This window comes from Maribellus maritimus (assembly GCF_022267315.1).
In the GTDB taxonomy this organism is placed as follows: Bacteria; Bacteroidota; Bacteroidia; order Bacteroidales; family Prolixibacteraceae; genus Draconibacterium; species Draconibacterium maritimum.
Window position 1 is genome coordinate 1 of sequence record NZ_JAIKLE010000043.1, and the last position, 52,600, is coordinate 52,600.

Annotated in this window: 33 protein-coding genes and 2 tRNA genes; 16 read left to right on the forward strand and 19 right to left on the reverse strand. The window is 37.9% G+C overall.

From position 1 onward, the window contains the following. On the reverse strand, positions 1-8,487 hold an 8,487-nt coding region (locus K5G00_RS24865; protein ID WP_238769220.1), incomplete at its 3' end, for a GLUG motif-containing protein. Positions 8,488-8,778: 291 nt separating this feature from the next. Here K5G00_RS24865 and K5G00_RS24870 point away from each other — a divergent pair. The 4 genes from K5G00_RS24870 (at position 8,779) to asnB (ending at position 14,608) form a co-directional block, all read left to right on the forward strand. After that, positions 8,779-9,936: an AraC family transcriptional regulator gene (locus K5G00_RS24870; RefSeq protein ID WP_238769221.1), complete on the forward strand. Its 1,158-nt coding sequence runs from the start codon at positions 8,779-8,781 to the stop codon at positions 9,934-9,936. Between the two features lie 84 nt (positions 9,937-10,020). Then, the gene (gene dinB / locus K5G00_RS24875) at positions 10,021-11,094 is read left to right on the forward strand and encodes a DNA polymerase IV (RefSeq protein ID WP_262921440.1); all 1,074 of its coding nucleotides are present in this window, start codon (positions 10,021-10,023) and stop codon (positions 11,092-11,094) included. 70 nt (positions 11,095-11,164) lie between these two features. Further along, positions 11,165-12,163 carry an alpha/beta hydrolase gene (locus K5G00_RS24880; protein ID WP_238769223.1) on the forward strand — a complete coding sequence of 333 codons (999 nt, stop codon included), beginning with the start codon at positions 11,165-11,167 and terminating at the stop codon, positions 12,161-12,163. A 759-nt stretch (positions 12,164-12,922) separates the two neighbouring features. Beyond that, positions 12,923-14,608, forward strand: a complete 1,686-nt coding sequence (gene asnB / locus K5G00_RS24885) for an asparagine synthase B (protein WP_238769224.1) — start codon at positions 12,923-12,925, stop codon at positions 14,606-14,608. Positions 14,609-14,645: 37 nt separating this feature from the next. Here the strand turns inward: asnB and K5G00_RS24890 are convergent, their stop codons facing one another. Then, positions 14,646-15,230, reverse strand: coding sequence for a glutamine amidotransferase-related protein (locus K5G00_RS24890; RefSeq protein ID WP_238769225.1), 585 nt, complete (start codon positions 15,228-15,230; stop codon positions 14,646-14,648). Positions 15,231-15,390: 160 nt separating this feature from the next. Here K5G00_RS24890 and K5G00_RS24895 point away from each other — a divergent pair, with 160 nt between their 5' ends. Next, on the forward strand, positions 15,391-16,485 hold the full coding sequence (locus K5G00_RS24895; protein ID WP_238769226.1) for a redoxin domain-containing protein: 1,095 nt from the start codon (positions 15,391-15,393) through the stop codon (positions 16,483-16,485). Positions 16,486-16,653: 168 nt separating this feature from the next. Here K5G00_RS24895 and K5G00_RS24900 read toward each other — a convergent pair whose 3' ends face one another. Beyond that, positions 16,654-18,054: an NfeD family protein gene (locus K5G00_RS24900; RefSeq protein ID WP_238769227.1), complete on the reverse strand. Its 1,401-nt coding sequence runs from the start codon at positions 18,052-18,054 to the stop codon at positions 16,654-16,656. 349 nt (positions 18,055-18,403) lie between these two features. On the opposite strand from K5G00_RS24900, the gene purB reads away from it, so the two are divergent. Both purB and K5G00_RS24910 read left to right on the forward strand, forming a co-directional pair. After that, positions 18,404-19,750, forward strand: a complete 1,347-nt coding sequence (purB, locus tag K5G00_RS24905) for an adenylosuccinate lyase (protein ID WP_238769228.1) — start codon at positions 18,404-18,406, stop codon at positions 19,748-19,750. 21 nt (positions 19,751-19,771) lie between these two features. Continuing rightward, positions 19,772-21,592, forward strand: a complete 1,821-nt coding sequence (locus K5G00_RS24910; protein WP_238769229.1) for an ABC transporter ATP-binding protein — start codon at positions 19,772-19,774, stop codon at positions 21,590-21,592. Positions 21,593-21,605: 13 nt separating this feature from the next. Here the strand turns inward: K5G00_RS24910 and K5G00_RS24915 are convergent, their stop codons facing one another. The 3 genes from K5G00_RS24915 to K5G00_RS24925 all read right to left on the reverse strand — a co-directional run bounded on the left by K5G00_RS24915 (position 21,606) and on the right by K5G00_RS24925 (position 22,710). Next, complete coding sequence (locus K5G00_RS24915; RefSeq protein WP_238769230.1) at positions 21,606-22,322, reverse strand: (Fe-S)-binding protein; 717 nt, start codon at positions 22,320-22,322, stop codon at positions 21,606-21,608. A gap of 77 nt (positions 22,323-22,399) precedes the next feature. Continuing rightward, positions 22,400-22,472, reverse strand: a tRNA-Trp gene (locus K5G00_RS24920). A gap of 153 nt (positions 22,473-22,625) precedes the next feature. Next, positions 22,626-22,710, reverse strand: a tRNA-Ser gene (locus tag K5G00_RS24925). A 280-nt stretch (positions 22,711-22,990) separates the two neighbouring features. Between K5G00_RS24925 and K5G00_RS24930 the strand changes: the two genes are divergently transcribed. Continuing rightward, positions 22,991-23,263, forward strand: coding sequence for an HU family DNA-binding protein (locus tag K5G00_RS24930; RefSeq protein WP_238769231.1), 273 nt, complete (start codon positions 22,991-22,993; stop codon positions 23,261-23,263). Positions 23,264-23,334: 71 nt separating this feature from the next. Further along, a complete protein-coding gene (locus tag K5G00_RS24935; protein WP_238769232.1) occupies positions 23,335-24,021 on the forward strand; it encodes a TrmH family RNA methyltransferase in 687 nt (228 codons plus the stop codon). On the opposite strand, the gene K5G00_RS24940 is transcribed toward K5G00_RS24935, so the two are convergent. The 4 genes from K5G00_RS24940 to K5G00_RS24960 form a co-directional block, all read right to left on the reverse strand. Then, positions 24,018-24,653, reverse strand: a complete 636-nt coding sequence (locus K5G00_RS24940) for a cysteine hydrolase family protein (protein ID WP_238769233.1) — start codon at positions 24,651-24,653, stop codon at positions 24,018-24,020. The two genes, K5G00_RS24935 and K5G00_RS24940, sit on opposite strands and share 4 nt — an antisense overlap. A gap of 126 nt (positions 24,654-24,779) precedes the next feature. Beyond that, on the reverse strand, positions 24,780-26,732 hold the full coding sequence (locus K5G00_RS24945; protein ID WP_238769234.1) for a protein-disulfide reductase DsbD family protein: 1,953 nt from the start codon (positions 26,730-26,732) through the stop codon (positions 24,780-24,782). A gap of 193 nt (positions 26,733-26,925) precedes the next feature. After that, positions 26,926-28,476 (reverse strand): Rne/Rng family ribonuclease, encoded by a 1,551-nt coding sequence (locus tag K5G00_RS24950; RefSeq protein ID WP_238769235.1) that lies wholly within the window; start codon positions 28,474-28,476, stop codon positions 26,926-26,928. 222 nt (positions 28,477-28,698) lie between these two features. Beyond that, complete coding sequence (locus K5G00_RS24960; protein ID WP_158862575.1) at positions 28,699-28,983, reverse strand: HU family DNA-binding protein; 285 nt, start codon at positions 28,981-28,983, stop codon at positions 28,699-28,701. A gap of 135 nt (positions 28,984-29,118) precedes the next feature. Between K5G00_RS24960 and mutY the strand changes: the two genes are divergently transcribed. From mutY to pgl, 7 genes are all read left to right on the forward strand, one after another. Continuing rightward, the gene (gene mutY, locus K5G00_RS24965; protein WP_238769236.1) at positions 29,119-30,186 is read left to right on the forward strand and encodes an A/G-specific adenine glycosylase; all 1,068 of its coding nucleotides are present in this window, start codon (positions 29,119-29,121) and stop codon (positions 30,184-30,186) included. A 61-nt stretch (positions 30,187-30,247) separates the two neighbouring features. Beyond that, complete coding sequence (locus K5G00_RS24970; RefSeq protein WP_238769237.1) at positions 30,248-30,703, forward strand: single-stranded DNA-binding protein; 456 nt, start codon at positions 30,248-30,250, stop codon at positions 30,701-30,703. A 17-nt stretch (positions 30,704-30,720) separates the two neighbouring features. Beyond that, positions 30,721-32,052 carry a gliding motility-associated protein GldE gene (gene gldE / locus K5G00_RS24975; RefSeq protein ID WP_238769238.1) on the forward strand — a complete coding sequence of 444 codons (1,332 nt, stop codon included), beginning with the start codon at positions 30,721-30,723 and terminating at the stop codon, positions 32,050-32,052. A gap of 32 nt (positions 32,053-32,084) precedes the next feature. Then, the gene (gldD, locus tag K5G00_RS24980; RefSeq protein ID WP_238769239.1) at positions 32,085-32,675 is read left to right on the forward strand and encodes a gliding motility lipoprotein GldD; all 591 of its coding nucleotides are present in this window, start codon (positions 32,085-32,087) and stop codon (positions 32,673-32,675) included. After that, positions 32,675-33,319, forward strand: a complete 645-nt coding sequence (locus K5G00_RS24985; RefSeq protein ID WP_238769240.1) for a 4'-phosphopantetheinyl transferase family protein — start codon at positions 32,675-32,677, stop codon at positions 33,317-33,319. The genes gldD and K5G00_RS24985 overlap by 1 nt, the downstream gene beginning before the upstream one ends. A gap of 6 nt (positions 33,320-33,325) precedes the next feature. Next, positions 33,326-34,828, forward strand: coding sequence for a glucose-6-phosphate dehydrogenase (zwf, locus tag K5G00_RS24990; protein WP_238769241.1), 1,503 nt, complete (start codon positions 33,326-33,328; stop codon positions 34,826-34,828). Positions 34,829-34,871: 43 nt separating this feature from the next. Then, on the forward strand, positions 34,872-35,603 hold the full coding sequence (gene pgl / locus K5G00_RS24995; protein WP_238769242.1) for a 6-phosphogluconolactonase: 732 nt from the start codon (positions 34,872-34,874) through the stop codon (positions 35,601-35,603). Between the two features lie 75 nt (positions 35,604-35,678). Here pgl and K5G00_RS25000 read toward each other — a convergent pair whose 3' ends face one another. The 9 genes from K5G00_RS25000 to K5G00_RS25040 form a co-directional block, all read right to left on the reverse strand. Continuing rightward, positions 35,679-38,744, reverse strand: coding sequence for an FAD-dependent oxidoreductase (locus K5G00_RS25000; protein ID WP_238769243.1), 3,066 nt, complete (start codon positions 38,742-38,744; stop codon positions 35,679-35,681). A gap of 46 nt (positions 38,745-38,790) precedes the next feature. Further along, a complete protein-coding gene (locus K5G00_RS25005; protein ID WP_238769244.1) occupies positions 38,791-40,233 on the reverse strand; it encodes a carbon starvation CstA family protein in 1,443 nt (480 codons plus the stop codon). A 20-nt stretch (positions 40,234-40,253) separates the two neighbouring features. Further along, on the reverse strand, positions 40,254-41,897 hold the full coding sequence (locus K5G00_RS25010) for an FAD-dependent oxidoreductase (RefSeq protein ID WP_238769245.1): 1,644 nt from the start codon (positions 41,895-41,897) through the stop codon (positions 40,254-40,256). Between the two features lie 44 nt (positions 41,898-41,941). Further along, entirely contained in the window at positions 41,942-43,642 is a 1,701-nt protein-coding gene (locus tag K5G00_RS25015; protein WP_238769246.1) for an FAD-dependent oxidoreductase, read from the reverse strand. A gap of 72 nt (positions 43,643-43,714) precedes the next feature. Continuing rightward, complete coding sequence (locus K5G00_RS25020) at positions 43,715-45,415, reverse strand: FAD-dependent oxidoreductase (protein ID WP_238769247.1); 1,701 nt, start codon at positions 45,413-45,415, stop codon at positions 43,715-43,717. A 63-nt stretch (positions 45,416-45,478) separates the two neighbouring features. Further along, the gene (locus K5G00_RS25025; protein WP_238769248.1) at positions 45,479-47,176 is read right to left on the reverse strand and encodes a RagB/SusD family nutrient uptake outer membrane protein; all 1,698 of its coding nucleotides are present in this window, start codon (positions 47,174-47,176) and stop codon (positions 45,479-45,481) included. Between the two features lie 12 nt (positions 47,177-47,188). Continuing rightward, positions 47,189-50,512: a SusC/RagA family TonB-linked outer membrane protein gene (locus K5G00_RS25030; protein WP_238769249.1), complete on the reverse strand. Its 3,324-nt coding sequence runs from the start codon at positions 50,510-50,512 to the stop codon at positions 47,189-47,191. Positions 50,513-50,606: 94 nt separating this feature from the next. Next, positions 50,607-51,584, reverse strand: a complete 978-nt coding sequence (locus K5G00_RS25035) for a FecR family protein (protein ID WP_238769250.1) — start codon at positions 51,582-51,584, stop codon at positions 50,607-50,609. A gap of 132 nt (positions 51,585-51,716) precedes the next feature. Then, on the reverse strand, positions 51,717-52,328 hold the full coding sequence (locus K5G00_RS25040; protein WP_317235567.1) for an RNA polymerase sigma factor: 612 nt from the start codon (positions 52,326-52,328) through the stop codon (positions 51,717-51,719). Positions 52,329-52,600 lie beyond the last annotated feature (272 nt).

The following is a 52,600-nucleotide window of genomic DNA, read 5'->3' on the forward strand; positions in this document are numbered from 1 at the left end:
AGCAGTTAAAGTGGCTGCGACTGTTACGGCATCACAGTTTTGTGTCGTGTCAGCAGGCAGCGATTCCACAAATACCGGTGAAATCGTATCCTGTATAGTTACTACCTGCGTGTGTGAAGTTTTGTTTCCGCAGTTGTCGGTAGCTGTCCACTTTCTGGTGATGGTGTAACTGTTATCACAAAGGCTATCAGAGTAGACTTCACTAAAATCAATATCCACTTCAGTATCAAAATTGTCAGTGGCAGTTAAGGTTACTGCATCTGTTACAGCATCACAGCTTTGTAATGTGTTGCTCGGTGGTGTTTCGGTAAAAACGGGGGGGATAGTATCAATTCCGGAACCGCTTACTGAAAATATAAACGGATTGTTTTCAGGAACATTATTTTCAATTTTTAAAGAAGCAGAGAATGAACGAATAGTATCTGGTGTGAATGTAATTTCAAAAGTAGACGTGTCGTTTGCGACAATACTTTTTGCCGGGTACTTAGATACTGAAAAACAGAGGCTGTCGCTACCAATAATTTTGATTAAAGAAGTCCCCGTTAATTGAAGCGGACCGGTGCCGGAATTTTTTATCAAAAAAGAGAAAGTTTTTGGAGTATTGACTAAAATACTTTCGAAATTTGTTCCATTTAAAGTATTGGTTGTGTTATCTCCGTTAGTTATTTCTGTTGAATTTCCAAAAAAGCTGATTTCCGGCCGGGCCGTTTTAAAACTTACATCTTCACCATATATTTTTCCGATGGTATTTTCTGCAACAATTCTATAGTGGTAGGTTTCATCGGCATCAAGCCCCGAAATTATCTCTGCAATTTCAATTTCCCCAAAACCGGAAACCGGACTTTGCAAAGCAATTATAGTATTCCCGTAACTTTCGGTTTTTCCATATTCAAAAGTGATAGATGTTGCATAACCATTGGGATTTACGGTTCCGTTTAATGTAATATTCTCGGCGGTAATATCGGTGGCCGGTTTTGTGACGGCACCCGGAATAGAACCCTCGATACCGAAAGCTCCAATTGTTGGGGGCTCGGTACGTAATACGCCACGTTGGTCATACGCCACATTGTCATCAGTGATACCAGCACCCGCAGCAAAACTGCTGTCGGAAAGGGTCAGCGTGAATGTTGCCCCTCCGTTGTCGGTTAAAACAGAATCCAAGCCTAACTTTTGGTTGTTTAATTTTTCTGTTCCCTTTTTCCATATCGTTCCCTGGTGATAAATATTTTCGTTGGAAGACAGTGTAAATTTTGGAGAGGAAGAAGATGGATAATAATCCTGACTTCCTATAATATTGTAACCATTGTCAGTTAACTCACCATATTTCCCATAATAGTCATCCTTTCTCCCTGTTTCAGAATAGTTATTGGCCAATATCGTGTTTTGAATAGTTAGTTCGCTGCTGGAATTATCCTGGTAAATACCGCTTCCTGAAGTTGCCTTATTCCTGCTGATGGTATTGAATGACAGTTTTCGTATTCTGTACCTGTTGTAGATTCCTCCACCCAAATTGGCTGTATTTTCAACAATGGTATTGTTGCTCGAATTTGTAATCGTACTGTTATTGTAAATTCCTCCACCATAGCCCGATGCTTCATTCTTATTTATAGTGGTGTTGTAAATATACAAATTGGAAGAATTATAAATCCCTGCTCCATAACTGGATGAATTATTACTTACTGAGCTATTGATTATATAAAGATAATCTCGGTTAAATATCCCGCCGCCTACGGAACTGGCTGTGTTTCCAACAACTTTGCAATTTTCAAGAATTAAATCACTGTTTGCATATATTCCACCACCATTTTGTGTTGATTTGGAATTGGAAACAGTTACATTCTTAAGGGTGGTTTTACCACTATAAATATACATTGCCCCTCCGTTGTTGACTGAACCTCCCGTAATTGTCATGTTTTTTATGGTGCAGGTGGTACGAACATAGAATGCTCTCCAGGTTGACACCCCGGGTTCGGGAACAGTTATGGTTATATTTGTTCCGCTTCCTGAGCGGTTTCTTCCTTCAAAAGTAACGGCTTTTCTAAGTTCAATTTGTTCACTTAATACGATTGTGTCTTTTCCTTCCGGCAAGTTGAAACAAATGGTTTTTGCCCCGGATCTTGCTTCCTCAATTGCCTGGTTCAACGATCCTGCTCCTGAGTTATTATTATTTGTGACGCATCGGGTTGATATTGCCGGATTACCACTTGCTGAGTCGCAATTGTAAACCAGTTTCCCGGTGTAATGCGCTATAACATGTGCCTTGTAATTAACAGCTGTATCAAGACCTGTTACGATAAAAGTAGTATCAGCGCCATCGTACACGGCATACCATCCGGAGTTTTCAATTTGATCTCCCTGTAGGAATTGTGTGTTGGAAAGATAGCTTTTATTGTTTTCAGGGGAAGCAAATCTGGTTGTGTCGGCACTTAGGAAAACAAGAAATTGGTCGCCTTCACCCGGAGACCACGAAATACGCATGGTACTATCGGTACTTTCTGAAAAAGTTACGTTGTTTGCTGGGGGGTAAGGCGCGTAATTTCGATCGTTCTGACACTCATAGGCGCCCATATCTACACGTAATGAATTTCCCTGATAAATACGGGGATTCCCTTTCAGGTCTGTTTCAGGCAGGTTCAAACCGGTGGTGTCGGGCGTGCCGGTATCAACACACCACGAATATTTTGTCGGGTTTAAATCGTCGTTATCTGCATCTGTCCAGAAAGGATCTTTGTCTATGTTGTTGCCGTCATCGGTACCATAATCAGAGTCCCAGTTATCGCTACCTCCGCTTCCTTCTATGTTGCTATACGATACACTGAATTCATTCGAATTGTTTTTGTAAATATCACGCCCTGAGGTTGATGAAAAAGAGTTTGCATAGAAAATGGAATTTATAATTGTGGTATTGTAGCTATCAAGCGTACTATTACCTGAAAAGTTATTGTAAAATGTACTGTTAATAATTTTTAAATTGGAATTTGAACCAATGCTATAAACAGCACTCGCTTTATAAGCTTTGTTTTCTGTAAAAAGGCAATTTCGCATTACCATTTTAGCAGAGTCAGAATATTCCGAAATATTGGCAACAGCCCCGCCATAGTATTTGTAGCTAGTTGTGGTTGTGCTATTTTGAATGAAAATGCAGTTTTCCAACACCATTTTGGTAGCAGTAATATCCCTTCGTCTTGTATTGTATTGACAAACAGCCCCTCCTTGTTCTGCTGTATTTTCTTTGAACGTGCAGTTTCTTATTATAAAAGTACCGCTTCCATTGTATTTGTATATTCCACCGCCACCATAATCATTAGAATAGTTGTTTACACCGGAACGAATAGTAAACCCATCTATAGTACAGGCAGAGATATTGTTCATATATACGACAGATCGCGTTCCTCCTGTAAGAATAACCTGATGCTCGTCCCAATCTCTCTGTTTTGGGACAGTTTCTGTTCCTTCAAAACCCCCAAGCAGTGTTATTCCGTCGCTAAGAGAAAAATTCCTGTAAGTAGCAGTGCCGTCCGGTGAATAAGTCCCCTCTGCCACCCAAATGGTATCGCCGGGCACTACATAAGTTAAAGCGATGGTAAGACTTGTAAAAGCATTAATCCACGATTTGCCATTAGCAGCTCCCCCCGCATCATGTTTTACGTAAAAACGGCTGTCTCTGGGAATATTTACATATCCCTGCCATGCCAAAAACGGATATTCGTCATTTTCAGTTTTGTTAATTCCCCAATAATCATTGTTGCCATTAGCTGTTTCATTTAAAAAGTCCCATCCGGCGCGGAGGTAGATTGCCGACTCTTGCATTTCGTCTGTTGTTTTGCCTGTAGCACTTCCTCCATCATAGCTTTTACCTGAAGTTGTTTTGTCGAAAAAACAATTATATTGTTCTCCGTAGAAGCCACTACTTCCGATAAACCCCTGGGTTGTTGAATTATAACTATTGCTACCTAATACATAACCTACGGAATAACAGTTGTACAATGTGTCTGTAGAACCAGATCCGCAAAAGCCGCCAATATAAGCATTGTTGTAGGAGGTTCCTGAATTTAGATTTCCGGTGGCATAACAGTTTTTTGCTAGGTTCCCGCTATTCATCCGGCCGACAAATCCGCCTGCATAGCTTAATTTCGTTTCATCTGTAATAATATCTCCAGATGCAAAGCAGAAAGAAATATTACAATCTTTGCTATAACCGATAAATCCTCCCGACGTAGATGACGATGGTCGAATGTTTCCGGTTGCGGAACTATTGGTAATTTTTCCTTCTAAAACATGTCCAATAAGTCCTCCTATATAACTATAACCTGAAACAATTGCAGATGAATGGCAATCGTGTATTGTATCAGCTGTGCTATAGCCAATCAACCCTCCGGCACCTTCACTATAATAACTGCGCGATACGTTCTCAATATATCCGTTAGTGGAGCATCGATTATAAGCAGAGTTAACGGAATACCCTGCCACCCCGCCGGATGTACAATTGTTGTTGATACTGTCGTTTGATATAACAATATCGGTAAAAGTACTTGCATTGGCATATCCGGTTAAGCCCCCTGAATAAACCTCAACATTAATTATGGTCAGGCTATCCAGGCGGATGTTGTAAACTTTAGCGGAATCAGTATAAGAAAAAAGCCCTGCATATTGTGTTGGATTACTCTCAATAGTAAGATTACTTATTGTAAAACCGTTGCCATCGTATGTTCCTTTAAACGGGTTATTATTACCACCAATGGGCAGCCAGTTAGGGTAAACACTCAGATCGATATCAGCAACCTGGCGATAGTGAGCCTTCAAGTCGTTGCGCACATTGTAAAGTTGAAGGGGGGTAGCAATCAGGTAGGGGTTACCTTTGGAGCCATCGCCACCAGCAAAGAGAAGCGTGTCCGCAGAATTGGTGGATCCCTCAAACTGAAGAAAGGGATAGCCGTTGTTTTCGTCTCCGTTTATTCCCCATATAGAATCAAAGTTCCATTTGTAACTTAGGAACGTAGATTTTGTAGTCATAAATTTGGTACTGAGGCCAATGCCCTGAACGACTTCGGTGTTGTTACCTAATTCGGTGTCCCAAAAACAAGCTGTTAAACTATCAGAAGAATTATATCCATAAAAATTTCCTGTCGCAACAGACATGGCTGCGTAACAATTAGTCAGAGAGGATTTACTTCCAGCATTAAATCCATAGGAGTTTCTGTCGCTGTCTTCGGTAAAACTGCCGGTCACATAACAATTACTGACGGCTGAGTTATTTAAACTACCACAAAAACCTACCCCATCTTTGGAAGAACTGGTTATTTCAGCCTTAACACAACTTTCGTTTATATTTGAGTAATATAACGAATAAGCGAAACCCGCTGCATACCTTGAGATAACCGTTCCTTTAAACGATGTTTGTTTTACATTGAGGTATCTCGCAGAAGAAATTACTCCACCGGTATAGGAGTACGGATAAAAAGTATTATTTACTGTTCCGGCTATATTACAATTGGATATTTCGGCATACTGTCCATTTGTTCCCAGCACGTATCCTGCCAATCCTCCTGTGTAAAGGCTATTACTTGATTGGTAATGACTGGACATATCAATCTCAATATTGGTGAGTTTAATGTTTTTTAAAGTGGCAGCCCCTGCATACCCAAACAGCCCAAAATATTCGGTTTGTCTGTCATCGCTAACGCTAATCATTAAACTATCGATTGTATATCCGTTTCCGTTGTAAGTCCCGTTAAAAATATAGTCTTCGTTACCAATGGGCAGCCAACCGCCTTCCTGGTTAAAAGGAAAAACATTAAGATTGATGTCGGCGGTTTGGATAAAATGGGCATCGGGATAATGATATACATTATGCAATTGCTGTGCCGTTGCCACTTGATAAGGATTTGCCACAGAACCATCACCCCCGGCAAAATATTCAGTCGGTGTTTTTACATCTTGTTGCCATGAGAGGTAAGGATAGCCGTTGTTGTTTTTGTTGATGGTCCAGGTGGCATTTCCGGTGTCGTCAATATCCCAGTTGGAATAAGTGTCAACCATTTTCATTTCAGGTGAGCTTTTCCCTGCCAAAACCGAAAATGTGAGGGCTTCATCGTAATAATAGTTAATTCTTGTATTCTGATTAAATGAATATGTGCCCGTTAAATATGTTTTTGTTCCCCCAAAAAGATTTGAATAGCAATTCTCAAAAGTATTATCATGTGCGGCAGAGGATGCCGGGCTTACCAATCCGCCGGTCAAACATACCCCCGTGGCATAACAATCAACCACAGTGTTATCATCCATATAACCAGCCAATCCTCCGTAAGATGCTGAACTGTTAGAAGATACTCTGGCATAACATGCTCTAATGGCAGAACTTCTGATCTGGCCAAATAACCCGCCGGTATATTCACTATCGGAATTTAAAATTACATTGGCCGAACTTTGAAAAACTCCCTCGTATTTGGAATAGTAATAGCCTGCCAATCCACCGGTATATTTTTCCCCGGTTAACTCACCTGATACCTGACAATTTGTAATATCCACTCCATCGGCACGTCCGCATAATATTCCCACATATTGATACCCTGTAACTTTACACCCGGTTACTTTTAAGTTTTTAAGTATTCCTGTATCATCTCCGATAAAATAGTAATTTCCGAAGAGACCGATATTATTCTCGTTGGGGCGGTTAATAAATAAGCTGTCAATTGAGTATCCCTGTCCGTTGTATGAACCACAAAATTTGTCGTTTGAATCTCCGATTGGTTCCCATCCTTTTCCACTATTCCATGAATTTGTTGATGAAGCATCTATGTTGGCAGTTTGGATATAATTGGCATTCAAAAATTTCCGCACATTGTTTAAATGCCACAGATTTTGTACTTGGTACGGATTTTCTTCGGAACCATTGCCCCCGGCAAAAAAAGCTCTCCCGGTGTTAAAAGTAAAGGGGTTTTCTGAGGTGGTTGTTTTCAGATATACTTCGTTTCCCGGTTCCCCCATGTATTCGAATGCCTGTATTGTGTAACCGGTATTTTTTTTTAAGCCTGCAATTGTTACATCCACATCTATGCCGTTGTAAATGCAAAACCATCCATCGCCCAATTGGGTGCCGTTGCGAAAATCTGTATCTCCCGTATAAGTTGTATTATCATCGGGGATGATGTTTCCTGATGATGTTTCTTTCATAAAAACAACTACCTTTTCCCCATCACCCCTGAGCAGGTTAATCGTAAAAATTAAACTATCATCGGTTTCAACCGAAATTCCGGTCTGAATTTCCGGTGCCGTTTGCAGGTCTTCCGTATAACTTAAAAATGGGTAGCCGTTATTTGTTTCACTGTCCATTTCCCAGTAATCGTTGCTTCCATTGGCTGTTTCGCCGGCAAAGTCCCATCCTGCATCTGTAAAATTCGACTTTGTTTTCATCTCTGTTGTTGTCAGGGCTATAACCCCAGTAGTAACTCCTCCGCCAATCCCCGTGCTCCATCCTACCATATTTCTGTCGTAAAAGTTATTGCTTACCAGGGTAGAATAATTTTCGTAAATAAAACCATATTTGTCAGATGTGTAAGTATAAGTTAACCTCCCCGAACAGTAACAATTTGCAACACTGCTACCTGCCCCATTATAGCCAATAAAACTACTAACAGCCCTCACATTGCTTCCAGAGATTTTTCCTGTCGAATAACAGTTGGTTATAACATTATTCTTGGCATAAGCAATAAAACCCCCTCCATAGGACCTATGTGATGTACCTACTTCAGATGTGCTGTAACAGTTGTCAATAGTACTGGATGAAACGGATCCTGCAAATCCCCCCAAATACATCGTACCCCTGGAGGAAGGGGAAACTTTCCCTTTACTATGGCATCTTATTAATGTTGAAGATGTTATTGATGAGGCCAATCCTCCTAAATAGACACTACTACTGGATGATTCATTTGAACTGTTGAAGTTACATTCGCTGTAACAATTCACCAATGATGAATTATAGATTGTCCCTAGTAATCCTCCCCCACTGCTGCCTAATATTGAACCTGTAGAATAGCATTTATAAACATGGCATCCGGTTATCTGTGAAGCTAAAGAGCCACATGCTCTTCCTTCAATATCCACATTTGTCAGTCCAATCCGGCTGAATGATGCATTTTCTGCCTGGCCAAATAAACCACTGTAGTAGGTTTGATTACTTATGCTTAAGTTATTGATGGTATAATCCTGTCCGTCGTATGTCCCCGTAAAATACCGGTCGGAATTGCCGATTGGGGTAAAGCCATTTGTCCAATTTTGGGTAGAAGAGGCATCGATATTTGAATTTTGTATATAGTTTTTGTCCCACTGGTCATAATTTTGTGAAATCCAGTACAGGTTTTCCAGCGACGCAATCTGGTAAGGATTGTTCGTTGAACCGTCTCCTAACGGCGCTATTGCTGTTTGGGCAAAAGTATTACATTGAATAATCAAAAAGAAAACGATGAATTGGAGATAGTATAATTTCATTATTCCGATTTTGGTTTTGTAGACTATAAAAAAGGTTTGCTTTTAACAGAATTAAAGATGAAACAAGCTAGAATTGTATGCAAATTTTGTGTGTCTCACTAAATATTTAAACATGTCTCAATAATCGTAGCTGGTATTTAAAATTGTTGATTATCATGGTTTTATGTGGTGGCGGTGGGTGTTGTCTTTAAAATTGTTGATTACTTAAGTAAAACCTTTTTATTTTTATGTAGAGTTCTATGAACAAATTTTACATTTTTGTTAGCACACTAAAAAGCAAGATAAATTAGAATGAATTCCGTAGTTGCTGTTTTTTTTATGATTTTGCTGGTACTGTATTTCTCTTTTACGGTACTTCTTTTTACGGTTGGCAGAATACAAAAAAAGAAAGGGCTGTTTTATTTATACTTATCTTTTTTTTTCCGGGGATTACTTTCTGTCGGTCCGGCTCTACTTATGTTTCATGCCGATATATCGTGGACCGCATATTTGACAGGGCCTTTGCGTGTATCTTTAATACCGCTTACATATTTATATCTTGAAAAATTGTCGGAACAAGATAAAAGGATTGGAAAAAAAGACTTATGGCATTTTATCCCTTTATTTGTAAATATTGTTCTCGCATTGATTTTGGTTCCCGGGCATGCTTCTGATATTGTAGGACAGAGTGATGAGACCTTAAAATCTTCTGTTCGGATGATATGGGAAGATAGTCCCCGCCATAATATTTTGGCCGTTACATGTCGTGTCTTTTTGTTTTTACAAGCTTTTATCTATCCTTTTTTAATTTACAGATTATATAAAAGTTACATAAAAACGATTAAAAAGAATTCTTCGTTACTGAAGAACACAAATGCTGTATGGATTAGATGGGTGGTATTCATGATGCCTTTCGAAGTTTTTTTTGAAGGATTTGGCTTGTTGGGAATTTATAGCTCGTCTATCGTACTCGTACTGTTTTATATTTTTCTCATTTTTTATGCATTTTTCTTTTTTATCCATGCACTGCAGCAAGGCGAGTTATCTACTTCTTTTTCTCAGCAAGGGAGTAGTGTTATGGATAAAGGTGATATCCAATTTGTTAAGACTTCAGCAAAAGAGGACGAATTCAATGAAATTTTAGAAAAATTTTTGGAAAACGAGTTTTATTTAAACCCGGAACTTTCGTTCAAGGATTTGGCCGATAGCCTGAATATTTCAAAAAATAAACTCTCTCAAATTATAAGAGAACAAGGTTCTGAAAATTTTTACATGTTTGTAAACTATTTTCGAATAGAAAGAAGTAAGCAGCTGTTGACAGAACTTCCTGACAATTATGTTATAGAATCAGTCATTTCTAAATCAGGATTTAAAGCCCGTTCCACATTTTACCGTGTTTTTAAAGAGATTGCCGGGGAGACACCTACAAATTATCTGGAAAAGGTTAATAAGAAAACACAGCGTAGATAATATTTTAAACTCTTATTTTTATTGAGGAATTGTTTTTTTAACAATGTAGATTTCAAAAATTTTTACCGGAGAATATTTAAAGGCTTGTCAATAAACCGTAAAATAATTCACATCGACATGGATGCGTTTTATGCATCTGTTGAACAGCGGGATAACCCGGAGCTGAAAGGAAAACCCGTGGCAGTTGGTGGATCGAGCGACAGGGGAGTAGTGGCGGCAGCCAGTTATGAAGCCCGAAAATATGGAGTTCGATCAGCGTTATCTTCCCGGGTGGCCAAAAGGAAATGTCCTGATCTTATTTTTGTAAAACCACGTTTCCATCGGTATAAAGAAGTTTCCAATCAGATTCGGGAGATTTTTTTTGAATATACTGATTTGGTAGAACCACTTTCGCTCGACGAGGCTTATCTGGATGTTACTTATGCCAAAAAGGGAAAACCATCGGCAACACTTATCGCCAAGGAAATAAAGCAACGAATTCTGGAAGAAACACAGTTAATCGCTTCCGCCGGAGTTTCATATAATAAATTCCTTGCAAAAGTAGCCTCCGATGTAAATAAACCCAACGGGCTTTTTGTGGTTACGCCAAAAGATGCACAGGCTTTTATTGATGATTTGGAGGTGCGCAAATTCTTCGGGATAGGAAAAGTTACAGCGGCAAAACTTAATAATATGGGTATTTGGTTTGGCCGTGATCTCAAAAGAATTGACCGACTGGAACTGACGCGTTTATTTGGTAAAGCCGGAAATTACTATTATGAAATTTGCAGGGGAGAGGACCATCGACAAGTGCAGCCTTCAAGAGAAAGAAAATCGGTTGGTGCCGAGCAAACTTTTTTCACCGATTTGTTTGAAGATGAAGAGTTGGAAACCGAAATGCTAAAAATTGCCGATATTTTGTGGGGACGTTATGAACGAACAAAAGCCAAAGCAAAAACATTAACACTTAAATACAAATATTCCGATTTTGAACAACACACCAGGAGTCACACGGTTCAGGACTATTTTGTATCCAAAGAGCAGTTAGTAACGGAAAGTGACCAGCTTTTATTTTCGGGCGAGAATTTTGAAAAAGGAATACGTTTAATGGGTTTAACGCTCTCAAATTTTATCGATGAGCAGATTTCAAAACCAGTTCAGTTAACTATTAAATTTTAGAAAGGAATTTTGCCCCGTTTATTTGGGGAAGGAATTTTTAGTCGTAATTTAATGCCAAAAATAGATGTTCATGAAACGATTTAAACGCTTTTTAGGAATTTTGTTCCTATTGCTCATTGTAGTTTATCTTTTAGGCCCCAAACCTCCAAAGCCGGACCTAAACAAAAATTTACCCTCGATTTCTGCAAGCTTGTCAACCGTTGATGATTATGTAAGAAAAAATGATGAAGGACTTACATTAAAACCGGATAATGAATCCCGCATATTCTGGGCAAACGACTCTGCCCGTGAGAGAACTGAATATGCAGTACTGTATCTTCATGGTTTTTCAGCATCGTGGTATGAAGGTTACCCAACTCATGTAAATTTTGCAAAACATTTTGGTTTTAATTTATACATTCCACGTCTTGCTTCGCATGGTATTGAAACAGAAGATCCTTTGATTGATATGACTCCTGTTCGGATTTGGGAGTCAGCGAAAAATGCATTGATGGTGGCGCGGAGTATTGGGAAAAAGGTGATAATAATGAGCACTTCAACAGGTGGAACATTGGCTTTGAAGTTAGCGGCTGATTTTCCTGAATATGTTGAAGGCTTAATTCTCTATTCTCCCAACATCAGGATAAATAATAATGCTGCATTTATTTTGTCAAAACCCTGGGGGCTGCAAATAGGAAGAAAAGTTAATGAAGGAAAATACAGGGTTACAAATCAGGATTTTGGTTCAAAAGAATGTCAGTACTGGGATTGCAGATACAGAGTGGAAGCATTGGTCTATTTGCAACAATTGGTAGAAGCAACCATGAAAAAGGAAACCTATAAAAATGTTACGGCTCCTGTCTTTCTGGGATACTATTATAAGGATGAAAATAATCAGGATAAAACAGTTAAGGTAAGCGCAATGTTAAAGATGTTCGAACAGCTGGGAACTACTGCGGATAGAAAAGTCAGGAAGGCTTTTCCTGAGGCAGGTGATCATGTTATTGCTTGCGAGCTGAGTTCAGGATGTGTTAACGAAGTTTTGAACGAAACCATCGCGTTTGGAGACGAAATTATGAATTTGAAATAAAAAGAGAAGCCTTGCTCAACAGCAAGGCTTACAAACTAAACCATTAATTGCATCTACTTCAACAAGTAGAATGTCTTATTCACTTAATAATCATATTTTATACAGATATACTTCTGTTTTCTCTAATTCTTCGAATAAAATTATGAATGCTGCTGGAAGAAGATTTTTGTTTTTACAGATATTGTACCGATTTAACATATTGGTAATATTAAGTTTCTGATATTGTATAAGTTACGTTTTGGTGGAGGGGGTTTGTTGAATCATTTTATTGTAAAATAAGCCTCTGGTAATGAGATTGATATATGTTTGAGTAAAATATTATAACGCTGTTCTTAACGTGAAATGAGCTAATAAGCCTTCCAAAATTGAATTTGATTATAAAAAGAGTTTTAAGATATAGGATTGTAGAAATTTGTTTATAAAATAGATTTTAAATTTTTGTAGGCAATTTTCGAAAAAATGGTAATTTCTTTGATTGCTACTGGTGTCGAAAAAAATACATAAAATTGTTATCAGGGGGGGTAGGAGAAAGGGGGACTTGAAAATTTTTATCTATTTTAGAGAAACGACCTGAATAGAATGGGGTGCCAGAGAAAAAAATGTCTTTTTGTAAAAAAGATGTTGAAATGCCATTAAAAATTTTATTTTGTATTGTTTGTGTTATTAATGATGGAAAAGTGTCAATAAATATTTTGAAATATTAACAAAGTGATTATTTTTGGCGAGAAATTAAATTTGATAAAATAAATTTTAAATAGCATGTGTGGAATAATAGGTGCGTTTGATTTAAAAACTGACGCTCAGACTTTGAGACCAAGTGTTTTGGAGATGTCAAAAAAAGTTCGTCATCGCGGACCCGATTGGTCAGGTATTTATTGCGGAGATAAAGCGATAATTGCGCATGAGAGACTTTCCATTGTTGATCCCGAATCGGGAGGACAACCATTGTATAGTAAGGATGGAAAGTTAATTTTAGGAGTAAATGGCGAAATCTATAATCACCGCGAGATTCGTAGAAAATATGAGGGGAAATATGATTTTCTTACTGGTTCTGATTGTGAGGTGATTCTGGCTTTGTATCGGGATAAAAAGGAAAAATTTTTGGATGAAATGAATGGGATTTTTGCTTTTGCTTTATACGATGAAGAAGAGGATGCTTATTTGATTGCCCGCGACCATATTGGAATTATTCCGCTGTATATGGGGTGGGATAAATTTGGTAATTTTTATGTTGGCTCCGAATTAAAATCGTTAGAAGGGTATTGCACCAAAATTCAGGAATTTCCACCAGCACATTATTTATACAGTAAAGATGGAGAAGTGAAGCGTTGGTACAACAGGGAGTGGACAGAATATGAAAATGTAAAAGATAATCCGGCAGATATAGGTGAGCTTGCCAAGTCGCTTGAGGATGCAGTTCATCGTCAGTTGATGTCTGATGTTCCATACGGAGTTCTGCTTTCGGGTGGTCTGGATTCTTCAATAACATCGGCTTTAGCAAAAAAATATTCAGGTAAGAGAGTTGAAGATGGTGATGAAAAAGATGCATGGTGGCCTCAGTTACATTCGTTTGTAATTGGCTTGGAAGGTTCACCGGATCTTGAGGCAGCAAAAAAAGTTGCTGATTATATTGGTACTGTTCATCACGAAATTCATTATACGATTCAGGAAGGTTTGGATGCTATTCGGGATGTGATTTATCATATTGAAACCTATGATGTTACAACGGTGCGTGCATCAACTCCAATGTACATGCTTGCGCGTGTAATCAAATCGATGGGGATAAAAATGGTACTTACCGGCGAAGGAGCAGATGAGATTTTTGGTGGCTATCTGTATTTTCACAAAGCACCAAATGCAGAAGAATTTCACAATGAAAGTGTGAGGAAAGTAAGCAGGTTGCATCAATATGATTGTTTGCGCGCAAATAAATCCCTGGCCGCTTGGGGAGTTGAAGGTCGTGTGCCTTTTTTGGATAAGGAGTTTATTGATGTGGCAATGCGTTTTAATCCGGAGCAAAAAATGGCAAAGGATGGTAAAATGGAAAAATGGTGTCTGAGGAAAGGTTTTGAAAATATTTTGCCGGAAAGTGTTGCGTGGAGACAAAAGGAACAATTCTCAGATGGCGTTGGATATGGATGGATTGATACACTGAAAAAGATTGCAGGCGAGCAGGTTACAAATGAAATGATGGCCAATGCGAAGTATCGCTTTCCTGTGAATACACCAATGAATAAAGAAGAGTATATGTATCGATCAATTTTTAGCGAACATTTTCCGTCGGATCAGGCGGCATCGTGTGTTCCTTCCGTTCCATCAATTGCGTGCAGTACTGAAACTGCCTTGCTTTGGGATGCAGCTTTTCAGGGAAATGCGGATCCTTCAGGCCGGGCTGTAAGTAATGTTCATTCAAAAGGAGCATTATTTGACGATATTAAAAAATAGGATGAAATAGTTTAAATGTATAACTGCCGTCTGTTTTTCAGACGGCAGTTTTTTTACATATCTCCAGGAAATTTTCTATCAGGTCGTGGTTGTAATACTCCGGGTGAAATTGACAAGTGTACCATTGATACTTTTTGTGTCTCATTAGTTGGTTTTTACATGTTTTTGAAGTAGCCAATAAGTCAAAGTTATCCGGTAGTGTTACGGAATCGTTGTGCATTTGTTTTACTTTTAGTTCACCCGGGAGGTTGATGAGCAGCTCGTCCTCTTTGATAATTTTGACTAAAAAGTCACCTGATTCCGGTTCTTTGCTTCTTAATATTTTTGCGCCATTCATAAAAGCTGTAATGTGATGTCCGGCGCAAATACCCAGTATGGGCTGTTTGTAACTTTTTAGCCATTCAAAATAGGGAAGATGGTGTTCAACAATGTCATTTCCTTGTGGTGATCCTGAAATAATAACTCCTTTTGTTTTTTTGAGATTAAAGTTTATACAATCCTTGTATTCTATCGTTACAGTATTCAGACCTGCTTTCTGAACAATTTTTTCCAGTGGGACTGTGAATTCTCTGATTCCCGGTTCAGCACTGTTTACAATTAAAATATTTTTTAAATTATTCATTTCAACTACAAATTAAGAACGAGAAGAGAAATTATTCAAATCTTATTCAAAAAAAACTCATTTATCAATTTTAATTGGTTTTAAGTTATATTTTAGTTGTTTGAAAGACAAATAGAAAGGGTTCGTATAGAAAGTATAAAATAACAAAATAATAATTATTATGAAAAAAATTTGGATTTTGGTTTTAGGAAGTGTGATTTTTGCCTGCACTCAACAAAAAGGTTTTGAGATAACAGTGGATATTAACGGTGCGGAAGGCCAAATGCTGTTGGAACAACGTGGAACAGATGCCTGGATTTCTGTTGATACAGCAAATGTTGTTAACGGAGTGGCTGTGTTGAAGGGGGAAGTGGAGCGACCAGGAGATTATTACCTGTCATTTTTGGGACAAAGAAATAAGATGTTGATTTTTGTTGAGAATTCTAAAATGACAGTAACTGGGGCGGTTGATTCATTGGATAATGTTCAGGTGACCGGTTCAAAAACGCATGATGAGTATAAAGAAATAGATAAGCAGATAAAGGAGCTTTCTAATGAATACATGGCTCTTTATCAGCAGTCACGGGAATCGTTGATGCAGCGAGATACTGCAAAAGCTGAAGAATTGATGGATAAGGTAAATGAGATTTATGAAAGAGCAAATCAAATGCAGGATGATTTTATTAAAAATAATCCGGGTTCATATGTAACACCGTATTTTATCTCAAATGTTCAGTATTCGAAAGACTTGGATGAGTTGGTTGAGATGGTTGAGGTGTTGGATCCAAAGCTGGACTCAGTGCCAAGTATTATTGGTCTTAAGGAGCGGATAGAAAAACTAAAAACGGTTGCTGTTGGTCAGATCGCACCTGATTTTACTCAAAATGATCCGGAAGGAAATCCAGTGCGCTTTTCTGATGTATATTCGCAAAATGAATTGACACTTCTTGATTTTTGGGCTGCGTGGTGTGGTCCGTGCAGGGCCGAAAATCCCAATGTGGTTTCAGTGTACAACTCATATAAAGATAAAGGTTTTAATGTCTTCGGAGTTTCGCTGGACAGAACAAAGGAGGACTGGCAGAAAGCTATCAAAGACGACGATTTGACCTGGCAGCATGTTTCTGATTTGTCATACTGGCAAAATTCAGCTGCGCAATTATATGCTGTGAATTCAATTCCATCTAGTTTATTGGTCGACAAGAATGGAAAGATAATTGCAAAAAATAAGAGGGGAGACGAACTGAGGAAAGTTGTTGCTGATTTTTTAGAGCAGTAAGACAGAAAATTAAAGAATTATATACAAGCAGAAGCATAGATTGTTTCTGCTTTTTTGTCAATAACATCCTTTTGGTCTATGGTAAATCTGATTTTTTCAAAATAACCAGTAGTCCCAGGCTTGCCTTTTTGTTTTTATCCGGAACGATTCTGGATTAAAAAGATAAGATTACTCTTCTGTTTTTTCCACATACAATTGAGTTGCTTCAACTTTTGTGATAATTATTTTTTCATCTCTGTCAATAAAACCGTTTTCTGCAATTGCATCGTAGACTTCATTGTCAACAAGAACTTTACCTCCCGGGCGTAAAACTGTTTTTGAAGTACCTGTTTTTCCTTTTAAGGCGAGAAACGAGTTTTCAACACTGAGGTATCCTTCGCTTTTGTTTTGAACCGTTTTTAATGCCATATTTTTAAACGGGCCTGAATTTGCTGAAAATATTCTGTTTCCAAGATAAAGTGCCAGAACAAAACCACCAAAAATTCCAAGCACAACCGTTGTTACTGCTATTCCGACTCCGCGCAATTCAACATGTTCAAATTCAAAATTTACATTGTCGATAAGGCTCAGTACTAATCCAACAAAAATAAATAGAACTCCAAGTATGCCGGCGACTCCAAAGCCTGGAATTATAAATATTTCCACGGCAACCAAAATTATTCCCAAAATAAAAACCACAATTTCCCAATTGGCAGCTAATCCTTCGAGATACAGAGGAGCAAAATAGGCCACAGCAGCCAGGATGGCAACTCCGAGCGGAAATCCGATTCCCGGTGATTGCATTTCAAAATAAATTCCTCCGATGATTGCCATTATTAAAATACCTGAAATAACAGGGTGGACGAGCCAACCAATGATTCTCTCAATCCAGCTAGGCTCATATTTGACAATATTGTATTCTTTTATACCAATCTGGTTTAACACATCTTCTATGGTTTCTGCAGTTCCTTCACAATAGCCATTTTCAATTGCTTCGGTTGGTGTAAAAGTTAATACTTTGCCGGTATCAATTAGTCCTTCTATAAATACTCTGTCGTCAACCATGGCTTCTGCAATTTTAGGATCACGTCGCCACTGGTAAATTGTGTCGCCACTCGAAATAATTGTATCTTTTCCGTGTGCTTCTGCGGTTGCGCGCATTGTTGAACGCATGTAACTCTGATATTTGTCGGGCATGGCTTGACCGGTTTGATTGACAACGGTTGCTGCACCAATGCTTCCTCCCGGTCGCATGTATATGCTGTCACAGGCAATTGAAATCAATGCGCCGGCAGATGCTGCATTGTTATCGATAAAAACAAAAACAGGAATTTTGCTTTGTAGAATTTTTGTCCGGATTGAATCTGCATCTAGAACTGTTCCTCCGTATGTATTCATGTGAATTAGAAAAAGATCGGCGTCCAGAGTGTCTGCAGCCCGAAATGCTTGCTGTGTTTGTCTCCAGGTGGCTTTTGTTATCTCCTGATTGATGCTGAAAACATAAACTAGTTTCTCGTTTTCTTCCTGTCCCAAAGCAGGAAAGCAAGAAAAGAAAGCAACAAGTAGAATAATATTTTTTAGGTGTTTCATTTGTTATTTCGAAAAATTATTGTTCTGCTTTTAATATTGGCTCGACAACATATTTATTAGTATGCAATTTCAGAAATATTTTTAATTGCTAAAAGTAATTGAACTATTAATTGTATCTGTTCATTTTATTTGGATTGATTCGTGTTTACCGATTTTATCTTCAGCGGATTGTTTATTAAAGTTGGTTAAATCTCAATTTATCAAAAAATCATATTCATCTAATTTGTTAAATTTGCATGGTTATTAAATAAAACTGATAAAACACAGAATTGAAAAGCTTCTCTTAAGTTGTTCATAGTTAGGAAGCTATGTTGTGTTTTTTTTTAAGGAAAAATAATTAGATAATCGAATGAAATTAAATGCTTTAACGGCCATTTCTCCGGTTGACGGAAGATACAACAGCAAGGTTGAAAATCTTTGGAAATATTTTAGTGAATATGCCCTGATAAAATACAGGCTTTTTACCGAGGTTGAATATTTTGTCTCACTTTGTGAAATTCCGCTTCCACAGCTTGCAGATATCCCGCAGGAAAAGTTGAATAAATTGCGAGAACTTCATGAAAATTTCTCGGTAGAAGATGCACAGCGCATCAAAGACATTGAAAGTGTTACCAACCATGATGTTAAAGCTGTTGAGTATTTTATTAAAGAAGAGTTTGATAAGCTTGGTTTAGGAAAATATAAGGAATTTATACATTTTGCACTTACTTCGCAGGATGCGAACAATACCGCTATCCCTAAATCGATTCAGGATGCTTTGGAAAATGAATACTATCCCCTGTTGCAGGAATTGATAGAGAAACTGTTAACTCTTGCTATTGAATGGAAAAGTGTTCCGATGTTGGCAAAAACGCACGGTCAACCTGCTTCTCCAACAAAATTGGGAAAAGAAATCAGAGTTTTTATCGAGCGGATAATGGTGCAGCTGGTGCATCTGAAATCCATTTCAATTGATGCCAAGTTTGGTGGCGCTACGGGTAATTTTAACGCTCATTTTGTGGCTTATCCCGTTGTAAACTGGGAAGAGTTTGCAAATAACTTCTGTAAGGAAAAACTGGGCTTAAATCGTTCCCAGTTTACTACTCAGATTTCGCATTACGATAATCATAGCGCTATTTTTGACGCGTTGAAAAGAATAAATAATATTATCCTTGATTTAGATCGTGATATATGGACTTATGTTTCGATGAACTATTTCAAACAAAAAATTAAAAAAGGAGAAGTAGGTTCGTCAACTATGCCGCACAAAGTAAATCCCATTGACTTTGAAAACTCGGAAGGCAATATAGGAATTGCCAATGCGGGATTTGAGCAGTTGGCATCAAAACTTCCCGTTTCACGTTTGCAGCGCGATTTGACGGATTCAACAGTTACCCGTTTTATAGGTGTTCCGTTTGGTCATACGATTATTGCAATAAAATCTACTTTAAAAGGCTTAAATAAATTATTGCTGAATGAAACAGCCATCCAAAAAGATCTGGAAGATAACTGGGCCGTGGTCGCAGAAGCTATTCAAACCATTTTACGGCGTGAGTTTTTCCCAAATCCCTATGAAGCATTAAAGGATCTTACGCGCAAAAATGACATAATCAACAAAGAAGCAATTCACAATTTTGTTGATTCTCTTCCTGTTGATGAAAAAATAAAAACTGAACTGAAAAAAATTACTCCGCAAAATTATACCGGTATTTTTTAAAGTTCAACTTAAAGCTATTTAATGAAAGACTTTTTCAGACTGCTTCGTCGTTTTGTTCCACCATATAAATGGAAGCTGGTTTTAAATATTGTATATAACTTTTTTAGTGCCATTTTTGGGGCTTTCTCTTTTTTGTTACTTATACCTACGTTGCAAATTCTATTTGGTATAAAGGAATTGGTTACAGCGAAACCCGATTTCAGTTTAAGTATTAGCTCGGTTGCTGAATATGTGAATTATTATATTAGCGAGATAATTAAACAACATGGGCAGGAGAGAGCACTGATTTTTATCGGAGTTTTTATCATTCTGAATGTGTTATTGAAGACCGGATTTTACTATCTGGCAAACTTTATGATTGTGGCCATCCGAAATGGTGTTGTGCGCGATATTCGTTCAATGATTTACCAAAAAATTATTTATCTCCCACTCGGATTTTTTTCGGAAGAAAAGAAAGGGGATATAATGGCGCGAATGACAAATGACGTAAACGAAGTGGAAAATTCAATTATGAATTCACTTGACATGATGATTAAAAATCCAATTCTGATTATCGTGTCGGTTGCAGTGATGATTTATATGAGCTGGAGTCTTACTTTGTTTGTATTTATTGTTTTTCCTGTAGTTGGTTATATTATTGGTGCTATTGGAAAAAGTTTGAAAAAGAAATCGCGAAAGGGACAAGATAAAATGGGGGAGATTTTATCGATTATTGAAGAAGATCTGTCGGGCTTGAGAGTCATAAAATCGTTTAATGCTGAGAAGAAAGCCACAGGCAGGTTTGAAAAAGAAAACCAGAATTACTTCCAAATTATGAACCAACTGATGTGGAGACGATTTTTAGCACATCCGGTAAGTGAGTTTTTGGGGACAACGTTGATTATTGTTGTATTGTGGTATGGAGGAAGACTCATTCTGAGTGGAAACAGTTCACTTGATGCCGCCAGATTTATAGGTTACCTTGTCTTTTTCTATAATATAATCAATCCAGGGAAAGCATTTTCGACAGCGCTATACAGTGTAGAAAAAGGTCTGGCGTCAATGGAGAGAATCGACCGTATTTTGCTGACAGAAACCAATATTGTTGAGAAAGTAGATGCAAAAGAAATAAATGAGTTCAACGAAAGCGTAAACTATAAGGATGTTTCGTTTTCGTATGGCGCTACACCTGTTTTAAAGAATGTTTCGCTTAAAATTGAAAAGGGAAAGACCATTGCCTTTGTAGGGAAATCGGGGGGGGGGAAAACTACTTTGGTTGACTTGCTTCCACGCTTTTGGGATGTTACAGAAGGTGCAATTGAAATTGACGGAATTGATTTACGTGATTTGAAAATCAGAAGCCTGCGAAATTTAATAGGAAACGTAAATCAGGAACCAATTCTTTTTAACGATACTTTTTTTAATAACATTGCTTTTGGAATGGAAAATCCCAAAACGGAAGATGTTATTCATGCAGCGAAAATTGCCAATGCTCATGATTTTATTATGGAGTATGAACAGGGTTATGACACTCCGATTGGTGACAGAGGAGATAAATTGTCTGGTGGCCAAAAGCAGCGGATTTCTATTGCGCGTGCGGTTCTGAATAACCCGCCCATACTGATCTTGGATGAAGCAACTTCCGCTCTTGATACGGAATCGGAACGACTGGTTCAGGATGCGCTTGGAAAATTGATGAAGAACAGAACTTCGCTGGTTATTGCTCACCGTCTTTCAACCATAAAAAATGCTGACCTTATTTGTGTTGTGCACAAAGGAAAAATTGTAGAAAAAGGGACACACGACGAACTTTTGAAACTAAACGGACACTACGAGAAGTTACATAAAATGCAGGTCTTTTAAAGTATTTGTTTTGTTAAAAATGGGCCAGAACATCAGCTAGGTGTATTGTTCTGATTGGCAGTTTTTGTTTTTTTATATAAGCTTCAATATTTAACAGACAGGAAGCTTCGGTTGAAACAATATATTCTGCACCTGTTCTTAACGCATTTTCAACTTTTTGTTCGGTCATTGCAGCTGATATGTCATGAAATTTAGCGGCAAAAGTTCCTCCAAAACCGCAGCATGTTGTTGTATCTTCCATTTCGATTAGTTCCAGCCCTTTTACATTTTTCAATAGCTTTCGCGGTTCCTCTTTGATTCCATACTCACGTAAACCGGCACAAGAGTCGTGAAACGTAACTTTGTGGTTAAATTCTGCCTGAAAATCAGTAATTCCCAAATGATTCGCAAGGAAATCAGAAAACTCAAAAATATGCGGAGCCAATTGTCTGTATTTGTTTAATTGATCTTCGTTTGTTAGCAGGCGTTCATAATAGTTTCTTATAAAACCGGTACACGACGCCGAAGGAGAAACAATTGTTTTGGCTTCGGAGAAATCGTTTAGAAATTTTACAGCCATTGTTTTGGCTTCTTTCCAATAGCCACTGTTAAATGCAGGTTGTCCGCAGCAAGTTTGTTCCGGATTATAATTTACTTCACATCCTGCCTTTTTTAATATGGCTATAAAATTTGCAGCTGTTTTGGGATAAAGCTGGTCAATAAAACAGGGAATAAAAGCATTAACCTCCATTAGGAATAAAATTTTAGTGAAAATATAAAAATGAAATGGTGTTAAAAAAGAAAAAGCCGTATTTCTACAGCTTTTTGCACGGGAGGAGAGACTCGAACTCCCGACACCTGGTTTTGGAGACCAGTGCTCTGCCAACTGAGCTACACCCGTGTTTCTTTTTGCGAGTGCAAATATAATAATTCAATTTATATTACCTAAACTTTTTTGCGCAGGAGAAGTGTGTATTTTCAGGTTTTACACACAAAAAGTTATTAACAATAAAAGAAATAAAAAATCCACCAGTTAAAACCGGTGGATTTTCTGCGGAGAGAGAGGGATTCGAACCCCCGGTACCTCTCGGTACAACGGTTTTCAAGACCGCCGCATTCGACCACTCTGCCATCTCTCCAGGCGCGACAAAAGTAGAATTTTTTTTGAATACACAAAAACCTTTTAGTTGAAAAATAACTTTTTTGATGAAAAAAAAAGATGCGTTTGGTTTGGTTTTTTAAAACTTATTTCGGAATTTAGTGAAGCTATAAAAAAGTTCTCTGAAACTATTGATTTTACTGGTAGTCTAGAATGCCGAAGAGTTTTATTTTTCAATTTTAGACAGAGAATATAAGTTTTATAAAATTATTTAACACACTTATTTTCAATAATTTAATAATTATTTAAATTTTTGCCGTATGAACAAAGCACAATTAATTGATGCAATGGCCGAAAAAGCAGGCCTAACTAAAGCAGACGCTAAAAAAGCTCTTGACGCATTTGTTTCTGCAACTACTGATGCCTTAAAAGATGGTGATAGAGTTGCGCTTATTGGATTTGGCTCATTTTCAGTTTCTGAACGTGGTGCCAGAACAGGAAGAAACCCGCAGACGGGTAAAGAAATTACAATTCCAGCTAAAAAAGTTGTAAAATTTAAAGCTGGTGCAGAATTAGCAGACGCTGTATCGTAACTGAAACGGATAGAAAGAAAGGGAAACAAGAAATTGTTTCCCTTTTTTTATTTTTGTTTAAAATGGTATTTATGCATAAAAATCTTCTTCGCTATCTGTCAAAATTTATAACCCCGGCCAGGTTGGCTCTTTTTGAAAAAGTTTTAAATGAACGTACAAATTATATTACCGTCGTTCTTGAAGATATTTTTCAGCCGCAAAATGCCAGTGCCGTTTTACGTTCCTGTGATTGCTTTGGTATTCAGAATGTACACGTTATTGAAAACAGAAATGAGTTTACTGTAAATAAAGAAGTGTCTCTGGGCTCTTCAAAATGGCTAAGTATTCAAAAATATAACGAGGAAGAGCATAATAGTCAGAACGCGATTAAAAAATTAAAAAAGGACGGTTATCGTATCATCGCGACTACCCCACATACCAGCGAGCAGACACTTCATGAATTTGATGTACGAAAAGGAAAAGCCGCATTGGTTTTTGGTTCTGAACTGCCAGGTGTTTCCGAAATAATTATGAATGAAGCTGATGAATTTTTAAAAATACCGATGTACGGATTTACCGAGAGTTTTAATATTTCCGTTTCAGCTGCTTTGGTTTTGTATGAAATTTCAAATCGTTTGCGTGAATTGGAACCGGAAAAATGGAAATTGCCAGAGAAAGAAAAAGATGAAATAAAATTGGAATGGATAAGATCAACTGTCAAACAAAGTCAGTTGCTTGAAGAACGTTTTTATAAAGAAATGACAAAAGAGCAGGATTAGCCTACCATTTTAAAAAAAACATCGAGGGGAATTAACTTTACTCCTTTTTTCTCCCAATTTTCAAACGGTAGTGGTATTTTGGGAAGTTCTTTGATAGCATCCTTAATCACAATAATGTTTTTGACTTTTCTGTTTAATCCTTTTACAGCATAATCTACACATACATTGGTTGTAACACCATAAACAACCACTGTGTCAGGATTAATCATTTTTAAAATCTTTTTTGTCCACTGATTCCCTGAAAATACATCAAATGCATCTTTTCTGATGATAAAATTTCGGTATTTGTTAAGGTCCAGAATCTCGGGTGTAATCAAATATTCCTTGTTCCAGTCAAATATTACAGGATCTTCCGGGGCAGTTTCATTTATATAATCGGCACCTTCTGTTCCGGCCATACAATGCTCAGGAAATGTTTTTATAAAATCGGGGGAAGAATCCAATTCGGGCGAATTATAAAAATGATGATCTGCTGAATTTACTACCCGTATCATTTTTTTTTCAGCAAACTCTGTTAATTCTTTCCATTTGTTTTTGAGGTTCTCTGCACCTTCAACATAAAGTTTTCCATCAGGTTCCACAAAATCTTTTTGTGTGTCAACATTCCAGAATAGCCAATTGGAAAAATCCATTGTTCTTCTTTTATAAAATTCCTTTAAATTTATTTATTTATAATGATTCTTAAGTGTTCTGAATGTTAAATTTTTATTGCAAAAAAAACCGGAAGAATTCCGGTTTTAATTTTGTCAATATATTTTTTAGATTCCTTTTTCTAGAAATGTTTTAAATTCTTCATCGTCAAAAGTAACACTCATTGTATATTCAGTGCCATCCGGTTCAACGATAGCATGATAAGGAATTGTGTTTGTCCCGTATTTTGAAATAAGAAGATCCAGATTTTTCTGTCCCATGGTCTTTTTTACTTTTCCGTCAACTTCTGAGCTTGTCCATTCATCTTCTGGCAGTTTTGTTCGGTCATCAGTATACAAGCCGATAATAACATACTTTTCTGATAGTATTTGTAAAGCTTCCGGATCTGCCCAAACCGAGTTTTCCATTTTTTTACAGTTTGCACATGCATGCCCTTTAAATACAACAAATGCTGGTTTTCCCTGTTCCTGCGCACATGCAAGTCCCTGTTCATAATCAAAATATCCCGGCAATCCATGCGGAAGGTGCAGTTTGTCGGCATATTTGGCCGGACCACAAAGTTCTTCAGTTGATGAACTGTGAACACCATTGGACGAAGTATTTTGCGTCAAATATGTATTCGTGCTTGCCGGTGGAATTAGTGATGAAATTGAAGATAACGGATTCCCCAATAAGCCGGTAAATAAATAAATTACAAAGGTAAATGTAGCAATCGAAAGAAATAATCTTCCAACACTAACATAAGGTAAATCACTGTCGTGCGAAAATTTAATTTTGCCCAGAAAATACATTCCTAAAATGGAGAATACTACAATCCAGATTGCCAGATAAATTTCGCGGCTTAATATCCCAAGACCGTAAACCTGATCAATATTGCTCACAAATTTTAACCCAAATGCCAAAAGGATAAAGGCAAAAACAACTTTTATTGCATTTAGCCAACCGCCTGATTTGGGAAGTTTACTTAATGCAGAAGGGAATATGGCAAGCAATGTAAATGGAGTTGCAAAAGCCAGTCCAAAAAAGAACATCCCAATCAGAGGACGCATTCCGCCATCCTGAACAGCTTGAATAATAAGTGCCCCAATAAACGGTCCTGTACATGAAAATGAAACGATAACGGTTGTTAGCGCCATAAAAAATGCTCCAATCAACCCACCTTTGTCAGCCTGAGAGTCGGTTTTGTTAACCAGGCTGCTGGGTAGAACAATCTCAAAAGCTCCGAAAAAGGAAATAGCAAAAACAAGGAATAAAATAAAAAACAAGATATTTGGAATCCAGTGGGTACTTAAGATACTTCCTACATTTGGTCCAAAAATTCCGAAGGAAAATAAGGCTCCAAGCAAGGTGAAAATAAGTACGATTGAGAATCCAAAAAAGAATCCGGTTCTTATGGCTTTACTGCGGTTTTCGCTTCCACGCATAAAAAAAGATACTGTCATGGGTATCATCGGAAATACACAAGGAGTCAAAATGGCAGCCAGACCAGCCAGTGCCGATATTAAAATAAATAACCAAATGGTTTGTCCGCTGGCTGAGCCTGAAGTTGATGAGGTTGTAATTTCTTCGTTGGATGTCGGAGACAGTCCTGTTTCACCTGATGTTTTCCCTTTGTTAAATGTAAACGAAAATTCGGTTTCATTGGGTGGAGTACAGGTTTCGTCATTACAACTCATAAAAAGAACATATCCTTTTATTTCTATCTCATTGTCGGTTAGTAACTTAATTTTTTGAGTTAAAGTTGCTTCATGACTAAAATATCCTACGTTCATTTGAAAAGTTTCATCAAAAACCTTAACCGGTTCGGGATTTTTTTGAATATCCCCGATAAATTCAAATTTTGTGGAATCATCAAAAACAAATGCCGTTGCGATTGGCCCTCCTTCCGGCAAATAGGTATCATACAGGTGCCAACCATCTTCAATTGAGGCTTTGAAGATTAATTCAACTTCGTTTCCGTTTTGTTTGGAGTCAAAGGTCCAGGAAGTTGGGTTTACAATTTGCCCTTTTACAAACAGGACTGATAGTAGCAAAACAATAATAACTGATAGTTTCTTCATTTTAATATGGCGTTTTCTTTTATGTTAAATATGCACAAATATAAATATGTTCATAAAACAAAAATGATTCCATTTGGTTTGCTGTGACAAAAGTTCCATTTATGGCAAAAAAATAATCAATTAATGTAACATTTTATGAATTTTAACAGAATTTTAAAAAAAAGCCGCTCATTTTTGAATGAACGGCTTTTTCTTAAAGAATTATTTCTTCAAGATTTTCATCAAAAAAATGATATTCCAGATAAGAATAGGTACTGTTGGATTCTACATTAACCCATCGCATATGCTTCAAAAACCATTGGTTTCGTATACTTTTAAAACCTTTGGTTAGGTATGCCGCAATATACGGATGTACTTTTAGATTCAGTTTTTTCTTATTCAAATCTTTCAGAATGTATTTTACTTTACCATCCAGTTCGTCGGCAAATAAAATAGTGGGCACAATTTTACCACTGCCTTTGCACGTAGGGCAGTTTTCTGCTGTCTCTATATTTTCTTCCGGGCGTACACGTTGCCGGGTAATCTGCATGAGACAGAACTTACTTAACGGTAAAATGTTGTGCTTGGTCCGATCTCCGGCCATAATCTCCTTCATGTGTTCGTACACTTTCTGGCGATTAGAAGCCTGGTGCATGTCAATAAAATCAATGACAATAATACCTCCCATGTCTCGCAAACGAAGTTGTCTTGCAATTTCATTACAGGCGGCCAGGTTTACATCCAGTGCGTTGGTTTCCTGGTCGAGCCCAACTTTAGCGCGGTTTCCACTGTTAACGTCAATTACATGAAATGCTTCGGTATGTTCAACGATTAAATAGGCACCATCTTTAAATGAAACTGTTTTTCCAAACGACGCTTTAATTTGTTTTTCAATTCCATAGTGTTCAAAAATGGGTTGACGTCCTTTGTAAAATTTTACAATTTTCTTTTTGTCAGGCTGAATGCTGCCTATGTAATCGCTAATTTCATTAGCAACCGATTGATCGTTAACAATAATACTGCTAAAGTTGGAATGATAAATGTCGCGCAGAAGCGCCGTTGTCCTGTCCATTTCCCCGATAATGAGTGACGGTGGCTGTGCGCGACGAAGCTTGTTAAAAGTGGTTTCCCATTTGTCAACCAATCTGCGTAATTCCTGGTCGAGTTCAGCAACTTTTTTACCTTCAGCAACGGTTCTGATAATTACCCCGTATTTTTTTGGTTTAATACTTTGAACCAGTTTTTTTAGCCGGTTTTTTTCTTCGGTAGTTTTAATCTTCTGAGAAACAGAAATTTTGTCGCTGAATGGCATTAGCACCAGGTAACGCCCTGCAATTGAGATTTCAGAGGTTAGTCTTGGGCCTTTGGTTGAAATGGGTTCTTTGGCTACCTGCACCAAAATTTTTTGTCCTACTTTAAGTAGGTTGTTTACTTTCCCTTCCTTATCGATATCAGGTTCTGAATGAATTCGGGAAAGGGATGAAACTTTGTTTTTTCTTGAAGACGCAATGCGAACAAATTTGTTTAATGTCGCAAATTGCGGTCCCATGTCGAGGTAGTGCAGGAAGGCATCTTTTTCGTAACCAACATCAATAAAAGAAGCATTCAGGCTAGGCATTATTTTCTTTACCTTCCCGAGATAAATATCACCCACTGCAAACTTTGCACCGCTTCTTTCCCGTGTTAATTCAACAAGCTTTTTGTTTTCCTGTAGAGCAATGACAATTTCGGATGGAGTTACATCAATAATTAAATCGCTACTCACAACCTAAATTTTAATCTGTAAATTTTTATTAATAACAATACTATATTAACAGATTAAACCTAAGACAAAAAACTGCCTTAGGTTTAATCAAAATATTCTTAATAAGTTAGGCTTATTAAAACCTTATTTCTTCTTTTTGTGTCTGTTTTTACGCAATCTTTTTTTTCTTTTATGCGTAGCCATTTTATGTCTTTTTCTTTTTTTTCCGCTTGGCATAATACACTATTTTACTTGATTTTTAACTTTTGCAACAAATGATTTTGCTGGTTTAAAAGAAGGAATATTATGCGCCGGTATGATTATCGTGGTGTTTTTTGAAATATTCCTTGCAGTTTTTTCTGCTCTTTTCTTAACAACATAACTACCAAATCCTCTTAGGTAAACATTTTTACCATCTACTAATGAATCTTTAACAGTTTCCATAAAGGCTTCCACTGTTTTTTGAACAGTTACCTTCTCAATTCCTGTGTTTTTTGAAATTTCATTTACAATATCTGCCTTTGTCATTTCTTAAAATATTTAATTTTCAATGTATTAATCGAAATAAACTGGTGTGCAAAAATATAAATAATTTAAGAACCGGAAAGCATTTCAAAAAAATTATTTTTGTTTTTCTTAAGATATTTAACGGGTTAGCGGAAAATGGAAGTATTTTTAGATGTAATATATAAGTGGTTTAAAAGAAATAGAAGGGAGCTTCCCTGGAGACAAACAACTGAGCCATACTATATTTGGCTTTCCGAGATAATTCTGCAACAAACGCGTGTTGCACAGGGAACAAAATATTATTTACGTTTTGTTGAACGTTTCCCTACTGTTAATGATTTGGCCAAAGCCACTGAAGATGAGGTGTTGAAAGCTTGGCAAGGCTTAGGGTATTATTCGCGCGCAAGAAATCTACATTTTACAGCAAAACATATCCAAAGCGAATTTAACGGGAAATTCCCATCGGATTACAAAGGTATCCTAAAATTAAAAGGGGTTGGGCCATATACAGCAGCCGCCATTGCTTCAATCGCTTTTGATTTGCCATATGCGACGGTTGATGGTAATATATATAGAGTTCTTGCAAGGTATTACGGAATTTCGACGCCTGTAGACTCTTCGAAAGGGAGAAAGGAGATTGAAACAATTGCCGGAGAACTTGTGCCCGACAGAAATGCTGGTTTTCATAACCAAGCCTTAATGGAATTTGGAGCTTTACAATGTATTCCCCAAACACCTGACTGTAAAAATTGTGTTTTGTTGAGAACTTGTTTTGCAGCAAAAAACAAACAAGTTCAGCAACTACCGGTAAAAACAAAGAAAATAAAACAACAAAAACGATATTTCTACTATTATTTTATCGAAAATGGCGAAAAGGTTTATATTGAAAAGAGAGAAGGAAAAGATATTTGGAGAAATTTATACCAGTTTCCGCTTTTTGAAACAAAAGAACCACTCACAGAGGGTGAAATATTAAACAACACGGAAAATGTTGGTTTTTTTAAACAATGTCATTTTAATATAAAGAGGTTATCGGCTGAGAAAAAACACATCTTAAGCCATCAGGTAATTTTTTCCAGGTTGGTTTCTGTCGAAATTTCTGATAGCAGATGCGTAGACCCAAAATATATTCAGGTAAATAAAAAAGATATTTCTAAATTTGCTGTTCCGAGGTTAATCGAAGAATTTATTAAAGAATTGAATTTAAATGAAAAAAAAGATTGAATTACTATTATATTTTTATGTAATTCGTAATTTTAAATGTTAACCTATAAAAGTTAAAATTATGTCAGTAAACAAAGTTATTTTAGTAGGAAACGTTGGAAAAGATCCGGAAGTAAGACATCTTGACTCGGGAGTTGCCGTTGCAAACTTCCCATTGGCTACTTCGGAAACTTATTTAGCAAAAAACGGAGACAGAGTTACAACAACAGAATGGCACAACATTGTGCTTTGGCGCGGGCTTGCTGATGTGGCAGAAAAATACGTTACAAAAGGGCGGCAATTATATATTGAGGGGAGAATCAGGACCCGCTCATATGATGATAAGGATGGAAATAAGAGATATATAACTGAAATATATGGCGACGTAATGCAAATGCTTGGTAGCCGGAATGACAATCAGTCGTCAGATAACCAGTCGTCACAATACAACGAAAATCAAAATTCGTCGTCTCCCAAGGGGAGTCAAAATGAACCTGATTTTGAAGAATCAGAAGGCGATGATGATTTGCCATTTTAAACCTAAGATAAATTAGTTTGGAAACAGATTCATTGCTGACAGCATCGACGATTAACAATTGGGATATTCAGTTTCACCCCGTTAGTTTAAGTTTTGTTGCAGCAATTGTAATAATTCTTCTGCTGTTATTAAGTTCTGCGCTTATTAGCGGTTCCGAAGTTGCCTATTTTTCTTTAAGTGCAGCTGATAAAAAGAAATTGTTACATAAAAAGAACAAAACCAATACAGGGGTGCTCAAAAATCTGGAAAACCCGGAAAAGTTGCTGGCCACTATTTTGGTGGCCAATAATTTTGTTAATGTTGGAATAATTATTTTAACAACTTACGTTTCAAGTAATCTTGTAACCATCGTTAATGCACCGGTGTTAGAATTTATTCTTCAGGTGGTTGTAATTACATTTTTTCTACTGTTGTTTGGCGAGATATTACCAAAAATATATGCCAATCATTATGCGCTGGGGTTTTCAAAATTTATGGCTATTCCCTTGTTAACGCTTGAAAAAGTGTTCCGGCCGGTAAATGCCATTTTATTATATTCTTCATCTATCGTAAATAAACGAATGCAGAGACACCGGAAGAATATTTCGATGGATGAAATTTCTCAGGCTCTTGAGCTTACTTCAGAACAAGAGCTTTCGGAAGAAAAGGAGATACTGGAAGGAATTGTGAAATTTGGGAATAAAAGTGTTGAGGAGATTATGAAGCCTCGTGTTGATGTGGTTTCACTTGACATTAAAGTCAGCTTTTCCGATGTTTTAAATGTGATAATTGAGTCGGGCTACTCGCGAATACCTGTTTATATCGATTCATTTGATAATATCAGCGGTATTTTATATACTAAAGATTTACTGCCTCATAGCCACAAAGGAAACACTTTCAGATGGCAAACCCTGATTCGCCCTCCGTTTTATGTTCCCGAAACAAAAAAAATAAATTCGCTTCTTGAGGAGTTCCAAAAAACCAGAGTACATTTTGCTATCGTAATTGACGAATACGGAGGAACAGCAGGCATTGTTACTCTCGAAGATATCCTGGAAGAAATTGTGGGAGATATTACTGACGAATTTGACGAAGAGGAAAGTTACTTCTCAAAAATTACGGATAATACCTATCTTTTTGACGGAAAAACACTTTTAATCGATTTTTACAAAACCATGGAATGCAGAGATAATGTATTTGATGATGTAAAAGGTGACGCAGATACTCTTGCCGGACTAATTCTTGAACTCAGAGGGGAAATTCCCGTAAAGAATGAAAAAATAGTTTGCAAGGATTTTAAATTTACCATTGATGCAGTTGATAATCGCAGGATCAAACAAATTAAGGTAGAATTGAATAAACAGCCTTAATTTCCGTTATTCTCAAAAACAAAATATACGCGATGAAAAAACATTACTTGTGGTTTTTTATTTTTATTCTTTTTCTGGGGAGTTGCCGTCAAAAATATACACCAAAACCACGGGGGTATTTTCGGATTGATTTTCCTGAAAAAAATTACCACTGGATAGAAAATAAATTTCCCTATCGTTTTGAAATACCTGATTATTCTCAGATTCAACCTGACTCGCGAAACCCGGAAGAACCCAATTGGATAAATATTGAAGTGCCCGAAAACAAGGCCGAAGTACATATTTCATATTACACAATAAAAGGACAAGGAACAGAGAAAAGAATGCAACTGGCTGAATTTATGGAGGAATCGAGAGAATTGGCTTACAAACATTCTATAAAGGCAAATGCTATCAATGAGCGGGTTTTTGTAAATCCGGCAAACGATGTTTATGGGATTGTATATAAAATTGAAGGAAATGCAGCTTCACCAATGCAGTTTTTTTTAACCGATAGTACACAACATTTTTTACGAGGTGCACTTTACATTCGCGAAGTCCCGAATATAGATTCAATAAAACCGGTTATCGATTTTCTGGAACCCGATGTTGTACGTTTAATTGAAACAACCTACTGGGAATAATGGCTTTTGCAAAAAAAATAGAACTGGCAGACGGAATTGTCGGAATTTGGGAAATTACCGAAGAGCTGGAGGTTTTATATTGTCAAATTTATTTTTCAGAAACGGAAAAAAAAGAATTTGAAATGTTCTCTTCAATACGAAGGAAAAAGGAATTTATAGTCGTTCGTTTGCTTTTGCAGAAGCTATTGGGAAAAAAAACTGAAATTTTGTATGACGATTCAGGCCGACCATTATTAAAAAATTCTACCACTAATCTCAGCATTTCTCATTCAAGGGATTTGGCCGTAGTTTTTCTTTCCAAAAAAAGAATTGGGATCGATGTTGAAGACTCGAAGAGAAAAATTGAAAATGTTGCCCAACGTTTTTTGGATGAAAAAGAAAAAAGGTTTGTTAAAGATTGTGGGAACCCGCAAAAAGCGACAATTCTTTTATGGTGCGCCAAAGAAGCCATTTTCAAGTGTTCCGAAAGACAGGGAATCGATTTCAGGTCAGAGATTTTTATTTCCCCTTTTTCTATTCATAAGAATAAAAAGTTTAGAGGAGAAAAGGTTCGCGAAAATGAAAATATCACATATCAACTTCAACATTTCGATTACAAAAACAATGTTATCGTTTTTTGTGTTGAAGATGTAATAAAATCATGAATAAACATGAAAAAAGCAGAAAATCAGATTTTAATTATTTTTGGCGCTTCAGGCGATCTGACAAAACGTAAATTATTACCGGCGTTATTTCAACTTTACAAAGATAAATTACTTCCCGATAAATTTGTTGTTCTCGGAGCTTCCAGAACAGAACTTTCGGATGATGATTTCAGGGCAAAAGCTGATGAGTTTTTATCAAAAGAGGAAGGTGTGGAGGATTTTAAAGAAATGCTTTTTTACCAACCAATTTCTCCATCAGAAGAGAAAGATTATGGCAAACTTAAAGAAAGACTCACTGAGCTGGAGAAACAACATAAAATGGAAGCAAATTATATCTTTTATTTGTCGACTCCGCCTTCGTTGTACGACGTTATACCCAAACATTTGGCGAGTGCAGGTTTAAGTAAGTCTGAAAAATTCTTTAGAAGGCTGATCATAGAAAAACCTTTTGGCAGTGATTTGAAATCGGCAAAAGAATTGAATATTAGCTTGTTGAATTATTTTCAGGAAGAACAAATATACAGGATAGACCACTACCTTGGAAAAGAAACCGTACAGAATATGTTGGTTACACGTTTCTCGAACGGAATTTTTGAGCCTTTATGGAATCAAAATTACATAGAACGTGTTGAAATTACTTCGGCCGAAAATCTTGGTGTTGAAGGTCGTGGAGGTTATTATGATCACTCGGGAGCTTTACGCGATATGTTACAAAATCATTTGCTTCAGTTGGTAGGTTTTGTTGCAATGGAACCTCCTGTTGTTGTAGAAGCTGACGCGATTAGAAATGAGATCCTGAAAGTATTTCAGTCTTTGCGGCCAATTTCTGAAAGCCAGGTGTCGAAATATGTGATCCGTGGTCAGTATACTGATTCGGTAATAAAAGGTGAAAAGGTTCTGGGGTATCGTGACGAGCCCGGAGTTGATCATCTTTCAAGAACTGAAACATTTGTAGCGATTAAGTTTTTTATTGATAACTGGCGGTGGGCCGGTGTTCCTTTTTTTATTCGCACCGGGAAAAAATTGCCAACCCGCGTTACAGAAATTGTTATTCATTTTAAAAGTGTTCCACATCATTTATTTAATCCTTCTCAGTCCCTGTCAGGAGGAAACAATCAGTTGATTATTCGTATTCAGCCTGATGAAGGGATTTTGCTGAAATTTGGAATGAAAACTCCGGGAGCAGGTTTTGATGTGCAGACTGTAAATATGGATTTTCACTACTCTGATTTGGCTGACAAACATTTGTCTTCAGCATATGAACGGCTGTTGCTTGATTGTATGCAGGGAGATGCAACATTGTATGCGAGAGGTGATGCAGTTGAGGAAGCCTGGAAATTTGTTCAGCCAATCATTAATGCATGGGGAACCAATCCTGAAATACCGATTTATGGATATCCTGCAGGTACATGGGGGCCGGAGGATTCTGATAAATTAATTTCTCCCCGGGGTGCATGGAGATATCCCTGTAAAAACCTGACGGACGATGGCTTATACTGTGAACTGTAGTTTTATTAAATTTGTTTAACTTTATCAAAATAAACAAACTGCAATGACTACGATACCTGAAGTAAAAATATTTTCCAAACCAAAGAAAGTATGTGAGGCTGTTGCCAGAGAAATATTAAAACTTACACAGGAATCTCCTCAAAAGAGATTTGATGTGGCCCTTTCCGGAGGAACTACACCTAAAAAGCTATTCAAGATCCTGGCTGCTGAGTTTTCGGCAGAGATTCCCTGGGAACGAATTCATTTTTGGTGGGGGGATGAACGTTGTGTGCCTCCTCAAGATGACGAGAGTAACTTCAAAATGACAGATGAATTTTTGTTTGCCAAAATTGCTGTTCCCAAAGAAAATATACACCGGATAAAAGGGGAAAATATTCCCGAAGTTGAAGCTTTGCGTTATGCTGATGAAATTGCGCAAAATTTGAATTACCGGGGAGAAAATCCAGTTTTTGATCTTATTATTCTTGGTTTGGGAGAAGATGGCCATACAGCTTCCATTTTTCCAGACCAGATTGAATTGTTTGAAAATGAAAATATTTGTGCTGCCAGCCAGCATCCAATAACCGGGCAAAACAGAATTACACTCACCGGAAAAGTTTTAAACAACGCCAGTCGTGTTTTTTTTCTTGTTACAGGTGCAAATAAGGCGCTACGTATTTCTGAAATAATGAACGACGACGAAGCAGCCAAGCTTCTTCCGGCTTATTATATTTCTCCGAAAAATGGAGAATTGATTTGGTACCTTGATGAGGAAGCAGCATCAAGAATTTCCTGAATAAAATATGATACAAATCCCCGGCTAAAATATATATGGCCGGGGACTTGTATGTTTTGAATACCTTCTTAGGATCTACATTTCTATATCCGGATTTTTTTGCTTTGAGAATAACTGTAAAACACCATTTGCATGACGGTAGTAATGTCCGCGAAGATCGCGGGAATATTCATCCAGAATTTGGTTTCCGACGTCATTCATATCTCCACATTTAAACAAGGCTCTCCCCAAAATAAGTTCCCTGAGTGAATTATTTCTTGTACTTACATCATTTTTGTCGGGTGGAGCTATTTTTTTTGCGGTTTCAATATCCAGCATGGAATGCCCCCGAACTCCCGGCATTTGGAGCAGTTTGAAAAGAGGCTCAGCTCCTTCCTGATCAGCAATTGTTTCCAGTGCAATTGCAACTGCACGGAAATGAGAGAAGTGGCTTTCGGGTGTCAGCTTCTCAGCTAATCTGGCAATGGAAGGAATAGCTTCAATTTTTTTTGTTCTACCCACTGCGATTATCAAACTGTCGAGATAACTTATACTTCTTCCGAACTGTCCCATTCCCCGGTAGTTCCATCCTTCATCCCAATCGTCGTAACTATCAATTGCTTTTATTAAATCCTGCCAGCCGGTCGGATTTCCGAGCATTCCCAAAATACGTGCATAAACCAGTTTGTCGTTTTCATTTTGAGAAAAATGGTACTGGTCGGTCATTGCTGCTATACCTTTTTCCTGATCCCATAAGATAATTTCAAGGCCTTTCAAATCGTTTACAACTGTTTTCGCTGCCTCTTGAATTTTGCTCATTGGCGGAGGATAATTGTCCACATCTGTAACAACATGTTCAGGTAAACTTCCAACCTTAACCAATTCTTTCTGTAATTTTTTTAAATTGATATAGCGGATGTTTTGCTGGTTTGAAGCTGCCATCGCTGCGGCCCAGCCAACGGCATATCCCTGGTTTTGTAAACAGGGTTGCATCCGAATAACCGGCATTGCATCGCGGTGGGCACTGGCCCCTAAACCTGTAACAGCGATTCCTTCCAATCCTTTTGGTAAAAGCGCTCTGAAAGGAACAAAGGCTGTAACATCAACACCACTATGTTCAGGCGGTTTTAAAGAGAAAAACGGATCTTCTGTAAATCCGTGTGTATCGAAGGAGCTAAAATGAACCGAAATGGTATCGGGATATGTTCGTCCGTTATACACATCCAGCACAGAAACAGTGAAGTCGCCGATCATCCTTCTTCGTTCACGGGTTTGCGGCATTTTACCGATATCGTATTGTTCGCTAAACTTATCTTTTGCGACAACAAAAGATCGCCAAACATCAAGCATGTCGGTGTCGTTAATAAATGTCCAATCGGTATTGTTATAAAAATCATTTGGATTTTTAAAAGGTAGTCCGGAGCCCTGAACGGCCACTGAGAGTCCGTCGGTATAACTGTAATCTGCGCCTGCTGCAACAGCGATATCAGCACTTCCCGAAGAATCAATCACTGTGCTCGCTAATACAACACCTTTTCCTTCAGGAGTGGCAACCACCACACCTTTAACCTTGCCATTATCTACATAGGCACCAATCCCCATCACGCCAAACCAGATATCACCGCCGGCGTTTCGGATTTCTTTTCTGAAATATTCGGTTTTCCAGTCAAATACCCATTCTGCCAAAGAGCCTTTTTTTCTTGGATTATCAGGGCCCATATTTTTTACTCCGTTATCGACAATATTTGTGTAGCCCTTGCGATAGCCATGATAATACCTGCCAATCATTCCCATTGTTCCAATTCCTCCAAGACCATGCATGTAGTCGATGACAAGGGTTTTGGCTCCATGTTTCGCAGCGCCAACACCGGCCGGAGCTCCTGCTGTTCCACCTCCCATTACCAGAACATCGTAAGTACCCATAACTGGTAGGATAGTATCCTGCGCTTCAACATCTCCTTTATTTAAAGAGGGACGCAATCCTTCCAGTAATTCACCAACGTCACCTCTTGAAATATTTGAACCGGCTTTACCCGGGATTTTTGGATTTTCTGCTGTTGCTAAAGTGCTCGCTATTATAGCAGCCTCATTACCAATCCGTTCTCCGATTCTGATAAGTTTACCGGGTTCCAAAAGTGTTTCTGATGCGTCTAAACTGAGATTTGCACTCCCGCTCAATACAAAAACATTATCGATTTTTCGGGGTTGAAAAACTTTAATATTGATTTTATCCGAATCTACATCTGCATTATTCCAACGTTTTTGGCCAAGCAGTTTATCTGGCGGATTTTGGAAAAGAAGATCGGCTGATTCAACCTGATTTGCATCCCAGGTTAAATCGCGAAAAACTTGTTCTGCTTTCGCAAAAGATGCCCAACTTCCGTCTTTCATTTCAACAGGGCAGGTATATTCGATTGCATTGTAACGAATGTCAGTTTCCGAGAAAGAACTGTCATTTGCACTTCCTTTTGAAGCCCAGCTGACACGAACGACATCTTTATATATTTTTGATTTCAAGCCGGGAATATCTTCTTTTAAATCGTTTCCGACGACTGTAAATTTAAAATTTTGTTTTCCTGCAGGATAAACTCCAAATTTTGCCCCGGTCATCCGCGCAACCAGCGCACGTGGCGTTGCGTCAATAATAACTTTTGCGAGAATCGCCTGTCTCCCCGAGCGGTTGGCAATAACTACACCAGCTGGTTCTCCGTTTTTTCCGGTAATTATATCCGTTGTATAGCAAGAATATAAAAAATCGATATTGTTTTCAATGAGAACATTATCAAGTGTATGTTTTACATGAAGCTGAGTGGGGATCCCGTTGCCAAATATTTTATTTCCCAGTTCGGTTTTTGTAACACTTTGGTCTTTGGGCCACAACCGGAAAGTACCACAGACATCTTCTCCCAAATAAGGTTCCTGAGCAGCCAGAAATACTCTCGCACCGGCTCTGGAAGCCTCAACCGCTGCGGCAACACCTGCGAGAGAGCCGCCTATCACTACGACGTCAACATCGTAAGCAACGGGGATTCGTCTTTTTGACTGGTGACAATAATCGTAGTTTTCAGAGTTTATATCAGTTGAATGGAATGCAAATGCGCTCCTGGTTAAAACAAACGCAGAACCTGCTGCGGTGGTTTTTATAAAGTTTCGTCGTTTCACAATAAATTGGTTTAAGTTGTTTACTAAATTTTTCCGTTTGGAGGTTTTAAGCCTGTGCTGGTATCCTGTTGAAGTAGTTTCTTTTGTATACAAAAAATGCGACCAAGGAAATAACTGATAAAAGTGCACCGATTGGGTAAGCAATTTCTTTTGAAAGTGAAAAACCTTCCGGAGCAAAAAGCAGATAAGTCGTTGTAACTGCAGTCATAAAAACTGCCGGAATCAGGGTAATCCAATAAAGTCTTTTTTGTTGAACAAGAAATACGGTGATGGTCCACAAAACAATCATTGCTAGTGTTTGGTTTGACCATGCAAAATACCGCCAGATAATACTAAAGTCGATTTGAGTTAAAAAGAATCCAATGGCAAAGAGGGGAACGCTCACAAAAAGCCTGTTTTTTACTGGCCCCTGATTGTATTTCATAAAATCGGCGACGATTAAACGTGCACTGCGGAAAGCTGTATCTCCCGATGTGATAGGCGCAGCAACTACGCCCAATAAAGCCAGAATACCACCAAATTTACCAAGGAGTGAGTTTGAAATATCATTTACTACTACCGCAGCATTGCCGCCGTTGGAAGCCATTGTTTCGTTCAATTCTCTTATTCCGCCAAAAAAGCTCATGCTAATTGCTGCCCATATTAAGGCGACAACACCTTCCGAAATCATCGCACCGTAAAATACCCGTCGTCCAAGTTTTTCATTTGTCAAACAACGCGCCATCAGTGGAGATTGTGTAGCATGAAATCCTGAAATAGCACCACATGCGATGGTTATAAATAACATGGGGAAAATGGGAAATTTATCGCTGTTATTGTGATAATTGTGAATGTTTGACAAGTTTAATTCCGGAATATGATATCCTTTTACAAAAAGCGCTATAATTAAACCAACAGCCATAAAAAGAAGCGACAAGCCAAATATGGGATAAACACGGCCAATAATTTTATCGATTGGAAGCATCGTTGCCAACAGATAATAAACAAAAACAATCCACACCCAGAAGGTCGCTGAGGCAAACCCCGGTGTTAAACCTGCCAGAATATTTGCAGGGCCCATAATAAAAACTGCACCAACAAGAATCATCAGTAGAACTGTGAAACCACGCATAAATTGTTTTGTGCCTGTTCCTAGGTAAATACCAACAATCTCGGTTATACTCAGACCATTATGTTTTATCGAGAGCATTCCTGAAAAGTAATCGTGAACAGCTCCGGCAAAAACAGAACCCAGAACGATCCACAGAAATGCTACCGGCCCCCACATGGCTCCGGCAACTGCACCAAAAATAGGACCCAGTCCGGCAATATTTAGAAATTGAATCAGAAATATTTTCCACCATTTCAACGGAACATAATCTACTCCGTCGTTCATGGTGAATGCAGGAGTTTTTCGGTTGCCGTCCACATCTGCGTATCTTTCCACAAATCGGGAATAGAAAAAATAGCCCAATATCAAAGTAACCAGTCCTGCAAAAAAAGTAATCATAGTACGAGGATTAAATATTCTTATTTTGTTAAAATTTGTTTTCGGGTTTCAAGTTCGGTTTTTAATTCTGAATAATCAACATCCTGTACCGGAATGTTTTTATCAATTGCCATACCTGCTGCAACAGCAGCTGATTGTCCGAGTATCATAAAAACGGGTTCCATTCTTATAGAACCAAAAGCAATATGGCTGCTCGATACACAAACAGGAACCAGAAGGTTGGTACATTCCTCTTTTTTGGGAATAAGTGAGCCGTAAGAAATAGAGTAGGGAGGGGCTCCTACACCGATATCTCCTTCGTTTTGTACATAGCCTTCGGGAGTTATATATCGTTGTACATTGTGCGAATCCATAGCGTAAGATCCCATGCCAACCGGACGCGGAACTTCACGTTTACTTAGTACATCGTTTTCTGTTGTTACATAATCGCCAATCATTCTGCGTGCTTCACGAACATAGATTTGATGAGGCCAGTTTCCATTGTCTGAAAATTCGTCTTTTGCCAGTCCCCAGGTAGCCATTTCTGTCCGGATATCTTCCGGTACCCGAGGGTCGTTGGCAACAAACCAAAGCAATCCCATTTGATAATCAGTATGCTCCTGAATGATTTCTTTACGGCGTTCGTAACTACCCTCGGGATAATCGTAATTCATTCCAATATTATCGCTGCTGAACGGGCCATGGTTATTGGTATCAGTTTTCCAGTTGGGGATGGCATCAAATTTCTGAAACCAGTCTTTTCTACCTGTTTCAAACATCCGAACTAAAAGCTCATATTGTTCCGAATCGTAGCTGGCAGGTTTGGGGAATGGCACGCGGTTTTCGTCGTGGTTGGTCATGCACATGCGAAAACAGTAGGCTTGAATTTTGTCATCGCCGGCTCCATATTCGCCCGGATCTTCGGTTGAAATTCTTGGAAGTACTCCACTGGAAGGGTCTCCGGGAACTTTGTATGGCGATATTTTTTCCCTAAACCAATGTTGGTGATGCAAAACTCCGGTTTGTACTCCGTTCCATTTTTCATTGTAGGTATCCATACTTTCTCTTCCAACATGATAACTTACTCCAGATGAAGCCATTAGATCACCTTCGTAGGATGCGTCGATAAATATTTTTCCTTTGAATATTTTTCCTGAAAGTGTTTTAAAGGAAATGATTTTTCCGTCTTCTATTTCGACGCCATTTTTCCTATCCAGCCATTCGTCGCGATAAATGGTGAGGTCGTTTTCCGCAACAAAATCTTCAAAGACCTGTTCGGCCACATGAGGTTCAAAAATCCACATGGTGCGGTTTTCTCCATCCATGGCAATTGTACCCTGGCCTTTATTTCCGTATTCCGAATGTTTTTGCCATGTCCATGCTGAGGAATCATTGTAATGCAGCCAAACCCGGTGATAAAATTCGCGCGATAATCCACCGATGGTTGATTTGTCTCCTGTATCAGTGTATCCTAAACCACCGGAAGTTAATCCACCTAAATGTTTATCGGGTGAAACTATAATTACCGATTTCCCCGACTGGGCAACTTCTACAGCGGCAATTACAGCTGATGAAGTGCCACCGTAAACGATAACATCGGCATTAAGAGAATTTTCAGTCTCTTGCGGAGATTTACATCCAAAAACAAAAAAAGATAGCAGGGCAATTGTAATTATTTGCTTCATGAGATTCTATTTTGATTGGTTATTTTAAAGTAAATTATAATGTGCTAATTTTGATTTAATAAATTATTCAAATCTAAAACTTGTTTTTTACTTTCCAGCTTTTTTCTTAATTCAGAGTACGGCACATCCTGCACTGCACAATCTGAATCAATTGCAATTACCGCTGCAACTGCGGCTGACTGTCCGAGAATCATAAATACCGGTTCCATTCGAATAGACCCAAATGCTATGTGACTGCTGGAAACACAAACAGGAACCAATAGATTCGAACATTCTTCTTTTTTGGGAATAATTGAGCCATAGGATATTGAATAGGGCGCTTTAATTTTTATACCAATATCACCCTCGTTCTGGACATTTCCATCAGGTTTTGTATATCTCTGAACATTATGAGAGTCCATTGAATAAGACCCCATTCCAATTGGTCTGGGTACTTCGCGTTTTAATAGTATATCATTTTCAGTGGTTACGTATTCGCCAATCATCCTTCGGGCTTCGCGTACGTATATCTGGTGAGGCCAATTTTCATTATCTGTAAATTCATCCTTGGCCAGCCCCCATTTTTGCATTTCTTTTTTCACTTCATCAGGAACCCTGGGGTCGTTTGCAACAAACCAGTAAAGTCCCATTTGATAGGTTTTGTGTTCTTCAATTATCTCCTTTCTTCGTTCGTAACTACCTTCGGGATAATCATAATTCAGGCCAATATTATCACTACTTACCGGGCCCCTGTTGTTGGTATCTGTTTTTCTGTTTGGAAGCATGTCGAATTTACCAATATAGCTATATATATCTGTCCAACCGGCTTCAAAAACCCTTAAAAGTAATTCGTAGTCTAAGGGATTATAATTTTCCGGTTTTTTAAAGCGGATACTATTTTTCGGAATGTCTGTCATACAAATTCGGAAACAATAAGCTTGAATTTTATCATCAGCTGCGCCATATTCGCCCGGATGCTCTTCTGAAATCCTTGGAAGCACGCCGGAGGCTGGATCTCCTGAAATTTTATATGGGGATATATCAGATTTAAAATAGTGCATGTGGTGCAAAATTCCTGTCTGGACTCCATTCCAGTTCTCGTTGTAGGTGGCATTACTTTCTCTTCCGACGTGATAACTTACTTTTGCAGAAGCCATTAAGTCGCCTTCGTAGGTAGCATCAATAAAAACTTTTCCCTTAAAAGTTTTTCCTGAAAGTGTTGTAATTGAAATTATGTCAGAACCCGACTTTAAAACACCATTTTCCCTATTTAGCCATTCGTCACGGTAAATTTCAATTTTGTTTTCAGAAATATATTCCTCAAAAATATCCTCTGCCACATGCGGTTCAAAAGCCCATAATGTGCGTTTGTTGCCGTCAATGGCCGGATTTCCTTGCGCCCGATTCCCGAATTCACTTTTTTGCTGCCATTTCCATGATCCTGCATTGTCATAGTATTTCCAAACATGGTGATAAAATTCGCGTGTGAGTCCTCCAATTGCTTCTTTCTTTCCTGCATCTGTCCATCCAAGGCCACCGGAAGTTAAACCTCCCAAATGCACATCCGGAGAAACCATAATTACTGATTTGCCAGACTGTGCTAGTTCAACGGCAGCAATCACTGCTGATGAGGTTCCTCCGTAAATAATAACATCGGCCGAATAGAAATTTTGATCTACGTTCTGACAACTTATTAGGCTAATCGTAATGAGTATAAGTGATATATTTAAAGTTGTAATGCTATTTTTATTCGTAGCGTTTTTCATTTAGTGGCGTTGTTTATAAATTAGAGACAAACATTCAGTTATTAAAATGAATATATTCGACAATCGTACAAATTATGGTATATGTTTTAATACCTGTTTATCTTTTAGGAGAAGGTTTTTAAGCGTTAAGTAATTAATATTTTGCACTTCGACATTGTTATCGATAGAGAGAGAGGCAGCACTTGCAGCCGATTGCCCAAGCACCATAAAAACCGGCTCCATACGAATAGAACCGAATGCGATATGACTTGCGCTAACGCACACAGGAATCAACAAGTTTGAACATTCGTTTTTATGTGGAACAATGGATTTGTAACTGATTGGATAGGGAGGAAAACCATGCGCTTCTACATTTCCCTCATTTTGAACAAAGCCATTGGCATCAACATAACGTTTTACCTGGTGTGAATCCATACCGTAAGCTGCCATGCCAATCGGGTCGTCAACTATTTCAATTCCTTCACAATTTTTTTGGGTCATTACATAATCACTTATCATCCTTCTTGCTTCTCTTACATACAACTGCTGTTGCCATCCATCTTCTCTTTCATATTCGTCTTTACAGGTTCCCCATTTCGAAACTTCATCTCTTACTTTTTTGGGAATTCTGGGATGATAGGCTAGTGTCCACATCAGTCCCTGCTGATAGCTTCTGTGGCGCTCGATAATTTTTTCTCTTTCTTCGTAAGATGCTTCCGGGTAATCCCAGTTTTGACCAATAAAATCGGTTGAAAATCCTTTTTGGTTATTTGTGTCGGTTTTTCGGTTGGGCATTTTAGAATTGATCCATGGAACCAAGGGGTCGCCGTAAGGGTACATCTTTTCTATCGGGCCATCTGCAGCTTCATAATTGCGGAAAAGAAGTTCGTAATCCAGTTCGTTGTAATTTCCCGGCTTTTGAAAAGGAATGCGGTTTTCCGGCGCATCGGTCAAAGTCATTCGAAAACAATAAGCCTGGATCCCTTTGTCTCCACTTCCATCAATGCCGGGGCCGCCTTTTACGATAAAAGGAAGCAGCCCGCTCGAAGGGTTTCCTTTAACAATATAGGGATCTACTCCATCAATAAAATTATGATGAACACTATTTTTTGAAACTGTACCACGAATTGTAATTCCAATATCATTGGCCTGGATACCGTTTAAAGTTTCGCCATATTGTTTATTTGGTTCCCGCCCAACAGTATAACTCACTCCGGCAACAGCCATTAAATCTCCTTCATAAGTGGCATCAATAAACATTTTTCCTTTATACAATTTTCCACTTTCCATCTCAATTTCGACAATTTTTGCACCTTCTTTTTTTACCCCGTTTTTTCGGTTGAGGCGTTCTTCATAAACCAGTTCAATGCTTTCCTTATCCATCATTTCTTTATAGACGTTTAATGCAGCGGAGGGCTCGAATGTCCACATCGCATCTTCACCACTTTGATTTCTTGACTGGCTGTAATCTTCCTTTTCTTGCCACTTCCAGTTTCCTGGATTATCGTAATATTTTTTAATATTCTGATAGAATTCACGCGAAATTCCGCCAATCACCTGTTTATTTCCTATGTCTGTTGCCCCAAGACCGCCGGTGGTCAATCCACCTATGCGTCGTGATGTTTCAATAAGCAAAACCGACTTGCCCATTCTTGATGCCTGTATAGCTGCAGAGATGCCTGCAGAAGTTCCACCATAAATAACGATATCGTATTCATTCTGGCTATTTATTTTTGGGACGTATAGGAAAAAGGAAAAGATGAAAAGCAGTAAAATATTTTTTTGTAAAATCATAATTAGTTTATAAAAAAAAGGTTCTCCAGATATTCTGGAGAACCTTTAAGTAACTATACTAGACTATTCTCCATATCCGGGATTTTGAACCATTTCCGGGTTCGTATCCATTTCGATATATGGAATTGGCCACAGGTAATCGCGATTTTTATCAAATGAACGTATTTCTACAATACGCATTTTGAAATCTGCAGATTCTCCCTGTTGGGCAATCGGGATATTATCGTAATACGATGTGCCGTATTCATCTACTATTGGTGCTATCGAAGGATAAGATTTTTTCATGCGTCCCAATACCGGAAGGTTCATTACATTTTCTGCAATGCCCCATCGTTTGATATCAAACAGGCGTAATCCTTCACATGATAATTCATATTTACGTTCTCTTCGTACTGCGTACTTTAATTCTTCAGCGTTGGTTGTTGTAAGAGGTGGCATTTCAACAGAAGGTCTTTGCCTGATTTTATTTATCGCATCCAGAACAGATTGGTCGATACTACCTGAAGATATTTTTGCTTCAGCATAATTTAATAAAACTTCAGCATAACGAATAACAATTGTATTCAATTCACTGTCGTTTACGGCATCTTTGTCTAAGTTATCGGCATATTTTCTCCACCCAATTCCGGTAAAAGTAGCATAAGCGTGTGTTGCTTCAAGATTGGCAATTCGTTTGGGCGGATTTTGATTATAATCCCAGCAGTATAAACTGTCTCCATGTGTTTCATACTGAAATCCAAGAAAAATTGAACCTGAAAGAGAGAAGGTATAACCTAACCTTGGGTCTCTGTTTTCGTAGGGATGTTGAGGATCAAACAGAGGAGATTCGTCAATTTGCAAACCATCAGTGCATTCCCATGAGTCTGCCGCCTGATAACTTGGTTTTTTGTTTGTATGACCTTTGGCATTTCTGGTGCCAAAAAATCTAAACATGGAATGCATGTGTTCTCCTTTTAAGAACTGAACCGATAAAATGATTTCTTTAGACTCCTGTCCGGCATACTGAAACAAATCCATGTAGTTGGAACTTAGCTCATATTCTGTTCCTTCAAGAGCCATTACTTTTTGTGCAGAAGAGATCGCAGTATCCCATTTTTCGTTGTATAATGCAACCCGCGACATGATTGCCCATGCAGCCCCTTTTGTCGCGCGTCCTGCGAGCGGATCGTTTTCCTGGGGAAGGTCGTTTGCACATTCATCCAGCTCAGTTAAAATAAAATCAACAACATCAGCTTTTGAACTCCGTGCGATATTCGCTTCTGATAAAGTTAGTGGTTGTGTTACCAATGGAACACCGCCAAATAATTCAGCTAAATAGTGGTAGTAAAAAGCCCTGAGAAAACGTACTTCAGCTTTGCTTTGTGCGTAAACGTCGGTAGGTATATTATCTACACCCCGCTCCATATTTGCGAGAACATAATTGCATTTAGCAATTCCTTTATAAAGATCTGTCCAAAGTGAGACTATGTCGCTATTTCTTGAATCTGCCGAGCCTCGTCCAATAGCCTGTAATGCTGAACCATTTCTATCCCAGCCAATATCAGATATCTGATCAAAAACCAGGTGAAAGGGCATACCCTGAACACTCGTCCACATCGCATTGTAACATCCGGTTACCGCCATCTCCAGTTCTGTTTGATTGGACAGGAAAGTTGCATCAGAAGGATTATTTAAAGGATATTTCTCCAAATAATCCTCACAAGAAACAAACAGAAAAGTCAGTAAAATGAATATGATTGAATATTTTATTTTTGATTTCATAGATTTGATTTTTTAGAATTTAACATCTACCCCAATACTATATGTTTTGACCTGCGGATAATAGCCTCCGTTGCCAACCGGTGCTTCCACGTCATATCCTTTCCAGAAATTGTCAAGAGTAAATAAGTTTTGTCCGCTGACATAAACCCGTAACTTTTGAGCTTTAATTTTTTTCAGTACGGTTGATGGGAAAGTATATCCTAACTGAATATTTTTTAGTCTCATATAAGCTGCATCTCTCATCCAAAAACTAGAAGTTTGTTCATTATTTGTTTCGTTGAAAGCAAACCGCGGAAATGTTGCATCTGTATTGTCCGGAGTCCAGCGATCTTTGTGTTGTTCCTGAACAGTACCTCCCATCAGGAATGGCATTATTCCCTGGTCACGTATCAAACCATCAGCTTTTCCTACTCCCTGAATAAAAATACCGAGATCAAAATTCTTATACTGTCCGTTAAAAGTAAAGCCGAATGTGTATCTTGGAATTGTTTCCCCGATAATTTTATAATCGCTTGAGTTTATTATCGAATCGTTATTTTGATCGACATATTTTATGTCTCCTGGTGCAATTGTACCGTACTGTGCAGCATGTTTATAGGTGCCGTCTTCGTTAAAATCATCTTCCGTTATAAATCCATCCGCTTCGAGACCATAAATAGACAGCATCGGGTAACCTTCATGGTTTACTGTTGTTCCGGTCTTATTTACTCCTTTTAAATCAAGAACTTTGTTTTTTACATCCGAAACGTTGATCCCTATTTCGTACTTGAATTCGTTATCCCAGTCTACATAATTGATCCCGAGATCCCAACCTCTGTTTTCTACTTTTCCTGCGTTTTGCTCGGGTGCATTCATTCCTATAATTCTGGGAATATCCAAAGCTAAAAGAATGTCGTCAGTAACTTTGTAATAATATTCGGCAACAACATTAATTTTTTCTAACAGCGTAATATCAAGTCCGACGTTCGATGCAGTAGTTGTTTCCCAGGAGATTTCAGTATTTGCAAGATCGGTTATACCCGCGCCACTGGCTACTTGTTTATCAAATACATATTTTAATCCAAGGTTTACGTCGGAAGAAAACGGGTATGTTCCGATATCCTGATTTCCTAGCTGCCCCCATGAAGCTCTGATTTTAAGATTATTTACAACAGGTCTTAAAGACTCAAAGAAACTTTCTTCGGAAATTCTCCATCCGGCAGAAAAGGATGGAAAGAATCCCCATTTTCGACCTGTTGCAAAACGAGATGACCCATCTTGTCTGAAGTTGGCTTCGAAAAGATATCTTTCTTTAAAATTATAATTCAAGCGACCAAAGAATGATTGCAATGCCCATTCGCTAGCCCAGCCATACGATTTTTGATTTTCTTCTCCTCCTGAGTTAAGTACTGGATAATCAGGAAAAGGAAAACTTTCGCGATATCCGGATAAACCATCATTGCGGTAATCTTCCTGTTGATATCCGATTAATAATTTTAAACCATGCGTTCCGAATGTTTTGTCGAATGTTGCCGTACTTCTTAAATTATTATGTAGATTTTTATTATGACTGGTAGTTAGTGTACTTTTCTGAGGCGCCTTATAACTTTCACTCCCGTCCCAGCGGTAAGTTTGAATCGCTTTTTCAAAATCTGAAACGTTCGATTGCCAGTAGTTTGGTGAATAGGATAAATCAGCGGTAAACCAATCAACCGGTTTGTATTTTAATACCAGATTCATGGTAAAAGAAGGTGATTCTGATTTGTTAAGTCCTCCGTCTTTTGTGAATGCCACCGGATTATCGCCATTCCAGCCTTCACCCCAGGAACCATCAGATAAAACGGCAGCCTGGTTAGCCGGAATACGGCCTGACCAGTGAATCGCCGCACTTGTTCCTCTTGAGGGTTCTGTTAAAAGTGCTTGTTTGATGTGTGCGTCAATTTGTGCCGAAAAGCTGTTTGTAAGCTGCATATCGGTATTTATTCGAAGCGTATATCTTTTAAAATCAGTGTTTGACATTATACCGCCCTGATCAAGATACCCAAGCGAGGCTAAAACTCTAACCTTTTCAGAGCCTCCATTCATTGTTAAAAAGTGGCTTTGCATTAAGGCATTTTCTGTAAGTACTTTATCATACCAATCTGTGTCAGGATATTTATCCGGGTTTGTTCCCATGTTGGCTCTGTACTCGTTGACATATTCTTCAGAATAAAGAGGTGATTTGCCTGTATTTACATATGCTTCGTTGGTTAATAACATGTGGTCAATTGCTCCAACCATGTTTGGTATGTCAGTTGGTCTCTGGGTACCAATGTATCCGTTATAAGAAACAGAAAGGACGTCTTTCTGGGCACGTTTTGTAGTTACCAAAATTACACCATTGGCTGCGCGTGAACCGTAAATGGATGCAGAAGCTGCATCTTTAAGAATTGATACGGATTCAATAAGTGTTGGATCGATATTGTTAATACCCATTTCTATCCCATCAACTAAAACAAGCGGAGCGCTGTTTCCTAAAGTAGTCTTTCCACGAATACTTATTGTTCCACCGTCCCGGCCGGGCTGTCCGTTTCTCTGAGTAACCACAACACCCGGGGCAACTCCCTGTAAAACCATCGACGTTTGAGCAACTTGCCGACGTGCAAGTTCTTCGCCGGCAACTGAAGCAATGGCGCCGGTTAAATTCACTTTTTTCTGACTTCCGTACCCAACAACCACAACTTCCTCAACTCCCAACACATCTTCCTGCATTGTTATGTCGATTGTACTCCGGGAATTTACTTCAACTTCCTGTGTTAGTAATCCCACAAATGAGAAGATAAGAATATCGGATTCAGATTGAAGTGTTAGTGAATAATTTCCGTTAATGTCTGTTACTGCTCCTGCTGTAGTGCCTTTGATAATAACAGTTACACCGGGTAGCGGAAGTCCGTTAGAATCTGTTACTTTACCGGAAACCGATTGTTGTTGCCTGAATCTTATGTTTTCTGAAGAACCGACATTTGTTATTACAACATAACGGTCGATAATCTCATAGGCCACATCTTCAGGTAAAGTCTCTTTTAGAATACTTTCCAACGTGGCATTTTTCATGTCCACCTGGATTTTCTTATTTGGATTGAGTTGGGAATTGGAGAAAGCAAACCTAAATTCACTTTGTTCTTCAATTTTTTGGAATAATTCTCCAAATGTAATTTGTGAATACTTTAAGGTTAGTTTAGTACTTTGCGAATATACACTCGCGGAAACAAACATGTTTGAAATCAACAAAATAATTGTTGTGAGTTTCATAATTTGTAAAATTTTTCGAAACGGCAGAATTTCTTCCACCGTTAGGAACGGTTTTCTTTTTTTCATAAATTTGGAATGATTTTAATTAAAAAAATATGTTATTTTTTCGGGCATTGTCGGTGGTAACGACTTTGCCCGTTTTTATTGCTCTTATTTTATTTCATAAATTTCTTTTTTTGATTTTAATTTGTTTATTTTCAATTGAATAGTTGAATTCATTTACTTTCGACATTACTTTCAAAACATTCTCCAATGTTTCGTATTTTTCAAATCTTACGGTTAATGTTTCTGTTTTAAATGATTCCTGATCATATAAAATCTTTATATCATACCATTTTTCAAGTTCGTTTATCACATCGTCAAATGGAGTTAACTGAAACACTAATTCTTTATTTTTCCAACTTAGTTCGTAGTTTTCGTTAAAATTACCGATTGACACCGATGCGTTTTGCTTGTCAAAAATTAGTTGTTGACCAGGCGCTAATATTTTTCTGTTTTTATCGTCTGATATTTCTATTTCAACAGAACCTTCTAGTAATGATGATTTAATGACTTTAACCTCGGGGTATGCTGAAACGAGGAATTGGGTTCCCAATGCTGTAGTTGTGATATCTCCTGAAGTAACTTCAAAGGGTAGTCTTTTATTTTTTGTTACTTCAAAATAAGCTTCGCCTGTTAATTTGAGTTTTCGGGATTTTGCGCCAAAATCAGCAGGATAACTTAATTTTGTATCTACATTCAACCAGACTTTTGTACTATCAGGAAGAATAATATTTGTTACTTCACCTTTTTGTGTGTAGAGTGTTAAAAAATTGGACGGCTCTTGTTGTGAAAAATAGTAAAACAACGTTGCAGCAAGGAGTGGAATAAACAAAACAGCCGCTGCTTTTGAAATGGTTGTGAGCAACCTGGTTAGCCCTGATTTGAATTGTGACCTGTTTATCTCCTTTTTTATTTGTTCGAATTGTAAATTAACTGTTTCATCCTGAGATTCCTGCCAGTTCCTTTCCAGGTGCTGAATAATCTCACCGCGGTAATTGAGGTCATTAAGAAGTTTGTCAATTTGGCTAAACTCATCGTTATTTAACCGTTTCCCGGAGATAAATTTGTTGATGAGTTTTTTTGTTGCGATATCCATTCTTAAAGTTTTGTTAACAATTTTATATACGTTTGAAAATACTTATTCCGTGAATTGAGTTTTAACTTTTTTTATTTTGTGTTTTTGCGGGGAGGTAAGTCGCACAAAAATAACTTGTTATGGGGGCGTGTTTTAGCGGTTGATAAGAAGAAGTATCAGGATGCTAAAATAGATATTCATTTCGCGACGTAAAAATGAAAGGGCTTGTCTCATTTGTGTGTCAACGGTGTTTTCCGATATGTTTAATTGTTCTGCAATTTCTTTGTAAGTAAAACCTTCAAGTCGGTTTAGCTTAAAAATCAGCTGTCGTTTTTTGGGGAGTTTTTCTATTAAGTCAAAGATTTTTTGCTCAAGTTCAGAATACTCAATTTTGGCTAAAGTATCCAGTGAGTTATTTTGTCCTCCTTTTATATGAATGTATAAATTTTCGAGGTATTTCTGTTTGTTGAGTCGCTTACGCATTATGTCGATCACCAAATTCTTTGCGATGGAAAAAAGAAATGTTTCAAAATGATTGTTTGGATTTATAGATTGCCTGTTCTCCCAAAGTTTCACATAAACTTCCTGTAATACATTTTCGGGATCTTCATCAATTGGGACAACCTTTTTTAGAAAACCTTTCATTTTTCCTTTTGTATGGTGAAAGATCGCCTCAAATGCTGATTTGTCTCCTGATATGAATTTACAAACTAATTGTTGCTCAATATATATATCCGAAGTTTTCAATACGTTTAGATTAGTCAAAATTAGGAAACAAATTTTAAAACTTTTTAGGACTAATACAAATGCGAACCTTTCTTACGTTCCAAACAAATGGAAAATGTAGTTGTATTATAAAAAAAAGGCTTCCCTGTTTAGGAAAACCTTTATTATACTAACCAACAGACTAAGAACTTTTTGTTACCAGTCTCTCTTTTATTTAAAAGTAAACACTTCCGATTCAGTTCGTGCAGATTTCATCTGTTCCAGAAGTTCTTTTACAATCTCAGGATGTTCATCTGCCACATTGTGTTCCT

What these genes read in the sequence shown, in the direction of transcription:
- K5G00_RS24870 (WP_238769221.1), top strand. Translation starts at nt 8,779, where the DNA reads ATGAATTCCGTAGTTGCTGTTTTTTTTATGATTTTGCTGGTACTGTAT.
- K5G00_RS24880 (WP_238769223.1), top strand. Translation starts at nt 11,165, where the DNA reads ATGAAACGATTTAAACGCTTTTTAGGAATTTTGTTCCTATTGCTCATT.
- asnB (WP_238769224.1), top strand. Translation starts at nt 12,923, where the DNA reads ATGTGTGGAATAATAGGTGCGTTTGATTTAAAAACTGACGCTCAGACT.
- K5G00_RS24890 (WP_238769225.1), bottom strand. Translation starts at nt 15,230, where the DNA reads ATGAATAATTTAAAAAATATTTTAATTGTAAACAGTGCTGAACCGGGA.
- K5G00_RS24895 (WP_238769226.1), top strand. Translation starts at nt 15,391, where the DNA reads ATGAAAAAAATTTGGATTTTGGTTTTAGGAAGTGTGATTTTTGCCTGC.
- K5G00_RS24900 (WP_238769227.1), bottom strand. Translation starts at nt 18,054, where the DNA reads ATGAAACACCTAAAAAATATTATTCTACTTGTTGCTTTCTTTTCTTGC.
- purB (WP_238769228.1), top strand. Translation starts at nt 18,404, where the DNA reads ATGAAATTAAATGCTTTAACGGCCATTTCTCCGGTTGACGGAAGATAC.
- K5G00_RS24910 (WP_238769229.1), top strand. Translation starts at nt 19,772, where the DNA reads ATGAAAGACTTTTTCAGACTGCTTCGTCGTTTTGTTCCACCATATAAA.
- K5G00_RS24915 (WP_238769230.1), bottom strand. Translation starts at nt 22,322, where the DNA reads ATGGAGGTTAATGCTTTTATTCCCTGTTTTATTGACCAGCTTTATCCC.
- K5G00_RS24930 (WP_238769231.1), top strand. Translation starts at nt 22,991, where the DNA reads ATGAACAAAGCACAATTAATTGATGCAATGGCCGAAAAAGCAGGCCTA.
- K5G00_RS24935 (WP_238769232.1), top strand. Translation starts at nt 23,335, where the DNA reads ATGCATAAAAATCTTCTTCGCTATCTGTCAAAATTTATAACCCCGGCC.
- K5G00_RS24940 (WP_238769233.1), bottom strand. Translation starts at nt 24,653, where the DNA reads ATGGATTTTTCCAATTGGCTATTCTGGAATGTTGACACACAAAAAGAT.
- K5G00_RS24945 (WP_238769234.1), bottom strand. Translation starts at nt 26,732, where the DNA reads ATGAAGAAACTATCAGTTATTATTGTTTTGCTACTATCAGTCCTGTTT.
- K5G00_RS24960 (WP_158862575.1), bottom strand. Translation starts at nt 28,983, where the DNA reads ATGACAAAGGCAGATATTGTAAATGAAATTTCAAAAAACACAGGAATT.
- mutY (WP_238769236.1), top strand. Translation starts at nt 29,119, where the DNA reads ATGGAAGTATTTTTAGATGTAATATATAAGTGGTTTAAAAGAAATAGA.
- K5G00_RS24970 (WP_238769237.1), top strand. Translation starts at nt 30,248, where the DNA reads ATGTCAGTAAACAAAGTTATTTTAGTAGGAAACGTTGGAAAAGATCCG.
- gldD (WP_238769239.1), top strand. Translation starts at nt 32,085, where the DNA reads ATGAAAAAACATTACTTGTGGTTTTTTATTTTTATTCTTTTTCTGGGG.
- K5G00_RS24985 (WP_238769240.1), top strand. Translation starts at nt 32,675, where the DNA reads ATGGCTTTTGCAAAAAAAATAGAACTGGCAGACGGAATTGTCGGAATT.
- zwf (WP_238769241.1), top strand. Translation starts at nt 33,326, where the DNA reads ATGAAAAAAGCAGAAAATCAGATTTTAATTATTTTTGGCGCTTCAGGC.
- pgl (WP_238769242.1), top strand. Translation starts at nt 34,872, where the DNA reads ATGACTACGATACCTGAAGTAAAAATATTTTCCAAACCAAAGAAAGTA.
- K5G00_RS25005 (WP_238769244.1), bottom strand. Translation starts at nt 40,233, where the DNA reads ATGATTACTTTTTTTGCAGGACTGGTTACTTTGATATTGGGCTATTTT.
- K5G00_RS25010 (WP_238769245.1), bottom strand. Translation starts at nt 41,897, where the DNA reads ATGAAGCAAATAATTACAATTGCCCTGCTATCTTTTTTTGTTTTTGGA.
- K5G00_RS25015 (WP_238769246.1), bottom strand. Translation starts at nt 43,642, where the DNA reads ATGAAAAACGCTACGAATAAAAATAGCATTACAACTTTAAATATATCA.
- K5G00_RS25020 (WP_238769247.1), bottom strand. Translation starts at nt 45,415, where the DNA reads ATGATTTTACAAAAAAATATTTTACTGCTTTTCATCTTTTCCTTTTTC.
- K5G00_RS25025 (WP_238769248.1), bottom strand. Translation starts at nt 47,176, where the DNA reads ATGAAATCAAAAATAAAATATTCAATCATATTCATTTTACTGACTTTT.
- K5G00_RS25030 (WP_238769249.1), bottom strand. Translation starts at nt 50,512, where the DNA reads ATGAAAAAAAGAAAACCGTTCCTAACGGTGGAAGAAATTCTGCCGTTT.
- K5G00_RS25035 (WP_238769250.1), bottom strand. Translation starts at nt 51,584, where the DNA reads ATGGATATCGCAACAAAAAAACTCATCAACAAATTTATCTCCGGGAAA.